We start from the raw sequence: 57,671 nt of genomic DNA on the forward strand, positions 1-57,671 counted from the left end.
GCGCGCGCCAAGAGGTGTGTGCTTTTCGTTTTTTATTGCATTGAGAATTATCAAATTTGGGTGCTGTGGTTAACTAAATCACTTAACCAGCCACGTCCGGCGCAAGTGCCCAGCAACCTTCACTACGGTAAGTCAACATCGGACTCTTACCGTGTTTCCTTTATCTCAATGCGGATTGCTCCATTTTGAACGTTGTTAAACGGGCGCTTGCGCCTTTGTTATGGAAAGAAGGTGGGAAGATGTTTCAGATTTTTATAAAATTAAATTGGTTTTTAAACATTACTGGAAAAGATATTTATTTGCTATTATTTCATTGATTATCGCTAGTGCAATTGGATTAATTCCTCCTAAATTAGTTGGAACTATTATTGATCATATTCAATTTGAAACGTTAACTATGCAGCTTCTCGTTGCGGTTATTATTGGGTATTTTGTTCTGTTGGTTATTCATTACATTATAAGTTTTTTATGGGACTATACGTTATTTGGTGGTGCGGTCATCCTGGAACGATGGATGAGATCAAAATTAATGAATCATTTTTTAAAGATGACACCAACTTTCTTTAGTAAATATCGAACGGGAGACTTAATGGCTCGATCGACAAACGATTTAAAGGCAATTAGTCAGACAGCAGGGTTTGGAGTCTTAACACTTGTAGATTCGAGCATATTTATGTTGATGATTATTGCGGTAATGGGCTTTACGATAAGTTGGCCACTAACTATCGCAGCATTAATGCCTTTACCGGTAATGGCAATTGTAATGAATATTTATGGTAGTGCAATCCATACACGGTTTACAAAAGCGCAAGCAGCTTTTGGAAATATGAATAATGAGGTATTAGAATCCATACGTGGTATTAGGGTGACACGTGCATTTGTGCAAGAACAACAAGAAGTAAATCATTTTGAAGAAATGACAGAAAAAGTGTATCAAAAGAATCTTGAAGTTGCCAAGATTGATGCATTATTTGAACCGACAATGAAAATCTTAGTTGGTTTATCGTATACGATTGGTATTGGATATGGCGCATTTTTTGTATTTGATAATAAATTAACACTTGGTGATTTAGTCACATTTAATGTTTATTTAGGTATGTTGATTTGGCCAATGTTTGCAGTTGGGGAACTAATCAATATTTTACAAAGAGGTAATGCTTCTTTAGACCGGGTGAATCATACACTAGCGTACGAAGCTGATGTCTCAGATCCTCAAGATCCTAAAAAGATTGACCGTGTTCAAACAATTGAAATGAACCAGGTTAGTTTTCAATATCCAGAAACAAGTAGTTTACAGTTACGTGATGTAAATTTAAGTGTTAAGGCTGGTCAAACGATTGGTATTGTTGGAAAAACAGGTGCTGGTAAGACAACACTCTTCAAATTATTACTCCGACAATACCCGGATGTTCAAGGCAAGATATTAATATCCGGTGAAGATATTGAAGATATTGCGTTAGGTAAGATTAGAAATTGGATTGGGTATGTTCCGCAGGATCAGATGATGTTTTCCAAAACGATAAGAGAAAACATTCAATTTGGCAATGCAGAAGCTACAGATAAAGAAATAATGAGAGTACTAGATTTAGCTCATTTTGCAATGGATATAGATGTGCTTCCAAAAGGGTTGGATACCCAAGTTGGAGAAAGCGGAATAACTTTATCTGGTGGTCAAAAGCAACGTGTGGCCTTAGCGCGAGCTTTTATTAAAGATCCTGAAATTTTAATCTTAGATGATTCGTTATCTGCTGTAGATGGAAAAACAGAGGCAACAATTCTATCACATTTAAAAACTGAAAGAAGAAATAAAACAACCTTTATTGCTGCTCATCGACTATCCGCTGTTTCACATGCAGACCATATTATCGTTTTAGATCATGGTCGTGTTGTTGAAGAAGGTACACATCAACAATTAATGAGTCAAAAAGGCTGGTATCAAGGACAATATCAACAACAACAGATGGAAAACAAGGAGGTGTAGAGTGTGAAGGGAAGTACAGAAAAAAGATTATTAAAATATGCCTTATTATATAAAAAAGGAATTACCATTGGTCTAGTATGCTTGATCATAGCTGTTGCTTTAGAATTAGCAGGTCCATTAATTGCTAAACGAGTCATAGATGAACATATACTTGGAGTAGAAGGTTATTGGATGGAAGTATCTGATCAAGGAACAGAAACGGTAGAATATAATAATCAATTTTTAAAACGGGCGGATCGGGTAGAAGATAGTGATCTATCTAGTGGTGATACGATTACACTTTTACAAGTAGGCTTATCTTATTATGTTTTTGATGAAGAGTTACCTTTAACAGGAAAACGCTCGGTAGATGATAATGAAATAATTATTGAATCAGGAGAAGAAAAAATTACAGCAATTGGAGAGAAATTGTCAGCTTCAGAAGCTTATCCATTTTTTGAACCTGAAAAACGCCCAATTATTATGTTGCTCGTACTTTATATGGTTTTACTAGTTATCGCTGGAGTGTTTCAATTCTTTCAAACATTCTTATTGCAAAAGTCAGCAAATCAAGTTGTAAAACAAATGCGTACAGATCTATTTCAACACACGCAAAGAATTCCAATTCGCTACTATATAGATCAACCTGCTGGCTCTGTTGTAGCCCGTATAACCAATGATACAGAGGCTATACGAGATTTATATGAAAGGGTATTATCGATTGTTGTAACAAGTCTGATCCATATGGGTGGTATTTTTGTAGCATTATTTATTTTAGATCCTACATTAGCTGCTATGTGTTTATTTATTATCCCGCTATTATATATTTGGATGAAAGTCTACAAGTATTATGGAACTAAATACAATAAAGTAGTCCGGAAAACCATAAGTGAAATAAATGGAAATATTAGTGAAGCTATTCAAGGAATGCCAATCATTCAAGCATTTAACCGTCAGAAGAAGACGAAAGAAGAATTTGAAGTGTTAAATAATCGTAATTATACGTATCAGAAAAAATTAATTAAATTAAGTGCTTTAACTTCCTATAATCTTGTGACAGTAATTAAAAACCTAACGTTAGTGGGATTTATATGGTATTTCGGGTCAGCTTCTTTTGATATAACGAGTGTCATTTCTATTGGGATGCTCTATGCATTTGTAGATTATATAAATAGGTTGTTTGAACCTGCTTCAGATATAGTCAATCAATTACCGTTATTAGAACAGGCAAGAGTAGCTGGAACTCGGGTATTTGAATTGCTAGATCAAGATGGGGAGCAAGTAGAAGTTCAACCGATTCCTCGCTATAAAGGGAATATAGAATTTGATCAAGTTACCTTTTCGTACAAAGAGAATGAGAGTGTATTACACAATCTTTCATTTTCAATCCACTCTGGTCAAACAGTTGCATTTGTTGGTCACACTGGATCTGGAAAAAGTTCGATTATGAACTTATTATTCCGTTTTTATGATCCTCAAAAAGGAACGATTCGAATAGATGGAATGAATACCAAAGATTTATCTCGGCAACAAGTGCGTAGTCATATGGGAATAGTATTACAAGATCCATTTCTTTTTACAGGCACCATAGTGTCAAATGTAACGATGAATGATCCTAATGTATCAAGAGATGACGCCATTAAAGCTTTACAAGCTGTTGGTGCATCTTCCTTTATTGAGAGATTACCAAAAGGGTATGATGAGCCAGTGAATGAAAGTGGCACTACTTATTCATTAGGAGAGAGACAACTGATTTCTTTTGCTAGAGCATTAGCATTTAACCCTGCTATTCTTATTTTAGATGAAGCAACTGCAAATATAGATACCGAGACAGAACAAGTCATTCAGCGAGCTTTAGAAGTTCTAAAAAAAGGTCGAACAACGCTTGTTATCGCCCATCGTTTATCCACAATTCAGCAGGCCGATCAAATAATTGTGTTGGATCATGGAACTATTAAAGAGCAGGGGAATCATGATACACTGATTAAAGAAAAAGGTTATTATTATGAAATGTATCAAATGCAGCAAGGATCAATTAGAGCGAACGTTTCTTAAAAAAGTTTGATGAGGTGCCTCGTGAAATCAAAAAATAATAAGAATCATGATATTATTGATGATGATCTATATGAAGAAATAGAGGAAGAAGAACTTCATGAATTGGTAAAAGAAGAGCAAAGAAAAGCAATCGAACGTTCAAAAAATAAAGAACAATCCACAAAGCGTCCATTTCCAAAATGGATGTTTTGGGTGATTGCTGTAGCGATGACTTTTAATATTCTGGCTTTTTTTCCTCAAATTATATCTATTCCCGCAATTGATTTTTTACAGACTTCATCAACATTATCACAAAATAAAGATATCCAGACATATAAGGAAGCTGTAGTTGTAGTTGAAACGGATGATGGGAGAGGAACAGGATTTTCCATTACTCAACAAGGCAAAATTCTTACGAATGAACATGTTGTAGAAGGATATGACTCTGTGGTTATTTCTTTTCCAGAGCTAGGTTTATATGAAGCAGAAGTAATAGAAAGCTATCCGGAAATTGATATGGCTGTATTACAGACTAAAAATGAAGAGGATGTTCCTTATCTAACTATTGATGATCAGTATCAAGTATCTCAAGACGAAGGCATTCGTTTTATAGGTAATCCTCTATTCTTTAATGGAATTGCTAATGAAGGGAATATTGCTGGTACCGTATTGTTAGATAACTGGGATAAAGAAGTGGTGATGATTCAAGCACCTGTATACAGAGGGAATAGTGGAAGCCCAATAATTAATCGAGCTGGTGATGTAGTTGGAGTGATATTTGCTACATTAGATCATGAATCGAAGGGCAAAGTAGGTTTATATGTACCTATTTCCTATTTTACAGAATTGTAACAAACTAGAAATGGTTGTTTAGCACGTTCAGAGAAGGGTATTTACATACTATAACCTTTCTGGAGGTGCTTTTATGTTATATAGTTCAAAAATGAAAGAAATGAATATCCGTGCGACGGATGGTGATATTGGAAAAATAAAAGATATTTACTTTAATGACAATTGGAATGTGAAATTTGCTGTAGTCGATACAAGAAAATGGTTACCTGGACGAAAAGTACTTCTTCCTTTGCATATTTTTCATCCCATTCATAAAGATAGTGAATATGTAGAAGTGGATTATGATAAAGATCAAATTCGAAATAGTCCACCTGTCCCGGAGGATGAACATTTTACACCAGATGATCAAGGGAATGTACTAGATTATTTTGGATGGAATATGTATAAAGATAACGCTGTATCCACTCCTAGTCATAGTCCACTCGTTACATTTGATCATCCAGGTGTAGATCGAAGCGTGCCAGAGGAACCACATTTAAATCGTAATGAAATATTGTCGAATGACAAGCTAAGAAGTGAGGAAGAAACGCTTGATTTCAAGGTACATGCTAAAGACGGGAAAATTGGTAACATTGTGGATCTTATCTGTGATGAAAACAATAATTGGAAAATCACATACCTTGTCGTACAAAATAGTGAAAATATGACGAAAAATGAATTCTATATTTATCGTATAGAACAAATTCAGACCGTTGATTGGTTTGAAAGAGATCTTTATATCAATGATTCTGTAAAAGGACTAGAAGGAACTACACCTTTTACAGATAAAAATGAAATCTTATCTAGCTTGTCTTAAAGCTATATTGGATTATGAATTCGGTGCAAGTGAATGAAATGAAAATCCAAGTAATCCGGATTGCAGATTAGATTCGGATTAGTTGGGTTTTTATTTGTAATACTTTAATGTTGTTAATCAAGATTAAAACTTTCTAATTTGCTATAAATTGAAAGAGGTTACTGGTCACCGTTACGGTTTTTTAAATAAAATGTAAACCAATTGAGATAGTATCCATTATTGGTTTGCGTTACCATTGACATACTCATTGATTCTAATGAGGTTAGACTATAAAATGATAAATGGTGGGAACATCATATGATATATATAAAACAAATAATAATGAAACGTACATATAAAATTAAAAATAATACACCCGAAAAGGTAAAGAAAAATACGAATGATATGATGGTTGGGAGGGTCCTAATGTGATGATGAGTCAACTAAAGGAAACTCCTATAGAAGATAAAGTATATGCAATTCAACAAGGGGACAAGTATCTGCAAAATGAATTACTAAGAACTTATCAACCTTTTATAGCCAAGTGCGTATCGGAAGTATGTAAAAGATATATTGATCCAAAAAGGGATGATGAATTTAGTATCGGTTTGTCTGCTTTTAACGAAGCTATATTTTCTTATGTTCCAAATAAAGGAAGTTCTTTTTTATCGTTTGCAAAATTAGTTATTAAACGGAAAGTTATTGATTATATCCGTTATCAGCAAAAGAGGTCCGCATCTTTATCATTGGATGAAACGTATGATGAAGAACAAATGGAAAACTCATTAGAAATTGCGGCAGTTCAAGAAAAATACCAAATGGAAATTGATGCGCAAAATAGGAAAGAAGAAATTCTTGAATTTAAAGAGAAATTAAAGTTATATAAATTATCTTTAGTTGAATTAACCGAGGTATCGCCAAAACATCGTGATGCCCGTGAATCCGCAGTTAAAACTGCACGAATACTTTATAACGATCCAACTCTCAGGGACTATGTATACAGAAAGAAAAAGCTCCCTATTAAAGATTTGGTAAAGAAAGTCGATGTTAGTAAAAAAACATTAGAAAGAAATAGAAAATTTATACTTGCAATGTTTATTGTACTTAGTGAAGACTATATCTATCTTAAGGAATATCTTAAGGGAGTGGGGCAATGAAAAAAGGAATTGTGATGGAAAGGCATCGCAAATACACCATTTTAATGACTAAAGATGGTTCCTTTGTAAAAGGAAGAGTACTTTCGAATCAATCTGAGATTGGTGAAGAAGTTGTCTTTCGACCAATAGGAAATCGCCAAGTTATGTTGCGAAAACAACGTGGCATACCTTGGAAGGTGTCTTTATTAGCTGCTGCAATATTATTAGTTGTTTTACCGATGTATTTTTTATCTAATGGAGAGAAAACTTTTGCATATGTGACCGTAGATATCAATCCAAGTATTGAAATGCAAGTCGATGACCAATTTGAAGTGCAAAGGATAGAGGCAATCAATGATGACGGTGAAGAAATTATAAAAGCTTTGAATGAATATGAACACCATTCTATTGAAGAGGTCATTAGAGAAATTATTATTGAAAGTGAAGATCATGGATTTGCATCTGAGAAAAATATGGTTGTTGGTATAAGTTACTTAGGTGAAGATATTTCTAATTCGGTTCCAAACCATTTGCAAGACTATTTATCCACATTACAGGAATGGCGTGTAGCAACATTAATTATTCCTGAAAAGATTCGTGAATTAGCACAGGAAGAAAAAACTTCAATGAATGAAATGATGGCGACTCATATGAACGACGATGAAATGATAGAAGGGGAAGCGCTAGATTCTAATGATAAAGCAATTATAAATTCTTTTTTTAATGAGATAGAAGAAGCGAACCCTGACTCATCACAACATGAGTCTGAAAAAGGTGAGGATAAAAATAAAGAGGTTATCATTGAGGAAGACAATAATGATGATGTTACAGACCAAAGTGTTGCTAATTCAGAACGAGAAAAAGCAGTAGCCGATACAGATGAAGAGGATAAAGAAGTGAACCTTCTCGAAAAAGAAGTTAAGCCAACAGAAGAAATAAAGGATAGAAATCCTGGAAATCAGTGGGAACATAGACGATTTCCGTCTGAGAAAGAGGATAAAAAAGAACAACATGACGAATTAAACTATTACAATAAACACAAAAAAGAAATACAAGATAAAAATGATGAACATAAAAATGATATAGATAAATACGATGAACACCATAGAACAAATTCGAAACATCATAAACATAGTGAGTTACCAAAGAAAGAAGATAAGAATAATTGGCCACCAAAGAAAAAAGAAAAGGATAATAAAGAATTTAAATGATGGGAAAACTCTCCCATCATTTAAGTGTGTTTACATTTCTATTTTCTCAGGATTAAGAGGTGTTGTTAACTTCATTGCATGCTCTAAATAATACAATAAAGTATCATGTGAATGTAGTACTTGCTGATGATCCATAGAGAAATGGTAATCGTTTAAAAAACGTTCAATTTTCTTAGATAAGATATCATCTTTTGTACGTACCATAAGCACTAATAAATCATCCCATTGACCCCAAAGTGTATAATACAATGCTTTATCGTAATCCGGAATAACCATCCGTATTCCCTCCTTACCCGAAAAGGATATTTCTTATTTTGCCCGGTTTCTATATATAATGTCTTTTACATTAATGGTGTGTCTGCCAAAAAAAGGTGATATAAATCTGTATAAAAAGTAAATATCTATACAAAATAAGTGCAAATAAGGTAAGGAGGAAAAAGATATGAAATTGCGTATATTTGCGGTTATGGCTTTACTTTTTGTGCTTGTTGCTTGTCAAAATGCAGAAGAAAATTCAATGGATAATAATATGGACGAAGGTAATGTGGAGCCGACCCGTTATGACAACAATTCTAATTTAGGTCAAGAAATGGTTGATAAAAACAATTCGATGCAACGTGATGCAGATCAAAATCAAAACACAAAATATGATGTTTCAGAGGAAGCTGCAGAAAAAATTTCTAACCAAGTAGAAGGAATTGAAGATGCATATGTATTAACTACTGATAATAATGCATATGTTGGAGCACATTTAAATCAAGACAATAACAACGAAAACAATGGTCAATCTGAACAAGCAGGAGACAATGTATCGGATGAAACAAAGCAACAAATTGCTGATATTGTTCGTTCTGTTGATAACTCCATTGAAAATGTTTATGTTACAACAAATCCAGATTTTATGGATTTAACTGATCGCTATATCAATGATCTAGATGAAGGCCGTCCGATAGAAGGATTTTTTGATCAATTTGGAAATATGATTGAGCGTATTTTCCCGAATAACCGATAAATTTTATAGTTTGTTTTGTAACTGTCGAGAGGAAGACCAAACGGTCAAACTCTCGACAGTTTTTTATTTACAGGAAAATTAAATTTCCTTTTCTTTTATGATACACATATGATATAGTGTAGACATATAATTCTTAGTATCCAAAGTATATTACTTGGAATTAATATAAATGGAGAGGAAACCATCAATGGGTAGAGAATTTATTGATATTTTTGAGGATTGGGCACCTTTATATGACGACAGTGTAACCGGAAAAGATGCACAATATGAAAAGGTATTTGAGCATTATGATCAAATTCTTTCAGAAGTAGTAGAAAAAAGCCTAGATAAGGTACTGGAGTTCGGTGTAGGCACTGGGAATTTAACAAACCAATTACTCAAAGAGGGAAAGAGTGTAATTGGAATTGAACCATCTAGTGCAATGAGGAAAATTGCTCAAAAGAAAATTCCAGATATTACAATCTTGGATGGAGATTTTATTAATTTCCCGAAATTGACAATGCCAATAAATAGTATTGTTAGCACATATGCATTTCACCATTTGACAGATGAGGAAAAAAAACAAGCAATTAAACAATTTCATGAAGTACTACAACCAAAAGGTATGGTTGTATTTGGAGATACGATGTTTGAAACAATAGAAGCGAAACAAAAACAAATTGATATAGCAAGAAAAAAAGGTTTTAAAGCGTTAGCTGAGGATTTAGAGCGGGAATATTATCCAATTATTGAAACAGTCCGGAATGCTTTTGAAAAGTACAATTTTCATGTATCATTTAAACAGATGAATGATTTTGTGTGGATAATTAGCGCAATAAAAATAGCATGAAGGAGAGATATATCAATGTCTAAAAAAATGAATGTAGAAAGTTTTAATCTTGATCATACAAAAGTAAAGGCGCCCTATGTAAGATTAGTTGGAGTTACTGAAGGTGCAAATGGTGACAAAGTACACAAGTATGATATTCGTTTTAAACAACCAAATAAAGAACACATGGAAATGCCAGGTCTCCATTCTTTAGAACATCTAATGGCAGAAAATATTCGTAATCATTCTGATGCAGTTCTTGATATTGGACCAATGGGATGTCAGACAGGATTTTATCTATCATTACTCAATCACGAGGATTATGAAGATGTTCTTGCAATGATTGAGAAAACTCTAGAAGACGTTTTACAGGCAACTGAAGTACCAGCATGTAACGAAGTTCAGTGCGGATGGGCAGCAAACCATAGCCTTGAAGGTGCTCAGCAAATTGCAAAAGAAATGTTAAACGAAAAAACAGGTTGGTCAGAAGTATTTTAATGAAATAAAATCCTCATTGTACTCTTTCTCTCCAAGGTAGGAGTGACAATTCATTGGCAATATATGAATCGATTCAACAATTGATTGGCAATACACCTTTATTAAAAATTAATGAGATGGACATTCCAAATAATGTTCATCTCTATGCAAAATTAGAGTTTTTAAATCCTGGCGGTAGTGTGAAAGATCGATTAGGACAATATTTAATTGATAAAGCTTGGGAAAAAGGCTTCCTTAAGGAAGGAAGTACAATAATCGAACCAACAGCTGGAAATACTGGTATCGGTTTAGCTTTAGCTGCTAGAAAGAAACAATTATCAATTATTTTTTGTGTGCCTGAGCAATTTAGTGTCGAAAAGCAACAAATCATGAAAGCATTAGGGGCAACCATAGTCCATACTCCAAAAGAAAAAGGGATGATAGGTGCCATAGAAAAAGCGGAGCAATTAGTAGATGAAATACCAAATAGTTATTCTCCCCAACAGTTTTCCAATAAATTTAATCCAATGACTTATTATGAGACCATGGCGCCGGAAATTTGGAATGATTTACAAGGTAATATTGATATTTTTGTAGCGGGTGCAGGATCTGGAGGTACATTTACAGGGGTTGCGAGATATTTTAAAGAAAGAAAGAATTCGATTCATAATGTTATCGTTGAGCCTTTTGGATCGATTTTAGGTGGAGCAAAAGCTGGTCCACATTTGACTGAAGGAATTGGAATGGAATTTATTCCTGAGTACATGAATCAAACTTTAATGGATGAAGTACAAACTATTCCCGATAAAGAAGCTTTCTTGATGGTTGAAGAACTTGCTAGAAAAGAAGGATTATTAGTGGGTAGTTCTTCTGGATCCGCAATGGTAGCTGCTTTAAACAAAGCAAAAGAAGCAACATCAGGAACGACAATTGTTACCATTCTTCCTGATGGAAGTGATCGTTATTTAAGTAAACAGATTTATAATGTGTCAAAGCAATTATAAAGGAGTTTAGAGAAATGAGAGATAAGACGAAAATGATACATGGTGGAGTTACTTCAGATGAACGAACTGGAGCAGTAAGTGTCCCAATTTATCAAGTAAGCACATATAAACAAGATGGTCCAGGCGAACACCGTGGTTATGAGTATTCCCGTACAGGCAATCCTACCAGATATGCACTTGAAACAGTAATTGCTGAATTAGAAGAAGGAAATGCAGGCTTTGCATTTGGTTCAGGAATGGCTGGAATTACTTCTATTATGATGTTGTTGGAATCTGGAGATCATGTCATAATGACAGATGATGTCTATGGCGGATCTTACCGATTAATGACGAAGGTATTAAATCAGTATAATATAGAGCATACTTTTATTGATACGAGTTCTGATGAATCTGTTATCAACGCAATTAAACCAAATACAAAAGCGATTTATATAGAAACACCAACAAATCCATTGTTGAAAATTACAGATATTAAAGAAATGTCAACGATTGCACAAAAACATAATCTTCTACTAATTGTAGATAACACCTTCGCAACTCCATATTGGCAAAAACCATTAACATTAGGTGCGGATATCGTATTGCATAGTGCTACAAAGTATATTGGTGGGCATAGTGATGTTGTTGCAGGATTAGTTGCAGTAAACTCTAAAGACTTAGCGGAGCGTATCCATTTTATACAAAACTCAGTTGGAGCAGTACTTGGTCCACAAGATTCATGGCTCTTACTACGTGGGATTAAAACATTAGCAATTCGTATGGAAGCTATTGAGCGAAATACAAAAAAACTTATTGCATATTTAGAACAGAATCCAAAAGTAGAAAAAATATATTATCCTGGATTAGAAAATCATCCGGGACATCAAATTGCTAAACAACAAGCAGCAGGGTTTGGTGGAATGGTTTCAGTCGATGTAGGAAGTGGAGAACTTGCAGATAAAATTTTAAGTAAAGTAGAATTTTTTACACTTGCAGAAAGTCTTGGTGCAATTGAAAGTTTAATATCCATACCTGCAAAAATGACACATGCCTCTATTCCTTCTGATCGTAGAAAAGAATTAGGTATCACAGATGGGCTTATTCGTTTATCGATTGGTATTGAAGATATAGATGACCTTATTGAAGATTTAGAAAATGCGATGCAATAAGTAAATTACAGGACTATTTCCGTTTAGGGAATAGTCTTTTTTTGTAAATAAAATTAAGATATGAAATTTTGGAGGGAGGTCTAAGCTTGCCCCCCAATGCATAAGCATCCAGAGGCAACCAGTAGCCATAGGATAAGAGCATGTTTGTGAAGCGTTTTTTCAACACCTATTTATTCGGATTTATACTTTTGCCCCACCTTAAAAAACAGGAGCGTACTGACTATTTTTCATTAAACATACTTGGGTTTCGTTCTTTTTAGGTCAAGTGATGCTAGAAACAATTCATTGGTTGTACTATAATCATTGTAATACGAAGTTTGTTTTATTATGTAGATAATTGAGGAGGTAATAGTATGAGTGAAAAAGCATTAACCTATTTACAAGAACATCGAGAGGATATGTTAAGCAAGTTATATCGCTTTTTGTCTATACCAAGCGTAAGTACAGACTCGAAACATAAACAGGATATTAACAAAGCAGCTGATTTTCTAATTACATACTTAGAAGAACTATCATTTACAAATATTGAAAAAGTAGAAACAGATGGACACCCTCTCGTATATGGTGAATATGTGGGAGCAGGAGAAGATGCACCAACTGTATTATTATATGGGCATTATGATGTTCAACCTGTTGATCCAATCGAATTATGGGATAGTGAACCTTTTAATCCAGAAGTGAGAGATGGACGTATTTATGCTCGAGGATCTAGTGATGATAAAGGCCAGGTGTTTATGCATCTCGCTGTATTTGAAGCGTTTTTAAAGACAGAAGGAAAACTTCCGGTTAATGTCAAAGTTTGTATTGAAGGAGAAGAGGAGATCGGTAGTGAAAATTTATATGATCTTCTGCAAGAAAATAAAGAGAAGTTTAAGTCGGATTTTGCAGTTATCTCTGATTCCGGAATGGCAGAAAAAAATCAACCAACCATTTTGTATGGTTTAAAAGGCTTTACTGGTATTGAAATTAAAGTAACTGGACCAGATCATGATTTACATTCTGGAATGTACGGTGGAGCTGTTAGAAATCCGATTATGGCTTTAAGTCATATCTTATCGTCTTTAAAAGATAAAGACGAGGTGATAACAGTAGATGGTTTTTATGATGATGTTGAAGGACTTTCAGATGAAGAACGTAAATTAATGGAAAAGGCACCAGGAGAAGACTTTATTCAAGCAACAGGTATACCTGAAATTGCATCAGAAAAGGGATATACAGCTAAGGAACATACAATGGGTAGACCGACCTTAGAAGTGAATGGTATTTATGGAGGCTATCAAGGAGAAGGTACCAAGACTATTATTCCATCAACTGCCACTGCAAAAATTACTTGTAGATTAGTTCCAGGGCAAGATCCTGTAGATATACAGGAAAAATTAGTCAACCATGTAAATAAATATTCTCCTTCAGGTGTTACCGTAGAAGTAAAGAAAGAAAAACTTTCTGCTAAAGCTTATAAGGTGGAGCCGACACATCCATTGATACAAAAAGCAGCCAAAAGTTATGCAAAAGCATTTAAAAAAGATACGGTATTCTTACGCATGGGTGGATCAATTCCTGTAGTAGAGTGGCTTGAATCCATTTATCAATTTCCTATCGTATTATTAGGTTTCGGTACACCTGAAGATCGTTTGCACTCACCAAACGAAAGTTTTCCATTGGATAGTTTTGATAAAGGTATGGAGACGCTTGTATATTATTGGAGTGAAATGTAATTAAAAAAAGGATAGATTACAAAACGAAAAATATAAAGTTTACTTAAGGAGGGGTCACGTATGAAAACAGCAATAGTTACAGGAGTTTCAAAAGGATTTGGAGAATCAATTGCGAAGCTGTATTTAGAATCAGGTGTAATGGTTATTGGTGTATCTCGAACAGATAACAAGGCCTTATATTCAATAGCTGAAAATAATAATACAGAATTTCATCACGTAGCTTGTGATTTATCGGATATAAGTGAATATGATTCAACCTTTAACAAGATGGATGAAATTCTTTTTCAAGATGATGTAGACACGATATATTTAGTGAATAATGCAGGTATTGTTGATCCAATAGAACAAGCGAAAAACATTAAAAATGTTGCATTACAAAAGCATTTACAGGTGAATTCATTCGCTCCAATGGCCTTCACAAATTATTATTTAAAAAAAGCTGAGGAGCATGAAGTAACGCTAATTACTGCAATCGTAACTTCTGGAGCGGCACAAAAGCCCAAATTTGGATGGAGTGCTTACTGTTCTTCTAAGGCAAGTATGAACATGTATACAGAAACGGTCGCTCTAGAACAAGATGAAGAGCAGACTGGGCATAAAATTATTGCTTTTAGTCCTGGAGTAATGGATACGAATATGCAAGAAACAATACGTTCTAGCTCAAAAGAGGCTTTTAAAGATGTGGAAGATTTCAAAGGATTAAAGGATAATAATTTATTGAAGGACACAGATTTAATTGCAGGTGTGCTCATCGATATTATGACAGATGAGAAAATAAAAAATGGAAAAATCTATGATGTAAAAGATTACATCTAAGAAATTTATCTATGGAAAATAAAAAAATGGTTATTCGCCCTCCCAAAATTGATGAATTCGCATAAAGTAAATTAGATTCATATAGAGGAGGTAACAAACATGGGTAAAGAACATGGTGAAAACTTTGGCTCCGCTGGCTTTGCTTTGCTAGTAGTGCTATTTATCTTACTTGTCATCATAGGAACTGCGTACTCTAATGGAGGCAATGGCGGTGGCTATTGTGGTGGCGGCTACGGCTGGTAGTCAATAATTTTTAAAAACTTTAAAAACGACGAAATCTAAAAAAGCTTGTAGCAAACGCTACAAGCTTTTTATTAGAAATTAATTTCTTGAAATACATTTTGATTGATTCTTTTATACATATACCGATGAGCTAAAAATATTCCTATTGATATGACAGCGAAAAGAATAACGGCTAGGAGATAAACATTTGATACTTCGATATTCCATAGTATTATGATAATCAAACCAAAAATAACAACTTGCATAAGAAATCCAAAAAACGGAACAAATCGATTTTTAAATAATTCTTGTTCATCTGTCCAATTTAATTTTGGTTGGTTCATATCGAGTATGAGTCCAATACAACTAGAAAACCAATTAATTGCAAGGAATAATCCCCCCCATAAGATAAGTACCGTTATTGGGAGTCCTATAACAATACCAATAATGAATAGTAATATCATTGGTAATAGACCTATTATCCAAGAGACAATCAATTTACTATGAATAACTTGTTTGTGATTAAGTGGAAGAAATAAATTAGCTTTCCACGTTTTTCCTTCTCTAGAAATAGCTGTTGCAGCAGTCATATTGATGCTTACCATAAAAACGGTAACGATAAACAGTAATAACAGTACTTTTTTTTCTGGTACTGAACCTGTAATTTCTCCTGCTATACCACTTCCAAAATCCAAAAAGAAAATCACCAATAAAAATACTGGCATGAATAAAGATTGGACGACACATTGGGTAAGGAAAGTCGGTGTTCGTAAGAGAATACGTAAATCCTTTTTAATATAGGATTGCCAAATCGGTTGAGAAGCAATGGATCTATCTAATGCTTTATCAGACATTTTTCCACTACTACCTCCACTCATCCCAAGGACACCTTTTAAATATAATTTTTGACCCAGAAATGCAAATAGCATGATTGCTAATCCACTTAGTATTATCATTAACAATATGAAAAGAAAACCATTTATTGATTCTGCTTGATGTAAGCTATTCGCTGAAAACCATGCTGGTGGATAGAAATATGTAATCCATTGTAATAAGCCTTCTTGTTCTTGCATTGTTTGGCTAATGGACTCCATTAATTTAGATTCATCAGTATTGAGTCGTACTACCACATTTATTAAAATAATAGCAGTAAGTGAGAATACACCTGCAAATATTTTTGAGCGGTCCTTATTTTTAGCGATATTTACATAACGCATGACAAACATTAAAATCACAGAAGCAATTACAAAAGGAATTACTGGCAATAGAATGAATAAAAGGATTCCATAAATATAATAAAGTATTGAGCCATTACTAATATTCCCGTAAATAATCATCATGGGTAAGTAGGTAATCCCTGATAATAAGTATGAGTAAATAAAAGGACTTGCTGCTTTTCCTAATAAAATTTGATATGGATGTAAAGGAAAAGGAATGTACGCTTCTACATCATCTGCAAAATAAAAAGCGGTTAATACAGAAACAATACAAGTAATAAATAGGACAATACTCATGCCGATGAACAGTAAACCTAGTATCATTGATTGCTGTTGTAAAGGCGCAAACACGTTATAAATGGCACTAATTAAATTATTATATAGTGTGAAAATTATTCCGAGAAATGGAATGAAAAATAATCCGGCTACGATATATAGCCATGCATAGTTATTTTTGCCCGTGGAAGTGTATTGCATCTTTAGCATAATACGTATGACTTTCCATGTCTTACTCATCATTGGTCAACTCCAAGAATACATTTTCAAGCGATTGATCTGTTGCATATTCTTTTTGAAGTTGTTCCATCGTCCCATAAAAAATAAGTTTACCTTTATTAATAATTGCAACTTCATCACATAATTGTTCAACTACTTCAAGTCCGTGGCTAGAAAAAAAGACTGTATTGCCTTTATCAGCGTGTTCTCGCATCATAAGTTTTAAAGAATGAGAAGATTTAGGGTCTAATCCGGTTAAAGGCTCATCAAGAATCCAAATATCTGGATCATGTAATAGTACACCCGTTACCATTATTTTTTGACGCATACCATGAGAATAGCTTTGTATGTAATTTCCTAACGCATCGTGAATAGAAAATTGTTTGGTAAAGTATTCAATTCTCTCTTTTCTTATATCAGCCGGTATTTCATAAATATCTGCTATAAAATTTAAATATTCCATTCCTTTTAATCTAAGGAACATATCAGAACGATCTGGAACTAACCCGAATATTTTTTTTGCTTCTAGTGGTTGTTTTTCAATATCAAGTCCATTTAAAGTAATGGAGCCAGAATCAATTGGTAAAATCCCTGTCATCATATTAATGGTGGTGGATTTTCCAGCGCCATTTGGTCCTAAGAAACCAATGATTTTACCATTAGGAATTGTCAAATTTAAATTTTGGATGGCTGTCTTACCCTCAAATTCTTTTGTAACATGGTTTATTTCTATCAATGTGTTCCCTCGCTTTCCATAAGTCTGTATTACTGTTCGAAAAAAAATACATATGTTAAAATTTACATTGGAATAACCAACGAATGAACTATGCATAGTATTAGTATAACGTACTTAAAGATAGAATTGGAGAGGGAGAGATTAATGATTTCAAGAAAAAGTAAACGAGAAGTAGAGCAAATGCAAGCTGCTGCAGATGTTCTCGTTGCCTGTCATAGAGAAATTGCAAAAATAATTAAACCAGGTATTTCAACGATTGAAATAGATAACTTTGTAGAAGGTTTCTTAGAAAAACATGGAGCTACTCCTGAGCAAAAAGGCTATAATGGTTATCCTTATGCAATTTGTGCATCATTAAATGATGAAATTTGCCATGGATTTCCTTCTGAAAAACCATTGGAGGATGGAGACATTGTAACAATTGATATGGTGGTAAATTTAAATGGTGGTCTAGCTGATTCAGCTTGGACATATGCTGTCGGAAATGTAGATGAAAAAGGGAAACGGTTAATCAATGTAACCAAAGAAGCTCTTTATAAGGGTATTAAACAGGCAAAGCCAGGTAATCGAATAGGTGATATCGGTCATGCAATTCAAACATATGCTGAAGCGGAAGGATTTTCGGTAGTACGTGATTTTACAGGACATGGAATTGGACCGACTATTCATGAGGATCCACATATTCCTCACTATGGATTGCCAAACAAAGGACTTCGTTTAAAAGAAGGCATGGTAATTACAATCGAACCTATGATCAACGAAGGGGCTTGGCAAAGCAAAATGGATGATAATGGGTGGACTGCAAGAACAATCGATAAAGGACGTTCAGCTCAGTTTGAACATCAGATTGTCATTACAGAAAATGGACCACATATTTTTACAGAACAAGATAAATAACAAGCAAAGACCCCAACTGTATTAAAAAATGCAGTTGGGGTCTTTTATTTCGCTTGTAAAGGAAAGTAATTTCTCACTTTCAAGCGGGTAAGGCATATTCAAAAAAGGGGAAGTTAGAAAAAAACAAACATCATTCTATTTGTATTTTATTTTTTTGCTGTTTTAGCTCCAAACAAAATTGTAATGATTGGACTAAGCAAGCAGAAGAATGCAAATGGTAAATAGGTAAGTACCGGTACACCAAGTACATCTGCTATAAATACTCCACATACACTCCAAGGAACTAATGGGTTAATTACTGTACCTGCATCTTCCAGTGTGCGCGATAGTGAGCGCTTTGTTAACCCAGCTTTTTCATATATAGGTTTAAACGTTTCTCCAGTTAATAATATAGATAAATACTGTTCACCGATAAGTACGTTAACTCCAATAGCAGTACCTGCGGTTGATGCAATGATAGATCTTGCACGTTGTAATTTCTCTTGGAAACTGTTTAATAAGCTCGGAATAATGCCTGTAACAAACAGCAATCCTCCAAAACTTAAGGCTAATATTACTAATGAAATAGTAAATAACATTCCATTTATTCCGCCTCGAGTTAATAGTTCATTTACAGGTTCAAAGTTCGTTGTCCCAGTAAATCCATTAAACCAAGCGTTCGTAATTTCTTTCCACGTAAAACCGTTTGTAATCTTTCCAATGATTACTGCGATCAAACTACTTAATGATAAAGCCAGAAATGCTGACATTCGAAATATAGTACATATAATTAATATAATTAAAGGAATCCAAGAAGCCCAATGTAGGAGACCGCTGCCTAATAAAGCTTCTCGGTAAGCTTCTACATTGCTAATGGATGTATCTTGACTAGGAGATAGGAATGCAAACACAATAAATGAAATAATGAATGCTGGTATAGTAGTTAAACTAATATGTTTAATATGGTCAAATAAATCTACTCCGATTATAGAAGAAGAAAGATTCGTTGTATCTGATAATGGTGACATCTTATCTCCAAAAAAAGCACCTGAAACGATAGCACCCGCTGTAATAGCAAGTGATGCATCCATAGCTCCTGCCATTCCGATAAAAGCTACTCCAATTGTTGCTGTAGTTGTAAGGGAACTTCCTAGGGAAATCCCGATTATTGAAGTAACTGCAAAGACAATCGCGTAAAACCACATAGTGCCAATTAATGAGAAACCCGTATTTATTAAAGTAGGTATAGTACCACTAATCATCCAACTACTAATTAATACCCCGATGATGAAGAAAAGAAAAATTGCCCCCATCCCGGAAGAAGCTCCAGTTGCCATTGCATCTTGGAGTGAAGAGAAGTTAATCTTTTTTAATAATCCATAACAAATTAATAATAACATTCCAATTAAAATGGGAATATGCGGTGTTGTTTCTAATCCGATTATAAAGTAGCTAATAAATATAATTATAAATATAAAAAATAACAATGCTTCCCAAAAAGCTGGTTTGTGTTTAGCCGAAATTGGTTTCATAATCTTTCCTCCTAAATATAAAAAGCCTCATCCCTTCAATAAGGGACGAAGCTATGTACTCCGCGTTACCACCCTGGTTGATGGAAAAAATTCCACCCACTCACATGCTTACAATCCTAATAACTGAAATTTGTAATTCGATATGAATCAGCCAGAGTTTTCAGCAACCACTCTGTCTCTTGTACTGCTAAATTCAAAATCTACTTCGAATCTCTAATTGCCGGTAGTATTAAATTGTTAATACTGACTATACAACCATCTAGCTAGTATTGTCAATAACCAAATTTTCCTTTTTAAATATTGGTAATTTAGTTATAATTAAATCAAAATTTTATTAGAAGATAGCAATGTCGTTAATGATGAGTAACACATATCAGAATATTAATATTATTTTTTGTTCTGAAATTAGGGAGTGCAGTAAACTGCTCATCGTGAAAAAAGAAATTTTAATTTGGAGAGAAACCATAATGCAGATGCCATCAACAATGAAAGTAGAATCACCACTAACAATTATGAAAAGAGGATTAAAAGCTGGCTTTCCAATTATGCTTGGATATTTACCAATTGCAATTACATATGGTGTGCTAGCTAGCCAAGTAGGTTTATCTTTATTTGAATTAACTTGGATGAGTGCAGCGGTTTTTGCTGGAGCTAGTCAGTTTATGGCAGTAAATATGATTGCTGTTGGAACTGGTATTATTGAAATTATTATTGCAACATTTGTTTTGAATTTCAGACATTTTATTATGAACTTATCGATGATGAATGTATTAAAAGCAATTCCACTCCATAAAAAATTGCCATTATCGCTTGGTGTAACGGATGAAACCTTTGCGGTGTCTTCCATGTATCCTGAAGAAGGAAAAAAAGCACAAGGAATTTGGTTTTATGGAACAATTATCGGATTTGCGTATATTTCCTGGGTAATAGGATCATTATTTGGTGGATTATTAGGTGAAATAATTCCTCCTGCTCTAAGTCAAAGTATGGGGATTGCACTTTATGCAATGTTTATTGGGCTATTAATACCATCTGCAAAAAAAGATATCAAAGTAGCTTACATTGCGGTAGTAGCAATGTTTATTCATTGGGGTTGTCTTCAATTAGGAATTAGTACAGGATGGGCAATTGTATATGGAACTATTTTTGGTGGAATGGTTGGAATTCCTTTGTTGAAGGAGGATGAAGCATGATTATCGCAATGATTCTTGGTATGTTTATTGTTACAATGCTACCACGTTTAATTCCTGTATTTATAGTTGAGAAGGTGCAATTCCGACCGTGGGTTAATCGTTGGTTACTGGCAATACCATATGCTGCACTAGGTGCTTTAATTTTTCCAGGTGTATTATCAGTAGTACCTGATCGACCTTTTGTAGGATTACTAGGTGGACTAATAGCAATTTTGCTATCACTGTTTGGGTTAAATGTTGTTTTTGTTGTTATTGGTTCTATATTATCAATATATATCATGATAAATTTATAGTTTTCAAAGGCTGAAAATATTATAATATATAAAGTAAAGGAAACTTGACGTCAAGTTTCCTTTACTTTATGATTTGAACTAGAAGGGAAGAGGCATATTTGAAGAATAGAATGAAAGAATTTCGTGAAATTCATCACATATCTCAAGCTCAAATGGCAGAAATGCTTAATGTTTCAAGACAAACCATTATTTCAATAGAAAAAGAAAGATATAATCCTTCATTACCTCTAGCCATTCAAATTGCTAGATGTTTTAAAACTAGTGTAGAAGAAGTTTTTATATTAGAGGAAGAATAAGGAAAGGGGAAGGTTATAATTTATTTGAACAGTAAAGCCGGTAGACGTTTTTTTACATTTATGGGGTGTTTGTTTTTGTTATATACTGGTATTCTTTCATCAGCATCCATATATTCACTAGGATTTTTACAGGGCCATGAACTAATCCAGTTATCACTATCCATCATGTGTTTCTGTTTAGCTTATTTATATCCGCAGTTCAAAAAAAACGATGAACGTACAAAAGCGATAAAGGAGAGAGGGATGTTTTTCAGTTACTCTTTCTTTGTAGCATATAGTTTAATATTAATGTTAATGTTTCAATTTGAAGTGTTGAGTTTGTCTGGATACCAGACGGTAACTTTGATGGCTTCATTGATGATCATCACTGTATTTTCTTCCTTTGTTATTTTATCTAAGCGATACTAAATTATTTTTAAACTATAATTATAAAAATGATAAATCCCCCTAAGGCTAAAATGAAAAAGTCTTAGGGGATTTAATGATAAAAAGTCTATTTTTCTTCGAATGGCTCAATATGAATGAGCGCATGAGAAATTCGATGCTTATCGTATAAATATTCTTCAATACGATCAGTGATTTCATGACCTTCAGCAACTGTCAAATTAGGATCTACATGAATCGTTATATCAAGAAGTTCTTGGTTTCCATGGATCCTGCCTTTAATATCATCAACGCGTAGTACTGAAGGGTCTTTATCTATTGTTTCTTTTATTTCTGTTAATTTTTCATCATCAAAGCCATCGGTCAATGTAATCGTGGAATCTTTAAAAATATCCCAAGCAGTTTTACAAATAATGATACCTACAACTCCAGCAGTTAGTGGATCTAGCCAAAATAAACCGAATTGAGCGCCGATAATACCAATAAATACTCCGATACTGACTAAAGCATCTGCCTTATTATCCATAGCTGCCGCATATAAAGATCCACTCTCAATTTTTTTTGATAATCGTAAGTTAAATCGATACACAAACAACATAATTACCGCAGCAAAAATGGCAGTCCAAGCTGTTAACATATCAGGTTGTGTGTAAGATGAATTGATTAGTTTTTGTCCAGCTTCGATGATGACTTGGAGCCCGATAAACATCATGATGAATGCTGCGAATAAGGAAGCAATTGTTTCTGCACGATAGTGACCGTAACGATGGATATCATCAGGCGGTTTGCGGGCAATTTTAAGTCCGATTAGTACAGCAACAGAAGTGACAATATCGGTTAGATTATTTAATCCATCTGCTCGTAATCCATCCGAGTTTCCGATGGAAGCAATATATAGTTTTGATGAAGCAAGTATAAGGTAAGCAATGATACTTAGCCATGCACCTTTTTCACCTTGTTTTAAATGATCTGAACGATTCATTTTCTCTTATCCTCCAGCGTGTAATAAATACACTTTATTTATAGCTTATATAGTCTACCAAACCTTCTACTGGTGGGTCTAGAGAAACAAACAAGCATATAGCCATAGGTCTTGAAAGTTCTAAAGGAAGTTTCCTTGATACAACATATCATTAGTAAAAATACAAATTTTATTAATAGAACCAATTTCATAATACGATATTTTGTGTGTTATCCGAATGTTACCTGCTTTAAATTTCATTACAAACGGATGCTTTTTAGCTAAATTGAAAAAGATGAACACTTTTTAATTAATATATTAAAAATTAAATAAGAAGGTTGCAATTTATTAGAAAATTAAGGATAATGGTTAAAAGGAACAAAGGGGGCCTATTCCATGAGGAAGGCTAAAACAGTATATCGTATATTTCGCTATGCAGGAGAACCATTACAGGCTAAACGCGAGATTTCATTTGAAACAAGCTTGTTCTCAAGATTGATGTTAGATGAGCTATGCTTCAATTGGAATAAGACGAAATTGGAAGAAGCCTTAAATAGCTCCATCGATCAAAATAATATACAATTGTTCCGGAAGTTAAGCCAAGAGTACAAGCAGTTTGTTTGGGAATAAAATATTGATTATGCCTTGCCTCAACAGGTAAGGCTTTTTTTGAATTTAATTTGGAGGTGAATTATTTTGCTGGTAGAAAAATAAATTAAATGGAATATGAAAAAATGGAGGAAAAAAGATGAATAATAAAAATTCTATAGTAAAGAAACAGTATACAATTATTTTTTACATACTATTATTTTCAATTTTACTAGGAGTAGGGGCAGAACTAGTTGTGGGCGCTCCGATTGCTAATATTTTAGCAATTTTTATAGGGGGGGTAATTGGTCTTATCATAATTTGGGTATTAAATCGAAGTGAACGAAATACTCACTTTATTCCTTATATAGTTATTGTTGCTATTACCGGAGTAGCATTAATCGTAATGATGAGTTCAGCGTATGTAACAAATATGTTATTTATGTTTTATCTGTTGGCGGTTTCTGCTTTATCACTTTCTATCCCAGCTTTAATTACTGGTGGAGTGGTTGGGTTGCTACTACTTAGCTATTTCGTGTTAGAAAAGGGTGCTGCTATTGGATTTGATTCACGTTCTATGGCTATCACACTTGTTTTTTATACACTAGTATTTATTGTTTTATTTATTCAGGTGAAAATCACTCAAATGCTACTGATAAATGCAGAGAAGTTGTTAGAAGAAAGTAAAAAGCTTACAGATAGTCAAATGGAACAGTCTAAGTTAGTAAAGAGCGGTGTATCTCAAGTTCATCAGAAAATGCAAGTAATTGAAAAGGAAAGTCATTGGAACTTTCAATCCATGATGGAAATGCGAGATGCCTTTAAAGAAATGAATGAAGCAACACAAATTCAGTCACAAGCCGCTACGACAATTTCAGAGACTACAGAAATGACGAATCAGCAAATTAAACATATGATTGATTTATTTACAAAACTAAAAAATGACGGTCATGATTTGGAAGCGTTATCAAAGTCTGGATCTCAATCTATCGGTGAATTGAATGAAATGATGGATGGATTTCAACAATCTTTTAACGATTTATCAACAAATATGAAACAATTAGAGCGTACAATTAAAGAGAGTACCGAATTTATTACGGAAATACAAAGTATTGCTTCACAAACAAATTTACTAGCATTGAATGCAAGCATTGAAGCGGCACGAGCTGGTGAGGCAGGAAAAGGGTTTGCGGTTGTAGCTGAAGAGATTCGTAAACTTGCAGAAACATCAAAGTCTACAGCAGAAAAGATTGAGATTAATATGGAAGGGATACAACAAGGTGCTATTCACACACAACAAGAAGTGTATCAAAATGGAGAGAAGTTGGAACGGAGCGTCAAGCGAGTAAACAAAGCAAGCGACAACTTTTCAATTATCTCAAAAGAAATTTTACGATTTTTAAATTACACTGCTGATTTACGCCACCGTGGTCATAACATTCAAACATCTTCCATAGAAATAGATCAATCACTAGACCGGCTTGTTTCTATAATAGAAGAGAATACTGCTACTATGGAACAGATGGAAGCTACAGTTGAACAACAAGCTAGTCGAATGGGCGTTTTAACAGAAGCAATTGAGGCGACGAATGAAGCTGCTGCGTCACTAGAAATGAAAAAAGTCTAGTATTGGGGGAGAATGGATGGATTTAAAGAGTAGAAAAAAGATACAACGTAGCTGGATGATGTATGACTTTGGAAATTCAGCATTTGCAACAACCATCATGGCGGCAGTCTTACCTGTATATTATTCAACTGTTGCCGCATCTGGATTAGATGACAATTTGGCCACTAGCTATTGGGGGTATTCACAATCAATATCTGTGCTAATCGTTGCTATTCTTGCCCCAATTCTTGGTGCAATTAGTGATTTTTCTGCAGCAAAGAAGAAGTTCCTACGTTTCTTTGCTTTTATGGGAATTATAGCTAGTTTATTAATGATGTTTATAGGAGAAGGAGATTATATATTTGCATCACTACTATTCATCATTGGTTCTATCGGTTTTTCTGGTGCAAATGTTTTTTATGATGGATTCTTACCTGAAATTGCTGATAAAGACGAGATGGATAAGGTCTCCTCTGGGGGATTTGCCTTTGGTTACATCGGAGGAGGAATCTTACTTGCAATCAATGTTGTTATGATTTTAAGCCCAGACGTATTCGGTCTACCTAATACCGAGTGGGCTACAAGGCTAGCTCTAGCTTCTGTAGGGATTTGGTGGTTTATATTTGCTATACCATTATTGAAAAATATTAAAGAGGAAAAAAAGCAACAAGTTACGAGAACTAAATCGTATGTTGCGATTGGATTCAATAGAGTAGGAAATACTTTTCGTGAAATAAAACAATATAAACAACTAGTTATATTTCTAATTGCGTTCTGGTTATACAATGATGGTATTTCAACCATAATACGAATGGCGACAGTATATGGAAGTGAAATAGGAATTGCTCAAAATGATTTAATTATAGCGTTATTAATTACACAATTTGTTGGTATACCATTTACTTTTTTCTTTGGTTGGTTAGCAACGAAAATAAATCCAAAAAATGCTCTATATATTACTTTATTTACCTATCTTGGAATTGTTATTATCGGTTATTTTATGAATTCTGCACTTCATTTTTACTTATTGGCAATTATTGTGGGTATGGTACAAGGTGGTGCCCAATCGCTAAGTAGGTCTATCTTCGGAAGAATGATTCCAGCTGGAAAACATGCAGAGTTTTTTGGTTTTTATGGAATTTCGTCAAAATTTGCCGCAGTAGTTGGACCATTTATGTTCGCAACCATTGGACATTTAACTGGTAATAGTAGACTCGGCATATTATCGTTGATTTTCTTTTTTGTAGCAGGTATCATTTTATTACGATTTGTTGATATTAATAAAGGTATTTTGGAAGCAAAAGAAGCATCTAATCCAAAAGATGATGTGATTGTTAAAACAAAGTAATAGTAGAATGTAAGTAAACCCCCTACTGTAGATGGTACTAATCCAAAAGTAGGGGGTTTTTATCCTTATTTAAAGGTGGTGTCAATTGAAATTAATCGTTGGGTCATTCCAAGCTATTCGTTTTTCATCAGAATCATTTTTATTATACGATACGGTCGTAAAGTAAATGATTGTGGCTTTTTCACTTCCTAAAACTCGGTATCCATAAGCAACACCCTTTGGTATTAATCATAGGATTGGATTTTGTTTTTCCCTTTACATCAGTTCTGCCAGATACTCATAAGAGGGACATATTTTAACTGCTTATTTTCTGACTTGATTTTAAAATGAAACGAGTGTGATAAACTAAATAATCGAAATTCCCGAATTGGTCATGCCTCTGGTCCTTATATTCCGTTTCTATATGATTGGATTTGAATATATGTTTTCTAGCTCAAGTGAAAGAGGCATGCCTGTATCATAGGAAATATTGCCGATAATGTCGTTTATCAGATTATTATCATTATAATTATGATTTACCCAGTACTGGTGTATGAGTGGCAGTAATTTACATATTTCTTCATGTGCATCCTCATAATGTTCTAAAAAGCTTCTTGTTGAAGGAACATATGTTGCAGGATGATGCCATATGTTATGACCCTCATTAAGGTAATCGATACTTGATCGAATCGGCTGATGCGAGTAAGAAGATATAACATTACTAAGTAATTTATTTTTCCATAAATAAGGATCGGCAAGTATCTTATGTGCCAATTTCATATCATGATAAGATTTTTTAATATAATCATCAGGTGGAGTTAGATCCGGATAGATATTTCTGATCGATTGCTGTAGTATTTGGTGTATATCTAATGGTAGAGAATCTCCTACATCAATGTCTAGATAAACGGGAAATTTCCATGCTTCTTTTTTTCTTAATTTTTGCATCATGATTGTATCAATAATTACTTCCAATTTTTGATGATTACTGCCTTCATAACCCGCATGATAATGAATAAATGGATGTGTATGACGGTCTAGTATGTGATGCGTAATAAAACCTAGTACATAAGCTTGGACTTGAATATTACACTTTTTTGCCCTCTGTATTAATTGTTGCAAAAATTCTCCGCATTGTTTTGTATGTAAAGTTGTTCCTAACTGTTGTACTGGCCCTTCTTTTACCCAGGGCCAAAATTGATAATAGAAAAAAGGGTCTGGTCCTTGTGCCCCAAGATTTAAAGCAGGTCCAGTATATATAGATAGATCCACAGAGTTGCATGCATCTTCAGCAAATAAGATATGCGTCCATATATTCGGCATGAAAAAATCCTCCCATAATATACAATTTTCAGTTATTTATGATATATTTTACCATGGACGGAAAGAAATCGAAAAATATTAAAAAATTTGATACACTATCATTGAGGATTTAACAAAGGGAGGAAATAAAATGGATTATCGTATTGAAAAAGATACAATTGGGGAGATTCAAGTTCCTGCTGATAAATATTGGGGCGCACAAACGCAACGTAGTAAGCAAAATTTTCCAATTGGAAATGAAAAAATGCCAGTCGAAATTATTAAAGCGTTTGCAATATTAAAACGTAGCACTGCAGAAGCTAATTTCAAATTAGGCTTAATGGAACAAGATAAAATGAAAGCTATTCAATATGCTGCTGATCAAGTATTAAACGATTCACTTACAGATCATTTTCCATTAGTCGTATGGCAAACGGGAAGTGGAACACAAAGTAATATGAATGTAAACGAAGTATTAGCTTTTGTAGGTAATAAATGGTTACAAGAACAAGGAAGTGATTTGAAATTACATCCAAATGATGATGTAAATAAATCTCAAAGTTCTAACGATACATATCCAACAGCAATGCATATTGCTGCTGTATTGAAATTAGAAGATACAGTATTACCAGCATTAAACCAGTTGAAAAATACGTTTTCAGAAAAACAAGTTGCTTTTGAAGATATTGTTAAAATTGGTCGTACACATTTACAGGATGCGACTCCGTTAACATTAGGCCAGGAGATTAGTGGTTGGCATCGTATGTTAGAGAAATCAGAAACAATGATTTCAGAGAGTTTAGAGCATCTTCGTGAGTTAGCAATAGGTGGAACAGCAGTAGGTACTGGTCTAAATGCACATCCTGGTTTTTCAGAGAAAGTTTGCCAGGCAATTAGTGTATTTACAGATAAGAAATTTGTATCCGCAAAAAACAAATTCCATTCATTAACAAGTCATGATGAAACCGTTTATGCACATGGTGCACTAAAAGGATTAGCAGCAGATTTAATGAAAATTGCCAACGATGTCCGTTGGTTAGCTAGTGGCCCTCGTTGTGGAATTGGTGAAATAACAATACCTGCAAATGAACCAGGAAGTTCAATTATGCCGGGTAAAGTTAACCCAACACAAAGTGAAGCTGTTACAATGGTAGCAACACAAGTAATGGGAAATGATGCTGCAATTGGTTTTGCCGCTAGTCAGGGGAACTTTGAATTAAATGTCTTTAAACCAGTAATAGCATACAACTTCTTACAATCAAGTCAATTATTAGCAGATAGCATTATATCTTTCGATGAGCGTTGTGCTGTTGGAATCGAACCAAATCATGAGCAAATTGAAAAGAATCTAAATGATTCATTAATGTTAGTTACTGCTTTAAATCCACATATTGGGTATGAAAATGCAGCGAAAATAGCAAAAAAAGCATTTGCGGATAATTCAACATTAAAAGAGACTGCTGTAGAATTAGGATTATTAACGGAAGAACAGTTTGATGAGTATGTTAATCCAGAAGAAATGACATATCCTAAATAAAGTAATGATTAAAAAGTATCCATTTATCAAAAGGTAAATGGATACTTTTTTACATAAATACAAGGCTTAAATTACATATTTAACAAGCTTGTATCGCCATAATTACATTTCTCCTACAAATTACCAATGTTTATTTGTGATAAGTTTTGAGGATGTGCAGACAATAGTCTTACAGGAGGTGATATTAATGGCTAACAACAATTCAAACCAATTAGTAGTTCCTGGAGTACAACAAGCTCTAGATCAAATGAAATATGAGATCGCTCAAGAATTTGGTGTGTCTTTAGGTGCTGATACAACTTCTCGTGCAAACGGTTCTGTAGGTGGAGAGATTACTAAACGTCTTGTTCAAACTGCTCAACAACAATTGCATGGCTAAATCTAAAATAATAAAATAAATGGCTGAAAGGGAAGTCTAACTGGGCTTCCCTTTCTATTTTTGAAAAGAAGATTTTTTATCGATAAAAACTGTTGTCCCGGATATGTTAGGAATTATTTAATGCGTTGTTCACTATCTTTATCAAAGAAATGTGCTTTGTTTAAATCAAATCCAAGATCAATACTTTCTCCGCCTTTAACATCTGTACGTGAATCAACACGAGCTACAAATTCTTGCCCATCAACACTAGAATAAAGAATAGATTCTGCGCCCATTAATTCTGCAACTTCAATATTAGCAGTTACTTTAGTACCTGGAGAAGAATCGATAAATATTAATTCATCATGAATATCTTCTGGACGGACACCTAGTACCAATTCTTTTCCTTCGTACCCTTGTTCACGAAGTACTTTCAGTTTACCTTCAGGTACAGTGAATTTAGATTCACCAGTAATAAAGTTTCCTCCATCTAATTTCCCAGTGAAGAAGTTCATAGAAGGTGAACCAATAAATCCGCCAACAAAAATGTTTTCAGGATAATCGTACACTTCTTTTGGAGCACCCACTTGCTGAATAACTCCATCTTTCATAACAACTAAGCGAGTAGCCATCGTCATTGCTTCTGTTTGATCATGTGTTACATAAATCGTCGTTGTTTGTAAGCGTTGGTGTAGTTTTTGAATTTCTGCTCGCATTTGCACACGAAGTTTAGCATCTAAGTTAGATAATGGTTCATCCATTAGGAATACCTTTGCATCACGGACAATTGCACGACCTAATGCAACACGTTGCCGCTGACCACCAGAAAGTGCTTTTGGTTTACGGTCAAGGTATGCTTCTAAACCAAGAATTTTGGCTGCATTATCCACACGTTCCTTAATTTCTTCTTTTTTAAATTTACGAAGCTTCAATCCGAATGCCATATTATCGAACACGTTCATATGTGGGTAGAGGGCATAGTTTTGGAATACCATGGCAATATCACGGTCTTTAGGAGCAACATCGTTCATTTTTTTCTCATCGATGTAAAATTCTCCATCGGTAATTTCTTCTAGTCCAGCAATCATTCTTAAAGTAGTTGATTTACCACAACCAGAAGGACCTACAAAGACGATAAACTCCTTATCTTGAATATGTAGGTTAAAATCATTTACTGCAAGTACTTCCTTATCATATTTCTTTTGAATATGTTCTAAGCGTAATTCAGCCATTTCTTATTCCCCCTATTTTTTATGTTAACGATTACATTTATTGTACAAGAGCCGATGAAATGTTGATATGGTAAATATGCACAAAGATGTTATTCTGTTTTGTGCATATTAGCTAAAATAGCTAAATATACGGTGATGGCTTGTTCAAATTGTTTTACATCAATTCCTGTGCTTTCATGAAATTTATCAAGACGATACTGAATGCTATTTCGGTGCATATACAGTTTTTTTGAAGCTTCTGTAAGATTTAAATTACTTTCAATAAATATTTGTATTGTTTGCAATGCTTCTTTATCCTCTGTAAACTCTTTTAAAATCCAGCTACTTAATTGGATTTTCTTTTGTTTATTTAGATTCTTAATAAGACGAAATGGATAATCTTCTATAAAAGTGACAACGGGTGAATCATGAGATTGAAAACTCGAAGGCGCTTGCTCAGATAATATATTTGAATACGTGACAATATCCTTTAAACTATTAAGGAATGGTCCTATATAAAAAGCAGTTTTAATGTATAATTCACTCATTAATGTATCTGATATTTGCGCATAACTTAACGATTCTTCCAGTTGTGAAATTTCCTCTTCAACTAAAATTCCTGCATATTCATTATGCCAAAGGATAGATATAGGCCCAGTGAAAAACTCTTGGATAGTCGTTTTAAATATATCTGGTTCGACATGGCCTTGGCGAATTTGAAAATAAACAAATCGAAAAGGAGAGTTAATTTCCTCTAATCGTTCTTTATCATCTTCACCTAATCTTTTTCTCCATAATTTCTCACGTTCCGTTTGTAAGGGTAAGTTAACATGGTATTTAGTTAAAAAAGCCGATAATAAAGCTTGATCTTTCTCTGTTAATTCATTTTGGTGGATGCCAACTACTTCTCCTTGTTCCGTTTGAAACCAGGTATAATCTAACGGAAGATTTGAAGTATTGGAAGGTAGTGTGCGAACACTGGGATAAAATTTTTTTAGCATTTGAATCATGTATCAGTACTCCTTTTTAATTATCATAATATTATTATAACAAGTTAATTCTATCCTACCTTTAAAAATCGCATAGGTATTGGTATACATCAGAGGTCACCTTTGTTATAGTAGCATGGAGACAAATCAAGGAGGATGAATAAGGATGGCAAATACACTAGATGTAGCAAATAATTTAGAACAAGCTTTACGTGAAAGTGATGAGTTTAAAAGCTTAAAAGAAGCATATGAAGAAGTTATGGGAGAACCAACTGCGAAACAAATGTTTGAAGATTTCCGTGACACTCAACTAAGCCTTCAAGAAAAACAAATGCAAGGTATCGAAATTACAGAAGAAGAAGTGGAAAAAGCAAGACAAGTTGTAGAAACAGTACAACAACATGAGGGCATCTCTAAATTAATGGAAGAAGAACAACGCTTAAACAATTTAATTAATGAGATTAGCCAAATCATTACAAAACCATTAGAAGAATTATACGGAACAGCTGAACAAAATTAATTAATAAGAGTGCTATTACCAAACTTGGTGGATAGCACCCTTTTTTTGAGTGGCCGTAATCTAACGATGGAATAGCACTAATTTTGCATCTGGACTTACACAGCGATGTGTATGTTCCATATATCCTTCTTCTTCAAGCTGAGTTTGTCCGATTTCTTTTGCAGATTCATCATTTTCTGCAGTGAATGATGTGTCCAATAACTTTTCCCCATTTTTTGAAAATACCGTTAATGCATAGGTTCTCATCCCAATCCCCCTTTAATTATTTATATATTATTATAAATCATATCAGTATTTTCTGGCAATTCATCCTGCGTGTTACAGTAATATCCCCACTGAGTAAAGTTTATTTTATTGTCTGAAAAAGTATTGTAATTAAATAGGACATTATATACACTTTAATGGGGACATAGGTAGTTTATATAATAGAGAGAAGGAGGTAAATCAACGATGACGTTACAATTAAATAACGTAACAAAACGATTTGACAACCATACTGCTGTAACTAATCTTTCTTTGGAGATTCCTGAGAAGGAGATGTTTGGTTTTCTTGGAGGGAATGGAGCGGGTAAAACGACTACATTTCGGATGATTCTTGGTTTATTAGACATTACCGAGGGAGAGATTACATGGAAAGGCGAATCGATTTCTTATGAAAAAAGCCATCTAATTGGTTATTTGCCAGAAGAAAGAGGTCTATATCCGAAGTTAACAGTGAAAGAGCAAATCATTTATCTCGGCAGATTAAGAGGAATGAAAAAGCCCCAAATTGAAAAAGAATTAATAAAGTGGTTAGATCGATTCCGTGTACCAGAATACTTGAATAAAAAAGTAGAAGAATTATCTAAAGGGAATCAACAGAAAATTCAATTTATATCTGCGGTGATTCATCAACCACAGCTATTGATTCTAGATGAACCATTCTCAGGCCTTGATCCTGTAAATGTAGAAATGCTAAAGGAAGCGGTTATTGAGTTAAAAGAACAAGGGACATCAATTGTATTTTCTTCGCATCGGATGGAACATGTAGAAGAACTATGTCAGCATGTATGTATTTTACAAAAAGGAACTCCCATTGTTCATGGATCGTTACAAGAAATAAAAAAAGGATATGGAAAGAAGAATCTGCATATTCGCGGAGATGTCTCGTTTGAATTCTTACGGACCCATTCAGGAGTTTCCTCTTACAAAGCTCTACAGGATGGATGTAAGCTTCAAATTGACAGTGAAGAAGTGGCACAACAAATATTTGAAGCTCTGCAAGGCAAAGGATTTATACGTAAATTTGAACTTGAAGAACCTTCGTTAAATGATATCTTTATTGCAAAGGTAGGTGCTTCATATGAATAAGTTTTGGGTTGTTTTATCTCATACATACCTATCAAAAGTGAAATCAAAATCATTCATCATTAGTACTGCCATTACGTTATTAGTAATTATAGGTTTGGCTAATTTACCAACAATTATTGATACTTTTGCTGGTGATGGAGAAGAGAGTTCGGAGCAGATTGCTGTAATTGATGAATCTGGAAATTATTTTGACCTATTAGACGAAAGCCTAGCTGCTGCGAATGACCAAGAATTAGAGATTGTATCTGTAAATGAATCAGAGGATGATGTGAAACAAGCTGTTCAGGAAGAGGAGTACGATGGGCTTCTTGTAATTGAAACAGATGAGAATAATTTACCTATTGGTACTTATTATGCGAATCGGATTTCGGATAGCGGAGAGCAGTTATTTTTACAAAATCAACTTCAACAACTAAAAATAGCGATTGGTACTCAACAGTCAGGAATAGATCAAGAATCATTAGAAATGATTTACGCTCCAGTACCATTTGAAGCAACACAATTAGATGAAACGGCAAGAACTTCTGAAGAAATGAGTCAAGCACGAGGTATTGTATATGTGATGTTGTTTGTACTGTATATGGCTGTTATTGTTTATGGACAAATGATAGCAACGGATGTAGCAATTGAAAAATCTTCAAGGGTGATGGAAATATTAGTATCAAGTGCTTCTCCTATTACACATATGTTTGCTAAAATTATCGGTGTTGCATTGCTCGGTTTAACGCAAATACTTCTGTTCTTAGGAGTAGGGTATTTTATGATTAGTTCCCAAATGGATGACATTGGTGGAGAATTTTTCGAGTATATGGGCTTAACGAACAATGACATTTCTATTTATATTTATGCAGTCGTGTTTTTCCTTCTGGGGTATTTTCTCTATGCTACCCTAGCTGCAATGTTAGGTTCTTTAGTTAGTCGTATTGAGGATGTAAATCAGCTCGTTATGCCAATGATCATGCTAATAATGATTGCATTCTTTATTGCAATTTTTGGGCTGGAAATGCCTGAATCAACTTTAATAACAGTAACCTCATTTATACCATTTTTTGCACCAATGATAATGTTCTTAAGAGTAGGTATGCTTAATGTTCCGATATGGGAAATTGTATTATCATTCGGATTATTAATTGGAACGATTGCTTTATTAGCTTATGTAGGAGCAAAAGTATACAGTGGAGGGGTATTGATGTATGGGAAATCGGGCTCGTTGAAAGACTTTAAAAAGGCAATGAAGCTTTCTAAAAAAGAAAAGTAAACTATCCACTGAATAAGTAATATTCAATGAGATTAATATCTAAAGGGGAAAGTCATCGCAGGTTGACTTCCCCTATTTCGTTATACACACTTATAGATAATAGGCGACGATTTTTATGGTAACAGTACGATCTGAGTTGTTCCCATGTTAAAAAAAGTTCAACTATAGGGAAAATTGAATGATGAGTAATAACCCCTGACGAGTTTGCTTATGATTCATTTGAATTTGGTTCAAGTTCTTCCTCGGTCACCCATTTATGATTTTTAACTTCTTCACCAGATTCGGTTACATAATCAATCATATATACGGTTGTTTCGATACCGTCTTCAATAGTTGCTGTTGCGCCATTCATACCTTCCATATGTTCAGCATTAATAGTTACTTCATCTCCAACTTGATAAGGGTTTTTATTTGGATTGTTAATTTCTTCTTGGATTATCCATTTGTGATTTTCAACCATTTCACCGCCATCTGTTGGTTGATAACTAATCATGTAAGCGGTGGTATCGTATGCCCCAACAATTTTTCCTGAAGCTCCTTCCATACCTGGCATATGTGAAGCGGTGATTGTTACTTCATCACCTGCAGTATAGGTAGACTCCTCTGCTTCTTTTAAATCTTTAGGGATTTTACCACTCTCATCATGATCCGAATGTTCCTGCTCACTTTGATTATCTTCTTCGAGATCTCCTTCAGGTACTTGTTCATTATCAGGAAGCATGTTTCTTTCTTCATTTTCATCAATATCACTTTCGTTATTGCAAGCATACAATCCCATCAGTAGCACAAATACCCCAACGAAGTATCCCAATTTTTTTATCATAGCAATAAGCTCCTTTCACATGTTGTACAAGTATTATTCACGCAAACGATATGTTATAAACGCAAAAACTGGAAAATAATAGATAATGACTAAGCGCTTATATTGACATAGATACATTAGGGGGGTATAGTATTGTTAGAACAATGAAGGAGTGATCAAATTGGATTCATTACAAGAACATACAAATCATCCAAGATCGAATACAGAAAAACAAGCGGTAACAAACCGTTTGAAACGTATAGAAGGACAAGTGAGAGGAATACAAAAGATGGTGGAAGAGGATCGTTATTGTGTAGATATACTCGTTCAGATTAGTGCCATTCAAGCTGCATTAAAAAAAGTAGGATTTGAAATTACGGAGCGGCATATGAAACATTGTGTCAGTGATGCAGTAAAGTCCGGTGAAGGTGATGAAGCAATTGATGAAGTAATGAGTGTATTAAAACAGTTTACGAAGTAAGGAGAGGGTCTTATGGCTAATAAGCAGTCAACATATCATATTACAGGGATGACATGTGCCGCCTGTTCCAATCGAATAGAAAAAGTATTAAATCGTATGGATGGAGTAGAAGCTAATGTGAATTTAACTACCGAGAAAGCATCAATTCAATACGATGAGACGAAAATTAAGAATGGTGATATAACCGATAAAATAGAAAAAATGGGATATGGAGTACAAATAGAAAAGGTTGAGTTGGATATAAGCGGGATGACATGTGCCGCCTGTTCTAATCGAATAGAAAAAGTATTAAACAAAATGGATGGTGTTAGAGAAGCAAATGTAAATCTTACTACTGAAACTGGCACGGTTTATTATTATTCAGATGTAGTTCAAGAGTCACAACTCATTAATAAAATAGAAAAAATTGGATATAACGCTGTTTTAAAAAATGAGAATCAAAATAAATCATCACAGAAAGAAAAAAAGTTAGTAAAAGCAAAAAAGAAATTGATTGTGTCTGCGCTATTATCTTTACCGTTATTAGTGACTATGCTTGTACATCTGTTTAATATCGAAATTCCCACTTTCTTCATGAATCCATGGTTCCAATTCGTGTTAGCCACCCCGATTCAATTTTGGATTGGATGGCAATTCTATGTGGGAGCGTATAAAAATTTGCGTAATAAAACTGCAAATATGGACGTGTTAGTTGCAGTTGGTACTAGTGCAGCGTACTTTTATAGTTTGTATGAAGGATTATTAACGATTAATAATCCTGCTTATCACCCACATCTTTATTATGAGACAAGTGCAATTATTATAACGCTTGTATTGTTGGGTAAGTACTTGGAAGCAAGTGCGAAAGGGCAAACAACAACTGCGATTACAAAGTTATTAAATTTACAAGCTAAAGAAGCTAGAGTATTACGTGATGGAACGGAATTTATGATTCCTTTAGAAGAAGTGGTAGTTGGGGATCGATTAATTGTAAAACCAGGAGAAAAAATACCAGTTGATGGTATCGTGAAACAAGGAAAAACATCCGTTGATGAGTCAATGATTACTGGAGAGTCTATACCTGTAGAAAAAGGTAGGGACACAGAAGTGATTGGTTCAACAATGAATAAAAACGGTTCAATAGAAATAGAAGCAACCAAAGTAGGTAATGATACCGCATTATCATCTATTGTCAAAGCTGTGGAAGATGCCCAGGGTTCGAAAGCACCAATACAACGATTAGCAGATGTTATTTCAGGATTCTTCGTTCCAGTTGTTGTCATGATTGCAATTTTAACGTTCATTGTGTGGTATCTCTTCGTACAACCAAGTCAAGTGGAACCTGCTTTAGTAGCATTAATTGCTGTATTAGTAATTGCTTGTCCTTGTGCATTAGGGTTAGCAACTCCAACTTCTATTATGGTAGGAACTGGCCGCGCTGCTGAGAATGGAATTCTTTTCAAAGGTGGAGAACATTTAGAGCAAGCGTATAAAATTCAATCCGTTGTATTTGATAAAACAGGAACTATTACTAATGGTAAACCAGTTGTCACTGATTTTAATGGAGATGATGAGACGCTTTTATTATTAGCAAGTGCAGAAAAAGGTTCAGAACATCCTCTTGCCGAAGCAATTACACAGTATGCTGAGGAAAAACAAATGGCTCTAGTACCAACAACTGATTTTGAAGCCATTCCAGGTCGTGGTATAACTGCAATTGTAGACAGTAAGCATATTATTGTCGGAAATCGTCAATTAATGAAAGAATATAAGGTAGATAGTAGAAAAGAAGATGAATATTTATTCGAACTAGAAAATGAAGGAAAAACTGCTATGCTAATTGCAATTGACGGAAAAATCCGTGGTACTGTAGCTGTTGCCGATACGATTAAAGAAAATGCGAAAGAAGCTATAAACCAATTAAAAGATATGAATATACAAGTAGTTATGTTAACAGGTGATAATGAACGAACTGCGAAAGCTATTGGACGATTAGCTGGAATAAATCATATTATTGCTGAAGTATTACCAGAAGAGAAAGCCGAAAATATAAAAAGGTTGCAAAAAGATGGAAATGCAGTCGCAATGGTTGGAGATGGAATTAATGATGCTCCTGCTCTTGCAATAGCAGATATAGGAATTGCGATCGGAACAGGCACCGAAATTGCAATTGAAGCAGCTGATATTACGATTTTAGGAGGAGATCTTCTTCTTGTATCAAAAGCTATTAAGATTAGTCAAGCAACGATTAAAAATATAAAGCAAAATCTATTCTGGGCTTTTGGTTATAATACTGCGGGAATACCAATCGCTGCGATTGGGTTATTAGCTCCTTGGATAGCTGGTGCAGCGATGGCTTTAAGTTCAGTGAGTGTTGTTACAAACTCATTAAGGCTTAAAAAAGTGAAAATTTAACATTGAAAGGGCAGATAATTTATGAAAAAAACAATGCAAGTACAAGGAATGTCATGTGGACATTGTAAACAATCGGTAGAAGGTGCTATCAATGGTATAGATGGTGTGTCAGAAGCAAAGGTTAATCTTTCTACAGGGGAAGTTGAAATTTATTTTGATGATAGTAAAGTTACAACTAAGCAGTTAAAAGCTACAGTTGAAGAGCAAGGTTATGATGTAGTAGCTCCATAATACAGTTGTTATCTATCCCCTTGAACTATAAAATTGTTCAGGGGGATATTTTTTACGAATCAAACAGAACGTGCATTCTGTTTTGCTGTTTGGTAGAATAATAAGAAGAAGTAAAGGAAGGAGTGGAGCGAAATGAAAGAGTCGATATCATTTATTCATGCAGCAGACTTACATTTAGATAGTCCTTTTCGAGGATTGCAAAATATACCTGAAGAAATTTTTCAAGAAATTCAAGAAAGTACATTTACAACATTAGATAATTTAATAGAACAGGCGATTAAACATAAAGTAGATTTTTTATTATTAGTAGGGGATCTATATGATACCGATAATCAAAGCTTAAAAGCACAAGTCCGACTTAGAAATGTTTTCCAAAAGCTTGAGGAATATAACATTCAAGTATTCCTTTCTTATGGAAATCATGATTATTTGAATGAACACTCCTTATCTGTACAATTCCCTAATAATGTTCATATGTTTACAAGTGAAACCGTGTCTTACTTGCCATATAATAGAACAGAAGAGACAATAGCACATATCTATGGGTTTAGTTATGAAAATAGAGCGGTATACGATTCTAAGGTTCCACACTATCAACGGATAAATGAACAAGTACCTTATCATATTGGATTATTGCATGGAAGTATAACTACGAATACCGAGCATGATATGTATGCACCGTTTCATTTAGAAGAATTGAAGAATGCTCACATGGATTATTGGGCACTTGGCCATATTCATAAAAGAGAAGTGCTATCTGATGCTCCACCTATTATCTATCCAGGAAATATACAAGGTCGTCATCGGAAAGAAATAGGTAAAAAAGGATGCTATTTCGTTGAAATGAACGAGTTTGAAGTTCAAAAACAATTTATATCTTTAGAATCAATTCGATTCGAACAACTAGAATTAGATTTATCTGGAGTTGAATTTTTACATAATATCGAACCGCTTGTTCTACAGTCACTTCCTCAATTAGATAATCCCGGATTAATCGAATTAATAATAAAGATGAATGAGCAACAATACGAAAGTTGGAAACAGACACGCATTGATGAGTGGATAGATATAATAAATGAGTTAACTATCACTCAATCTCCATGGATATATATATATCGTACGTCGATTCAAGTTCCAAAAAGTCATGAATTTGGGGAAAATAGTCCATTCTTTACTATGATAAAAAAACAGATAGATGAGGTACCTATTCAACCAATAGTAGATGAATTATATCAAAATAGACAAGCTAGAAAGTATATCAATGCATTATCAGAATCAGAGATAGAAGCAATAAAACAAGAAGCAGACCAATTTTTACAAGATGCATTTCGGAGAGGGTGAAATTATGCGAATTACAGATATAACTATCTACGGGTTTGGACAATGGGTTGATCAACAATTCACTTTCTCATCCTCTGAAATCACAACAATTTATGGAAAAAATGAGTCTGGAAAATCTACGTTACAACAATTTATTTTATTTATGCTTTTTGGCATGCCCCCAAAACAAAGGAAATTCTATCAACCGAAGAATAGTAGTAAAATGGGTGGCCGAATGATTATAATGACTCCAGACCATGAACGTATCATAATTGAACGTATAGATGATGAGAGTAGGGGGAAAGCAAGCTGCATTTTAGAAGATGGATCGGTAAAGGATGAACAATGGTTAAGCAAAATTCTAAACGGAATTGGGCTTGATACATATCAATCTATTTTTTCTTTTTCAGATACCGATCTTGCTCATATACGAACAATGCAAGAGGAAGAACTTAATGAAATATTGTTAAGTATAGGATTAACGGGATCTTCTATTATATATGACGTAGAGAAGCGCTTGGATCAGGAAATAGGAAATTTATATAAACCTTCTGGTAGAAAGCCAGAGATAAACGAACAATTAACATCATTGCAACAGCAATCTAAACATCTAGATGAATTAAAAAAGAACGAAGGTACATATCACAATAAAGTGGAAAAAAAGCACTATTTACAAGAACGTTATCAGTCAGTACAAGAAGAAATTGTGAAGCTCCATCAAGAACGTAGGAAGCTTGATACGTTGATACAAGCTTTACCTTTATTGAGAGAGGCAAAAAGAATCGAAAATCAACTTAATAATTCGAATCATGTAGATGCCTTTCCTGAACATGGCGTAGAGAGAATGGACCAATATAGAAAGCTTATTCTTCCTCTTCGAAGTGAAAGAAGTACACGAAAAAATAATATTGAAAAATATCATGAAAAAATGTTAGAAGTAAACGAACGTTTATTGCCTAATTCAACCCAAGAACCATTATATGAGTTGCTGAACGAGTTAAGTGAGGTTCAATTTGCTATTGAAGAGAAAAAGAGATTAGTTAAACTTATTTCAAAACAGAAAGCAAGATTAGATGAGGAGATTCAACAATTACATGTGAACTTGTCTAAATCCGAACTAGATCAATTAGCATTGCCTTTTTATATAGAAAAACAATGGGGGAAAATAAGAGCAAATGCTGAGCAGTTATACTATGAAAAACAGCAATTGGAACAACAAAAAAGTCAGCTGAATGAAGAAAAAGAATTTCTAAATGGGCAATATAAGCAATTGAAGAATCAATTATTACATGATGCGCATGTAGATGAATTACGACAAAGAATTGATGCTTACCAAACTAGTCAGGTTTTACAAGCTGAAAATCAAAAAGTACATCAAGAATGGCAAAAGACAAGACTACAAAAAAAGAATCTTAACAAACGTATATTATACAGTACAATTGTTATAGCAAGTATCCTTATGGTAACTTCATTTGTTTTTACAGAGTTTTGGTTAACTATAGTATCCATAATCGTAATTGGTTTTGGCTTAAGTATACTACGTATAAATAAACAAACAATTGATATGATACAAGGAATGTCAGATATTAATGATCCTAGCTTGGTTGCTTTCGTTGATGTAACCATAGAAGAATATTATGAGGCAAGAAATATATTAGAAGAGCAAGAGGCTATACAAAGCGAAATCGAACAATTAAATAAAAAGATACAAGATAATGAGTTAGCGTGGATAGAGTGGAAAAGAAAACAGACAAATATTTATGAAAGATTTGAATATCTAGATCAACAGAAGCAGGAACAAGTTACCCAGTATCCTTTTTTAGTTTCAATTGAAGTTGATTATTGGCCAGATTTATATCATCATTTGCAGCGCCTACTTCAACTATATGAACAATTGAAAGAAAATGAACAACTTTATTTACAAGAATCAACAAAGGTAGATAATTATATTAAACAATGTGAACAATGGGCTATAAATAATAATAATCAATTAGATTTAGATGATCCGGAAAGTGTCCTCGTACAACTACAAGCCATAAATGAGCAGCATAACCGGACACTCCAAGATTATCGACATTATAGAGCACTTTGGCAAGAAGAAAGAAATCTTGAACAACAACTTCAAAAATCTATCTCGATTTATCAAGAATCAATAGATAAATTGTTAATACAAGCCAATGTGACAGACGAAGAATCATTCTATCAAAATGCTGCTCTGTATAAAGAGCGAACATCATTAAAAGAGAGAAACAAAGAATTACTAAATCAGTTAATCAATATTTTTCCAGATGGATTTGAATCTTACTTTGAGCGATTAGAATTAAATGAGTATTATGTGAAAAAGCAAGAAGAGCAAAACGCTAGCTTAAAAAAATTAGAAGAAGATTTAGAGGATATTCGAAATAATCTAGCAGAAGTTCAAGCTGCCATTAATTCATTAGAAGGATCAAATGAACTGTCGAAAAAGACACATCAGGTTGAATTAGAAAAAGAAAAGCTAAATACTTTGTTTCGACAATGGGCAATTCGAAAAGTTGCGAAGTCTTATCTAGTAGAAGCAAAGAAAAATTATCGAGATCAATATTTGACAAGCGTTATTCAAGAAGCAATTGTGTATTTTAGTGATTTAACCGATAAACGATATGTTAAAATTTATCCACCAACAAAAAATCAAGGATTTATAGTCGAAACAAGAGAACAAAGAAGATTTCATGTAAACGAGTTATCACAAGGAACTATTGATCAGCTGTATATTTCATTACGATTTGCGATTAGTAAGATCATGAGCCAACAATATTTACTGCCATTCCTAATCGATGATGCTTTGGTACATTTTGATACGAAGCGAATGGAACGTGTTATAAATATTCTGCGTCGTACTGCAAAAAATCAACAAGTGATTTTATTTACATGTAAAGAAGAAATTATGCAACTAGTAGAGGGAGAAGTATTGCAATTATAGTAGCGTAAAAGGGGGAGAAAATTATATGAAAAATGGTATCGCATTTCGCACGATTGGAGAAGAATTTGATGGATTTCTATTAATTAAAGAATCTACAAGGGGTACTACTAGTAATGGAAAACCATTTCTAACCTTAATACTTCGCGATGCTAGCGGTGAAATAGAAGCAAAACTTTGGGATGCAACTAAAGATGATGAAGAAACACTGATTCCAGAACAAATTATTCAAGTTTCAGGTGAAATTAACCAATTTCGAGGTAAGCACCAATTAAAAATATTATCTATCCGTTTAGCTCAACCAATGGATAATGTTCAAGTAACAGACTTTTTAGGTAAAGCACCCATGGAAAAGGAAGAATTGGCAGAAAAATTAACTGAGGCAATTTTTGAGATGGAGAACCCTAAAATTCAACGTCTAGTTCGTGCATTTATTAAGAAATATCAGGAAGAGTTACTAACCTATCCTGCAGCAACCAAAAATCATCATGAGTTTGCATCTGGACTAGCATATCATGTCGTTAGTATGTTGGCTATTGGAAAAGAATTGCACAAGCTCTACCCCGAAATTAATAAAGACTTATTATATGCTGGAATTATACTGCATGATATTGGTAAGATTAAAGAACTTTCTGGTGTTGTTTCTACTACTTATACATTGGAAGGGAAAATGCTTGGACATATACCGATGATGGTTGAAGAAATTGGATTAATGGCTAATGAGTTGAAAATTGAAGGAGAAGAGGTGCTCATTTTAAAACATCTCGTTCTAAGTCACCACGGTAAAGCAGAATGGGGAAGTCCTACCCCGCCATTAGTTCGTGAAGCTGAACTACTACATTTAATCGATTTAATAGATGCAAAAATGAATATGTTAGGTCGAGCGTTGGAAAAAGTTCAACCAGGAGAGTTCACGGAAAGACTTTTTGCTATGGATAATCGTGCTTTTTACAAACCGAATTTTGAAGAAAATGAAGGATAGGTTATTTTTTCTTTCTTTGTTCATATATATAGTATTAAGGCTTGGACAAGGAGGAAAAGAAGATGGAATCAATTCCTATTTGGGTTATAGCAGTCATCTTATTAATTTTCTTCAGCGGATATATGGCATTACGTGCTATGCTGGCAGAACGAAAATTGGATCAACAATTTATTGAAAGAGAAGGAAAAATATACATGGAACGCATTCGTGAGGAACGATTGAAGCGTCAGAGGGATCATAATAGTGAGATTCATGATAACAATTGAATTTAGTGAGAAAGGCGCAAGCGCTTGTTTAGAAACGTAGCGAATGCGCCCCTGTTTTAGGGAGTGGTACGACAGTGACCGAACTTCCTTTTTCTTTGAGATTAAGGAATCACGGTGAGATGATGACTTTCACCGCAAGAGTATAAGTGCGACTAAGCCTCATGACATGAGTAATTTCGGTAAGTTCTTCTGGACATGGATGCTCAGTTATTTAGTTATACACAGCATACAAGTTTTATAATTTCCTATATAGCAAGAAAAACGCCCATTTCATTTAAATGGGCGCTTTTCTAAGGCTTAACCTTGTGCGTCTTCTTCAGTTGTATTTTCTTCGGTTTCTTCTTGCTCGAATAAATCTTCCATGCCTTCTACATTAATTTTTACATCAGATTCTTGGATTAAATTATTAATTTTTTCTTGGATTTGTGTTTGATCTACGCGACTTAGTAAAATCTCACGCTCAAGTTCTTTTTTAACATCTTCGAATTCACCTATTGATTCTTCTTTCTCACGTACATCATTTACTTTAATAATATGTGTCCCGTGACTACTTTGCACTGGATCGCTAATTTCTCCTGCTTCTAAAGAATATGCAGCTTCTTCAAATTCAGGTACCATGCTTCCCGCACTAAAGTAACCAAGGTCTCCACCATTTTCTGCACTTCCAGTGTCAGCAGAGTATTCTTTCGCTAGTTCACCGAAATCTTCTCCGTCTTCAATTTTTTGTTGTACTTCAGCAACATCTTCTTCATTTTCTAACAGAATATGTTGTGCTTGTACTTCTGTATTTTTACGTTCATATAACTCTTTTAAATCTTCCTCGGTAATTTCAATATCTTCAGCAGCAGCTTTTTCCTGTAACATACTAACATACATTATTTCGCGAAGTTGTTCCTCGCCGCCAAATTGCTGCTCTACAGTCGTATTAAAATCTTCTTCGCTAGGAAATCCTTCTTTCATGGTTGCGATTTCTTCTTCTAACTCTTCATCAGTTACTTCATAATTATCTTCTAAGACTTTTACAGTAACTAGTTGTTGTAACATGGATTCACCATTAACATCTTTTAATTCTTCATAAAATTCTTCTTTTGTAATATTTCCTGCTGCTGTTTCAGCAACAATTTCATCGTCTGAATTACATGCAGATAATGCGAGTACCCCGATTGAAAGTGAGGCTGCTATTGTCCATTTCTTCATACTTTAAAACACTCCTACTCTGTACTAGTTTGCGATTAGTTTTTACAATCATTAATATATCATACTTTATAAGGAAAAAAATAGAATTTGTAAAAATACCTATAAAATCCCATTAAACTGTCACATTCAATACTCGTAAGTAGGAGCATACAAGTAGAGCTACCATAATCATGTTTATAACTCGATACACTTTAAGCTGTTTTTTTTGTGATAGCTCCATCTTGATACAAAATGCATTGGTTAAAGTATTAAAAATTAGTAGTACGATAAAAGCAAATACCATATAAAATATAACCATTGCTTTTGACTCTCCTTTCTTCCCCCGTCTCAAAAAGGTTATGCACTCTTTACTCTACCAAAAACAAAGCGTGTTGAACAGGGGGGACAAGAATAATATGAATAATATTATTCTTGTTTTAAAAGTAATTCAAAGCCCTCTGATAAATGTTGAATATAAACCTTTTTAGGTGATTTGAGTATATAATAAAGATATATAAAATTAGTAACGGTCATACCTAAATGAATGCTCGACCATAGAAGCGTATAAAGATAATAATCAGCAAGTTGGCTACTTATTAAAAATCCAGGTAAAGTTAATATTATAGTGGGCATAATACCAGTTACAAATGCTTCTACTTTGGTTAATTGTACGCCCTTAAAACAGAACCATGCAGGAAATTTTAATCCAGTAAATTTAAAAGGTATTTTCGTTGTTTTCTTTAGAATACTAAGGCTTAAGACCATTACTAGTGAATGAAGAATTGGCATACTAATTATTGCAATTATAAAAGGAAAAATTGCTTTCTCACTATTTTGGTAAGCTCCATGTACAAAAGATAATGGTACATATGAAATTATAAATACAAGTAGACTAATAAATAATGCTATAATTTGTAATCGTACTTTTCCAAACTCTCTTGTTAAATAAATTGTTTTTAAGCAATTCATTTTATCACCTACAAATCTTAAAAACTTGAAATAACACTGAGAGAATCATAGTACGATTATGTTGAAAAATCAATAGTTATTTTAAATAAAAATGAAGAAAAAAGCTTTTGATCCCTTTTGTCATATTTTAGCTGACAAGAGCATCAAAAGCTTTCATTTTTTAAGTCATTAGTTAGAACTGTTTAATTTTGATTCCAATTCCTTAATACTTGATTCGATTTGTTCTAAAGATTGGTGGATATTTTCCTGATGAGGTTCTACAGTATCTCTCCAATCCTCTACTGATTTTCTCATTTCCTCTGTAAGTTCACGAACAAGGACTGCTCCCTCTTTAGAGGTACGTAATAATTGATTTTTTAGTTTTATACTGTCTTCTTTTAAGCTATAAAGTAGGTTTCCAAGTTCCATACTTTGATCTTTTACACGATTTCTTAACTGACGTCCTGACTCTGGGGTGCTAAGTAATGTTACCCCAGCAGTAACTGAAGCACCTACAAGGAAGCCTAATACTATTGATTTTCCTTTTGACATGGAAAACGCACTCCTTTCCTTTCTCTAGTATACCATTTCCTCTTTTTACATATGTGTCAAACATGGTTAAATAGAAAAAATTATACTACTCATTTTCTATTATAAAGAAGGAAGAGAATTTCTGCCATAAATAAGAAAAAAGTCCTCCTCTAAAAGTGAGAAGACAAAATTTAATTGAACTTATAGTCCGCATGAAGTGTGCTAGGGGAGACTTTTACCCTTAGAACAAACCACTTCCTAACTGCTTATGGAGTATTGCTTATGTGAATGATACATTTACAGAACGTTTTAAAATGGTTTGCACAATTGGATAAATAATGATCATTATTACAGTGTTAATTATAGTTGCCGGTAAAACAATGGACGCAAATAATGCAAAAAATCCACCTTCCATTAATCCAATAATAAATAATGTAACACTTAAAAATATAGTACCGCTAATAATTGTACCTACTGCAGTTAATATTGGTGCAACGATTGTGGTTCGGATTTTATTTTTTAGTAATAAAAATAAGCATAGAAAGATAAGTGCTGTTATAGGCTTATCAATGATATTTGCAATTTGACCACCTGGTGCTGCTGTCGTTAAAGCGGATATAAACCCAGTAGCTAATGATAATATCAATACATATTTGATTCTAGGGAATAAAACAATTCCTAAAAACATCATCGCGAGTAACATGTCTGGTTTTACTCCGAATAACATTGGTGGGACTACAGTGTGCAGTACTGCTCCAATACTTACTAATAATGCTAGTACCACTAATATTCTCGTATTCATTTTTCAATCTCTCCTCATCTCGTCTATTCTTTACTAATATCTTCCAACAGTACGCTCATCGTCAGTTGCGAAGAATTAATGATAGTGTAACAAAGAAGTTGTGATATAACAAAAAGTTTTAATCAAAAAACGGATGATAATAAAAATAAGCGTAAGAAATATACTTAGACTCTTGTGGGAGTGAGACCCCGGAATGCGAAGCATCCGGAGGCTCGTCAGCAGCCGCTGGATAAGCGGAGTATATTTTTCAAGCAAGTTGTCAAAGCTATTCATTTGAATTTAACTTTGAGTAAATACTTTGTCCCAACATCTTAATTTAGTTAATATTTTCGTAAATAGTTCTAGCTATTTCTTGTAAATCATCTGAATTATATTCATCGGTGTGTACAGTCCAATTAGGAGAATATCCATCTCCTTCTCCATATCGAGGAATGAGATGTAGATGCAAATGAAATACAGATTGTTCTGCAGCTGATTCGTTATTATTTAGTACATTCATACCTAACGGGTTATAAGATTTCTTAATGGCATTAGCAATAAATGGAATACGTGCAAACAATTCTTTTGCAACCTCTGGAGATGTTTCATAAATATTCTTCGTATGTTCTTTTGGAATGACCAATGTATGCCCTTTGGTTACTTGGCTAATATCTAAAAAAGCATATACATTATCATCTTCATAGACCTTTGCAGAAGGAATATCTCCTTGAATAATTTTACAAAAAATGCAATCTTCATGTGACATATGAATAACAACCTCCTTTTTCTTTATTGTATAGAGGCTTGTATATAAAAGTAAAGTATTACCATATTAGTCAATTCCATAATTGCTAAGATTCATTTAAAAAAATAATGTTTTATCGATAGTTATATAATACTGTTCGGATTATAGGCGAACTGGATTTTGATTGTAATGGAAGACGGGGATTCCTCCTTAGAAGAGAGTGCTTGAAATTCCACTAAGAAAATATGGCTTCTTTTCCTAGTTAGTTGAAGCTGTACCTGTGAAAAGCAGCTGTCTGCAATGGGAATCAAACAGTGCAACATTCGGATTTTATGCCGAGATTGATTTTAAATAAAAGTAGACTATTTGCCACATAATTCAATGTGACAAATAGTCGTAATGAAGAAATAAGAAACTCATTTTCAATTCATTTCTGTATACCAAGGTTGGTCGTAAATTATATACATAACTTACATTCTCCTTACCGAGTACATGCAGATGAAGTAATTCGTGTAAGGATTATCATTTGTCCAACAGAAACACCATCCTAACCGAAATTTAGAGCAATTATCGATTACTAACAATTGTCATGTGCAAATACATAACTAAATTAGGTTTTCGATCGTTGACACCTCATTTACGTTTTTAGGTTATTGGAAGTAAGTTTCTTATTTTCTTCTTTTGTATTTTGAGCTTTTTCTACGATATTATACATAAATATTTAATTAAATTAGGATAATTGTAGAACGATTGGCTTTGGCATTGGCGTACAATAATGATAAAATCGTGTTAAGTATAGAGGAGGGAAAAGGGTGAGCACCTTATTACATATTGAAAATTTATTTGGTGGATATACACATAAAAATGTATTACATGGCGTTTCCTTTAAAGTGAATAGTGGTGAGATTGTTGGATTAATCGGTTTAAATGGAGCTGGTAAAAGTACAACTATTAAACATATTATTGGCTTAATGCAGCCGAAAAAAGGTGACGTTTTTATACAAGGAAAAACATTTCAGGAAAACCCTGAAGGATATCGTAATCAACTAGCATACATTCCAGAAATGCCTATTTTATACGATGAAATGACTTTATATGAACATTTGCGTTTAACTGCAATGGCTTACAATATTGATGAACAGCTGTTTGAAGAAAGATTAGAGCCATTATTAAAAGAATTTCGTATGGAGAAAAAACTTCATTGGTTTCCGGTACATTTTTCAAAAGGTATGCGTCAAAAAGTGATGATAATGTGTGCATTTTTAATTGAACCGCCACTTTATATTGTGGACGAGCCTTTTGTTGGTCTTGATCCACTAGGCATCCAATCATATTTGAAAATGATGGAGCAAATGAAGGAACAAGGAGCTGGAGTATTGATGTCCACTCATATATTAGCAACAGCAGAAAGGTATTGTGATCGATTTGTAATTTTGCATGATGGTAAGTTACGTGCCCAAGGAACGTTGGATGAGTTACGTTCGAGTTTTAGTATGCCAACAGCTTCTTTAGATGACTTATATGTGCAATTAACAAAGGAAGATAACCATGTTTGACTCTCATCTGTTTTATAAAAATCGATTATCTTCTCACATAAAAAATTTAAGTCGTTACTTACGATATATATTTAATGGACATATTGCTTTTGCGATGTTTTTCTTTATATCTGCATCTGCATATTATTATCAACAATGGTTAGCAAACTTACCAGAGAACTTTCCAACAGCAATTATAATTGGGATTGTTTTTGGATTACTTGTTAGTTATAGTCCGATTAGAACATTACTTCAAGAGCCTGACTTAGTATTTTTAATACCAGCTGAAAAACAAATGAAAAATTATTTTCGTAATAGTTTAATTTATAGCTTTGTTATTCAATTATATTTAGTTCTGTTGTTTGCTGCTGCACTTGCACCACTTTATTTTGCAACTTTTCCAGAGAGAGAAGGGAGCATGTATTTTACTTCGCTTGCAATTCTTCTATTGTGGAAAGTTGCCAATTTATTTGCTAATTGGTGGATGCTAAAAGTTCGAGAACCAAGTATACGACGTATTGATTTATTAACAAGAACAATTCTAAACGTAGTTGTTTTCTATTTTATGGTAGCTGGCAATATGCTTATGACTGTAATTACAGTGAGTTTGTTCATCGTAGTTTTGATTTATGATTTTTGGTATTCCAGTAAGCAGGCAGGGATATTATGGGATTTGCTTATTGAGAAAGATAATAATCGCATGCAGTCCTTTTATCGAATAGCTAATATGTTTGCTGAGGTTCCTCATTTGAAAAATAGAGTAAAGCGGAGAAATTGGTTAGTTTCTCTAATTGTGAAGGGTATTCCTTTTTCTAAAGAAGCTACATACTCATATTTATATCGTATTTCTTTTGTTAGAAGTGGCGATTATGTAGGTATGTATATAAGACTCATTATGATAGGTGGTATTTTTATTTGGATTATGCCTAATAGTTGGATAAAAATACTATTTGGTTTATTATTTTTATATTTAAGTACATTCCAAATGATGTCCCTATATCAACATCATCGTACAAATATATGGTTAGATATTTATCCTGTTCCACAGCATTTGAAAAGAGACGCAGTACTCTCTATTATTAGACAACTGGGAATAATACAAGCCATTTTATTTTCTTTTTTATTTTTATTTTTAGGAGATTGGCTTGGTTTTGTAATTATGATGATAGTTGGGGTGATTTTTACAATTACTTTTACGCAAGGGTATATTCGGAGTAAATTTCAACAAACTTCTAATATTTAATTTAAAAGAAACCAAAGGATGCAATTAATCATTTACCATCCTTTGGTTTTTATGTAAAAAATTTATCCATGAGTTATTTCCATGAGTGTAAAAAGTAGAAATCGGTTTAAATTATTGCCCAAGTCATTAGAATAATTCGTAATTTTAAAATGTATTTGCTTCCTGTTCTTCTTGATATTGCATAAATACGCTGATTAATGTTTTTGCAGCAGTTGCCATTGCTTTTTCATTGATATCGAATTTTGGATGATGGTGAGGATATGGATTCCCATCTAAATTTGCCCCAGTAAAAAAATAAGCCCCTGGTTTATTATGAAGATAATAAGCAAAATCTTCACCACCCATAACTGGAGGTGCTTCTTCAGCGGTGTGTATTTCTTTTACTTTTTCACTAGCTTTAAGTATAGTTTCTGCCTGTTCTTTATGATTAATTAATGGTGGATAACCTTTTATATAATTAAATTCATAGCTTGCCTCATTAGCATCACATTCTCCTTTAAGAATGCGTTCCATCTCTTGAATTATTTTCTCCTGAACACTACTATCAAAATGTCGAACAGTTCCTACAAGCTTAGCTTGGTCAGCAATAATGTTGAAGGCGCTCCCAGCTTCAAAAATACCAGTAGTGACTACTGCCGTACTGAGAGGATCTAATCTTCTACTTACAATCTGTTGAAATTTTGTAATGATATCTGCCCCCAATACTATTGCGTCTTTCGTTTCATGTGGATATGCACCATGACCGCCTTTACCTTGAATAATGATTTCGTACCGGTCTGCACCCGCCATCATAGCACTTGTCGAGGTATGTAGTACTCCTAAAGGAATGGTAGCCCATAAATGAGTACCAAAAACAGCATCAACATGATTAATTGCCCCTGATTCGATGATCGGCTTTGCCCCTCCAGGAGCATATTCTTCAGCATGCTGATGTAAGAAAATTATGGTGCCTTTTAGTTCTTCTTGATGCTGCTGCATTACTTTAGCCAATACTAGGAGAGTTGCTGTATGACCATCATGCCCACACGCATGCATAACACCAGGGACTTTTGATTTATATGGAACATTCTTTTCATCTTGGATTGGCAGTCCATCAAAATCCGCTCGTAATGCAACTATTTTACCTGGTTTTTTTCCTTTTAATGTAGCGATTACCCCATTTCCACCAATGTTTGTTTCATAAGGTATGCCTAATTCTTCATAATAATTTGCAATATAAGCTGCAGTTTTTGTTTCTTCAAAGGATAGTTCAGGATATTGATGTAAATATCTTCTTATTTCTACCATTTCATCAAAATGAATATCAATTGTATCAAAAATTTTTGTTAACATTGATGTCAGCTCCTTTTTGTGTTAGTTAACTATGTATTATAACATTATTCTTATTATTTGTTTAAGTGAGTCAATTTCATAATAGGATATTTTGTATGAAATCCGAATGTTCGCTATTATAATTTCCATTACATACGGACGCTTTTTAGCAAGCACGGCTTCAGCATTTGGTTTTTTTAGTGAAACTTAGCAATTATGAAATTGACTCAAGTATTATTTTTGAGAATTTTTCAAGCGTTGGATTGCTATGCATTGGGTTTCTTTAGACAAAAAAATAGTGTAGAAATTATTTCTACACTATTTGGATAGCTAATACATCCAACATATATATTGAAGGGAGGTTACAACATTTAGGAAATTCTAGGGTCTTCTAAAAGTCGTTCAATTTCTTCCTTATGATGTGTTTCATCAGAAATAAGGTCATCTAATTTAACCACAAGCTCAGTAAATTTTAATTTCTCTGCTTGTAGCTTACGTTTTTCGTAACGTTTAATGGTATCTGATTCTGATTGAAGAGCTGCTTTTAATAAATCTGCTACTTCAGTGGGTTGTGGTATGGATGCAGCGGTTGTGGTTGGTGTCCCACCTAAAGTTTTTATTTTTTCAGAGAGATATAGAGCATGACCGAGTTCATCGTTAATTTCTGATTCAAAAAAAGGCTTTAAGGCTGATCGATATAAACCTGTAACTACTGAAGCACTGTACGTATACTGAATTGCTGCAGCGTATTCATTTGCTAAATCTTCATTTAAACCATCAATAAGTTCTTGAACTTCTTTATCCATTATCAAGTCTCCTATCTATTTAAAAGTATGATTATGTATAAATAAAATTCCCTATTATATTTTTTTAAAACCCTTTATTAAGGTATGATATAAATAGAAGGAGTGAAAGAATGGGAAACAAAAAGATAGGGATTATTTTTTTAACTATATTACTTGTGATTATTGGTATTTGGTCGATACAAGTAACAATAGGTATTGTTCCTTTAACAGATCGTCCAACAAGAGAATTTGTAGATAAGTTAAGTAATACTACTATTTCTGATTTGTTTAGAAATATTACCGAATTAGGTTCTAGTACTTTTCTAATTCCATTTGTGATTGTCATCGCAATCGTTTTATTACTTCTATATAAACATTGGTTTCCAGCACTACTCTTCGTAAGTAGCATAGTATTAACACATGTTTTAAATGTTGCGATTAAAATGGCTACGACAAGAGAAAGACCAAGCATCTCGGTGGAAGCACATGCGGAAGGGTATAGCTTTCCGTCTGGTCATTCGATGATTCCAATGGTTTGCTATGGGTTAGTCGCTTACTTTATTGGAAAAAAATTACCATCAAGTACTGCGAAAATTGCCTTTCAAAGTGCTTGTGGATTACTTGTATTACTCATAGGTATAAGTCGATATGTAATTAATGTTCATTACCTAACCGATGTTATAGCTGGGTTTACGTTAGGCTTCATATTATTAATGGGAAGTGTTTATATCCATAAGAAATTTGAACATTCTCCTACTAGAGACGTAGAAAAAAGCAATCCTTAGATGGTTCATGTAATATGCGATACAAATTATACTTAGAATCAATCAAACGTAGTTTTCTATTAGGAAAGGGGAACAAGGGATGCGATTTTTAAAATATCTATTTGCAATGATTCTAATCGCGTTTGGAATGTTGCTTGTATTGAACAATATAGGAGTATATGATTTTCAACTTGGTAGTTCTTGGGGATATATTTATCCTAGTTTCTTTATTGTCTACGGTCTATTTAGTTTATGGAATTACTTAAGAAAAAAAGGTGGAGGCTGGATGTTTTCATCTTTCCTGATTATTTTCGGAACATTGCTTTTACTTGATAGATTTCAATATATTTCGTTTGGTTTTTGGGATGTTTTCCAATTATGGCCATTGTTCATCGTCTATATCGGAGTATCCATTATAAATTCGAAACAAGAAGGATGGAGACAGTATTCAAAGGGTGCAACGTATTCTAAAGGTAATTCTCACTTTTCCATAGGAGATTATCAGCAAAAACAGGAGTGGAATTTGGAACCTTTAAACCTAAGAAATTTAGCTGGCGATTTTTATTTGGACCTGACGAAAGCATATATTCCTGATAAAACAACACCAATCTCTATTCGTTCTTTAGCAGGAGATGTAACCGTATTGCTACCAGAGCATATCGATTTTCGAATAGATGCGGCTATAAATGCTGGAGAAATTATCGTGTTGAATGATATAGCTGATGGAATTAATCGAAATATAAATTATGAATCAGAAAATTATCCAAACGCGAGTAAGAAAGTTGATTTGTTTATACGCCTAAAAGCAGGTTCCATTCGAGTGGAAAGAATTTAAGGGGGGATTAGAATGCATCAACGTTTAAAAGGAATTCGATTTATATTCATTCGTTCTCATATATTTGTTCTATTCCTCTCTTCATTTATTTTACTTTCCATATTATTGTCGGTTTATGTTTTATTTGAACCGGAATGGTTAACAACAAAGAGTGTCTTTCTTTTCATTATTTCACATCTACTTATCGGTTTCCCATTAGCTTTTTACGCTGGGTTTAACGGTAATGGCAATTATTTAAAGACTAGTTTTGATGCTATTACATTATTAATCAAGCAATATGCAAACGGAAATTATCAGTCATCTATTCAACTATTAGATAATGGAGATGATGAAATTCACAGGGCGGCTAATTCTTTAAATGAATTAGGAAAGAAATTACAAAATCAAGTGAAATCACTGCAAAAAATGGCGGATGAAAAATCAGAATTAGCGAAATCAGCACATAAAACAGCAGTGATTGAAGAAAGGCAGCGAATCGCAAGAGATTTACATGATGCAGTGAGTCAAGAATTATTTGCACTCGCAATGTTATCTGAAGCGGCTATAAAACAATTAGATTTAAAACCCGAATTGGCAAAAACGCAAATGCTTGAAGTCTCTCAATCTGCTCATCAAGCACAAACAGAAATGAGAGCGTTATTACTTCATTTACGGCCAGTATATTTAAGTGGTGAATCTTTGGTTGAAGGTTTACATAAATTAATTAATGAATTAAAACAAAAAAGTAACTTACAGTTTAAGCTCAAATTAGATGATCAACTTGAAATGAAAGAAACGATTGAAGAACATATTTTTCGAATTGTACAAGAATCTTTATCTAATATATTAAGGCATGCAAACGCAACCGAGGTGTATGTAGAGATTTCGAAAAAATCAGAAGAAATCTTTATTTTAATCGAAGATAACGGTGAAGGATTTGATATGGCAGAGACTGATGGGAAAAAGACTTCTTATGGATTAAAAACAATGAAAGAGCGTAGTGAAGAAATTGGCGGTACATTTACTGTCCGATCTAATATAGATGAAGGTACTTATATACAAATTAGAATACCATATGAAGAGGAACGGAGGAGAAGAATGTGATTCGTGTCGTAGTTATTGATGACCATGATGTTGTTCGAAAAGGAATTGTTGCTTATTTACAGACAGAAGAAGATATAGAAATTGTTGGGCAGGCATCAAGTGGTTTTGAAGGAGTTGAAATTGTTCTAAAAGAAAAACCAGATGTGGTATTAATGGATTTAATTATGGAAAATGGAACTGGTATTGAAGCAACAGAAAAGATAATTAAAGACTATCCAGATTGTAAAGTAATCATCTTAACAAGTTTTTATGATGACGAGAAGGTCTTTCCAGCTATTGAAGCAGGGGCGTTCAGTTATATTTTAAAGACTTCAACAGCAACAGAAATCGCGTCCGCTATCAAAAAGGCTACAATAGGAGAGAATGTAATTGAACAAAAAGTGGCGAGTAAAATGATGGCAAATTTCCAATCAAAGAAGAGAAAATTACATGATGATTTAACAGAAAGGGAAAGAGAAGTGCTTCTATGTATTGGAGAAGGACTAACGAATCAAGAAATAAGTGAAAAATTGTATATTGGTGTGAAAACAGTAAAAACCCACGTTAGCAATATCCTTTCGAAATTAGATGTACATGATAGAACACAGGCAGCTGTCTATGTTCACCGAAACAAATTACTACAGTAATTTGTTTCGACTTTTTGTCAAATAAGTCTAACTAATTGTATTTATGTGTTCGCTTTCTGTATAATACAACTGTACTTCAAAAGAGAGGACAGGCATTTATGAAGAAACTAACAAAAAAAGCAGAGAATTTATTACTGCTTATATGGGTACAAGCCTTTTTAGCGTTGGCTGGGAGTTTATTTTATTCTGAAGTAATGAACTATGTCCCATGTGAATTATGTTGGTATCAACGGATCTTAATGTATCCACTGGTATTGATTTATGGGGTAGCAGCGATTAAAAAAGATATATCAATTGCTTTACCGGGCTTATTCATGAGCGGAATCGGAATTCTTGTATCTACATATCATTATTTAGTCCAGCATGTCTCCATCTTTCAAGAAGTTGGAGGAGCATGTAGTGGGAGTGTACCGTGTAACGTAATTTATGTGAATTACTTTGGTTTTATTAGTATTCCTTTTATGGCAGGAATCGCATTTCTAATCATATTTGTATTACATCTTTTAATCTTAAGAGAACAAGGGAGGAAAGCGTAAATGGGTAAAAAGATGATTATTATCATTAGTGTCATAGTGTTATTATTTGTTGCACTAATATTCGTAGTGAATTATAAAAATGATCAAGCTACACAAGATAGCCCTTATGGTGATAAAGATTTAGAACAAGAAACTATT

57 protein-coding genes and 2 pseudogenes (1 of these 59 only partly in view) are annotated in these 57,671 nt (G+C 33.8%); 41 read left to right on the top strand and 18 right to left on the bottom strand.

Features of this window, described 5'->3' with window-relative positions; genetic code table 11:
* Positions 1–239 precede the first annotated feature (239 nt).
* From C794_RS06080 to C794_RS06110, 6 genes and pseudogenes are all read left to right on the top strand, one after another.
* Positions 240–1,981 (top strand): annotated as a pseudogene (locus C794_RS06080) (ABC transporter ATP-binding protein).
* 3 nt (positions 1,982–1,984) lie between these two features.
* Positions 1,985–4,015, top strand: coding sequence for an ABC transporter ATP-binding protein (locus tag C794_RS06085; RefSeq protein ID WP_017796238.1), 2,031 nt, complete (start codon positions 1,985–1,987; stop codon positions 4,013–4,015).
* Between the two features lie 21 nt (positions 4,016–4,036).
* A complete protein-coding gene (locus C794_RS06090; RefSeq protein ID WP_017796239.1) occupies positions 4,037–4,846 on the top strand; it encodes a S1 family peptidase in 810 nt (269 codons plus the stop codon).
* Positions 4,847–4,919: 73 nt separating this feature from the next.
* Complete coding sequence (locus C794_RS06095; protein ID WP_017796240.1) at positions 4,920–5,642, top strand: PRC-barrel domain-containing protein; 723 nt, start codon at positions 4,920–4,922, stop codon at positions 5,640–5,642.
* Between the two features lie 410 nt (positions 5,643–6,052).
* Positions 6,053–6,778, top strand: a complete 726-nt coding sequence (sigI, locus tag C794_RS06105) for an RNA polymerase sigma factor SigI (protein ID WP_017796242.1) — start codon at positions 6,053–6,055, stop codon at positions 6,776–6,778.
* Positions 6,775–7,968, top strand: a complete 1,194-nt coding sequence (locus C794_RS06110; RefSeq protein WP_017796243.1) for an anti-sigma factor domain-containing protein — start codon at positions 6,775–6,777, stop codon at positions 7,966–7,968. Before sigI ends, C794_RS06110 begins: the two co-directional genes overlap by 4 nt.
* Positions 7,969–7,998: 30 nt before the next feature.
* Here C794_RS06110 and C794_RS06115 read toward each other — a convergent pair whose 3' ends face one another.
* A complete protein-coding gene (locus C794_RS06115) occupies positions 7,999–8,244 on the bottom strand; it encodes a YhdB family protein (protein ID WP_017796244.1) in 246 nt (81 codons plus the stop codon).
* 166 nt (positions 8,245–8,410) lie between these two features.
* Between C794_RS06115 and C794_RS06120 the strand changes: the two genes are divergently transcribed.
* The 8 genes from C794_RS06120 to C794_RS20335 all read left to right on the top strand — a co-directional run bounded on the left by C794_RS06120 (position 8,411) and on the right by C794_RS20335 (position 15,191).
* The gene (locus tag C794_RS06120) at positions 8,411–8,980 is read left to right on the top strand and encodes a YhcN/YlaJ family sporulation lipoprotein (protein WP_017796245.1); all 570 of its coding nucleotides are present in this window, start codon (positions 8,411–8,413) and stop codon (positions 8,978–8,980) included.
* Between the two features lie 187 nt (positions 8,981–9,167).
* Positions 9,168–9,809 carry a class I SAM-dependent DNA methyltransferase gene (locus tag C794_RS06125; protein WP_017796246.1) on the top strand — a complete coding sequence of 214 codons (642 nt, stop codon included), beginning with the start codon at positions 9,168–9,170 and terminating at the stop codon, positions 9,807–9,809.
* 15 nt (positions 9,810–9,824) lie between these two features.
* Positions 9,825–10,286, top strand: coding sequence for an S-ribosylhomocysteine lyase (locus C794_RS06130; RefSeq protein WP_017796247.1), 462 nt, complete (start codon positions 9,825–9,827; stop codon positions 10,284–10,286).
* Positions 10,287–10,339: 53 nt separating this feature from the next.
* On the top strand, positions 10,340–11,269 hold the full coding sequence (locus C794_RS06135) for a PLP-dependent cysteine synthase family protein (RefSeq protein WP_017796248.1): 930 nt from the start codon (positions 10,340–10,342) through the stop codon (positions 11,267–11,269).
* 14 nt (positions 11,270–11,283) lie between these two features.
* Entirely contained in the window at positions 11,284–12,417 is a 1,134-nt protein-coding gene (locus C794_RS06140; protein ID WP_017796249.1) for a bifunctional cystathionine gamma-lyase/homocysteine desulfhydrase, read from the top strand.
* Positions 12,418–12,770: 353 nt separating this feature from the next.
* Complete coding sequence (locus C794_RS06145; RefSeq protein ID WP_017796250.1) at positions 12,771–14,132, top strand: dipeptidase; 1,362 nt, start codon at positions 12,771–12,773, stop codon at positions 14,130–14,132.
* A 60-nt stretch (positions 14,133–14,192) separates the two neighbouring features.
* Positions 14,193–14,948: a (S)-benzoin forming benzil reductase gene (locus C794_RS06150; protein ID WP_017796251.1), complete on the top strand. Its 756-nt coding sequence runs from the start codon at positions 14,193–14,195 to the stop codon at positions 14,946–14,948.
* A gap of 99 nt (positions 14,949–15,047) precedes the next feature.
* The gene (locus C794_RS20335; RefSeq protein WP_017796252.1) at positions 15,048–15,191 is read left to right on the top strand and encodes a YjcZ family sporulation protein; all 144 of its coding nucleotides are present in this window, start codon (positions 15,048–15,050) and stop codon (positions 15,189–15,191) included.
* A gap of 71 nt (positions 15,192–15,262) precedes the next feature.
* On the opposite strand, the gene C794_RS06160 is transcribed toward C794_RS20335, so the two are convergent.
* Together C794_RS06160 and C794_RS06165 are read right to left on the bottom strand one after the other, a co-directional pair.
* Positions 15,263–16,903, bottom strand: coding sequence for a putative ABC transporter permease subunit (locus C794_RS06160; RefSeq protein ID WP_039819760.1), 1,641 nt, complete (start codon positions 16,901–16,903; stop codon positions 15,263–15,265).
* On the bottom strand, positions 16,896–17,618 hold the full coding sequence (locus tag C794_RS06165; protein ID WP_017796254.1) for an ABC transporter ATP-binding protein: 723 nt from the start codon (positions 17,616–17,618) through the stop codon (positions 16,896–16,898). The genes C794_RS06160 and C794_RS06165 overlap by 8 nt, the downstream gene beginning before the upstream one ends.
* Before the next feature lie 144 nt (positions 17,619–17,762).
* On the opposite strand from C794_RS06165, the gene map reads away from it, so the two are divergent.
* On the top strand, positions 17,763–18,515 hold the full coding sequence (gene map / locus C794_RS06170; RefSeq protein ID WP_017796255.1) for a type I methionyl aminopeptidase: 753 nt from the start codon (positions 17,763–17,765) through the stop codon (positions 18,513–18,515).
* A 146-nt stretch (positions 18,516–18,661) separates the two neighbouring features.
* Here the strand turns inward: map and nhaC are convergent, their stop codons facing one another.
* A complete protein-coding gene (gene nhaC, locus C794_RS06175; RefSeq protein WP_017796256.1) occupies positions 18,662–20,026 on the bottom strand; it encodes a Na+/H+ antiporter NhaC in 1,365 nt (454 codons plus the stop codon).
* A 467-nt stretch (positions 20,027–20,493) separates the two neighbouring features.
* On the opposite strand from nhaC, the gene C794_RS06180 reads away from it, so the two are divergent.
* The 3 genes from C794_RS06180 to C794_RS06190 all read left to right on the top strand — a co-directional run bounded on the left by C794_RS06180 (position 20,494) and on the right by C794_RS06190 (position 21,808).
* Positions 20,494–21,219, top strand: coding sequence for an AzlC family ABC transporter permease (locus C794_RS06180; RefSeq protein ID WP_017796257.1), 726 nt, complete (start codon positions 20,494–20,496; stop codon positions 21,217–21,219).
* Complete coding sequence (locus tag C794_RS06185) at positions 21,216–21,512, top strand: AzlD domain-containing protein (protein WP_017796258.1); 297 nt, start codon at positions 21,216–21,218, stop codon at positions 21,510–21,512. Before C794_RS06180 ends, C794_RS06185 begins: the two co-directional genes overlap by 4 nt.
* 98 nt (positions 21,513–21,610) lie before the next feature.
* Positions 21,611–21,808: a helix-turn-helix transcriptional regulator gene (locus tag C794_RS06190; protein WP_017796259.1), complete on the top strand. Its 198-nt coding sequence runs from the start codon at positions 21,611–21,613 to the stop codon at positions 21,806–21,808.
* 493 nt (positions 21,809–22,301) lie between these two features.
* On the opposite strand, the gene C794_RS06195 is transcribed toward C794_RS06190, so the two are convergent.
* Positions 22,302–23,174 (bottom strand): cation diffusion facilitator family transporter, encoded by an 873-nt coding sequence (locus tag C794_RS06195; RefSeq protein WP_017796260.1) that lies wholly within the window; start codon positions 23,172–23,174, stop codon positions 22,302–22,304.
* A gap of 375 nt (positions 23,175–23,549) precedes the next feature.
* Here C794_RS06195 and C794_RS06200 point away from each other — a divergent pair, with 375 nt between their 5' ends.
* The 3 genes from C794_RS06200 to C794_RS06210 all read left to right on the top strand — a co-directional run bounded on the left by C794_RS06200 (position 23,550) and on the right by C794_RS06210 (position 26,695).
* Complete coding sequence (locus tag C794_RS06200) at positions 23,550–23,783, top strand: hypothetical protein (protein ID WP_017796261.1); 234 nt, start codon at positions 23,550–23,552, stop codon at positions 23,781–23,783.
* Positions 23,784–23,901: 118 nt separating this feature from the next.
* The gene (locus C794_RS06205) at positions 23,902–25,368 is read left to right on the top strand and encodes a methyl-accepting chemotaxis protein (RefSeq protein WP_017796262.1); all 1,467 of its coding nucleotides are present in this window, start codon (positions 23,902–23,904) and stop codon (positions 25,366–25,368) included.
* A 16-nt stretch (positions 25,369–25,384) separates the two neighbouring features.
* Positions 25,385–26,695 carry an MFS transporter gene (locus C794_RS06210; protein WP_017796263.1) on the top strand — a complete coding sequence of 437 codons (1,311 nt, stop codon included), beginning with the start codon at positions 25,385–25,387 and terminating at the stop codon, positions 26,693–26,695.
* A gap of 81 nt (positions 26,696–26,776) precedes the next feature.
* Here the strand turns inward: C794_RS06210 and C794_RS20345 are convergent.
* Positions 26,777–26,923, bottom strand: a pseudogene (locus C794_RS20345) (dTDP-4-dehydrorhamnose 3,5-epimerase family protein); the annotation flags it as partial.
* 171 nt (positions 26,924–27,094) lie between these two features.
* Positions 27,095–27,997: a zinc dependent phospholipase C family protein gene (locus C794_RS06215; RefSeq protein ID WP_017796264.1), complete on the bottom strand. Its 903-nt coding sequence runs from the start codon at positions 27,995–27,997 to the stop codon at positions 27,095–27,097.
* A 130-nt stretch (positions 27,998–28,127) separates the two neighbouring features.
* Here C794_RS06215 and fumC point away from each other — a divergent pair, with 130 nt between their 5' ends.
* Both fumC and C794_RS06225 read left to right on the top strand, forming a co-directional pair.
* Positions 28,128–29,513 carry a class II fumarate hydratase gene (fumC, locus tag C794_RS06220; protein ID WP_017796265.1) on the top strand — a complete coding sequence of 462 codons (1,386 nt, stop codon included), beginning with the start codon at positions 28,128–28,130 and terminating at the stop codon, positions 29,511–29,513.
* Between the two features lie 187 nt (positions 29,514–29,700).
* Positions 29,701–29,892, top strand: a complete 192-nt coding sequence (locus C794_RS06225; protein ID WP_017796266.1) for an alpha/beta-type small acid-soluble spore protein — start codon at positions 29,701–29,703, stop codon at positions 29,890–29,892.
* A 113-nt stretch (positions 29,893–30,005) separates the two neighbouring features.
* On the opposite strand, the gene C794_RS06230 is transcribed toward C794_RS06225, so the two are convergent.
* Both C794_RS06230 and C794_RS06235 read right to left on the bottom strand, forming a co-directional pair.
* Positions 30,006–31,103: an ABC transporter ATP-binding protein gene (locus C794_RS06230; RefSeq protein WP_017796267.1), complete on the bottom strand. Its 1,098-nt coding sequence runs from the start codon at positions 31,101–31,103 to the stop codon at positions 30,006–30,008.
* Positions 31,104–31,192: 89 nt separating this feature from the next.
* Positions 31,193–32,092 (bottom strand): PucR family transcriptional regulator, encoded by a 900-nt coding sequence (locus tag C794_RS06235; RefSeq protein WP_017796268.1) that lies wholly within the window; start codon positions 32,090–32,092, stop codon positions 31,193–31,195.
* A 145-nt stretch (positions 32,093–32,237) separates the two neighbouring features.
* On the opposite strand from C794_RS06235, the gene C794_RS06240 reads away from it, so the two are divergent.
* Positions 32,238–32,591 carry a YlbF/YmcA family competence regulator gene (locus C794_RS06240; RefSeq protein ID WP_017796269.1) on the top strand — a complete coding sequence of 118 codons (354 nt, stop codon included), beginning with the start codon at positions 32,238–32,240 and terminating at the stop codon, positions 32,589–32,591.
* A 60-nt stretch (positions 32,592–32,651) separates the two neighbouring features.
* Here C794_RS06240 and C794_RS06245 read toward each other — a convergent pair whose 3' ends face one another.
* Positions 32,652–32,837 (bottom strand): YhzD family protein, encoded by a 186-nt coding sequence (locus tag C794_RS06245; RefSeq protein ID WP_017796270.1) that lies wholly within the window; start codon positions 32,835–32,837, stop codon positions 32,652–32,654.
* A 204-nt stretch (positions 32,838–33,041) separates the two neighbouring features.
* On the opposite strand from C794_RS06245, the gene C794_RS06250 reads away from it, so the two are divergent.
* Positions 33,042–33,941 carry an ABC transporter ATP-binding protein gene (locus C794_RS06250; protein ID WP_017796271.1) on the top strand — a complete coding sequence of 300 codons (900 nt, stop codon included), beginning with the start codon at positions 33,042–33,044 and terminating at the stop codon, positions 33,939–33,941.
* Positions 33,934–35,199 (top strand): ABC transporter permease, encoded by a 1,266-nt coding sequence (locus C794_RS06255; protein ID WP_017796272.1) that lies wholly within the window; start codon positions 33,934–33,936, stop codon positions 35,197–35,199. The genes C794_RS06250 and C794_RS06255 overlap by 8 nt, the downstream gene beginning before the upstream one ends.
* Before the next feature lie 208 nt (positions 35,200–35,407).
* On the opposite strand, the gene C794_RS06260 is transcribed toward C794_RS06255, so the two are convergent.
* Positions 35,408–36,022: a YdhK family protein gene (locus tag C794_RS06260; protein ID WP_017796273.1), complete on the bottom strand. Its 615-nt coding sequence runs from the start codon at positions 36,020–36,022 to the stop codon at positions 35,408–35,410.
* Positions 36,023–36,182: 160 nt separating this feature from the next.
* On the opposite strand from C794_RS06260, the gene C794_RS06265 reads away from it, so the two are divergent.
* The 7 genes from C794_RS06265 to C794_RS06295 all read left to right on the top strand — a co-directional run bounded on the left by C794_RS06265 (position 36,183) and on the right by C794_RS06295 (position 44,634).
* Positions 36,183–36,482 (top strand): metal-sensing transcriptional repressor, encoded by a 300-nt coding sequence (locus C794_RS06265; RefSeq protein ID WP_017796274.1) that lies wholly within the window; start codon positions 36,183–36,185, stop codon positions 36,480–36,482.
* Positions 36,483–36,494: 12 nt separating this feature from the next.
* A complete protein-coding gene (locus tag C794_RS06270) occupies positions 36,495–38,876 on the top strand; it encodes a heavy metal translocating P-type ATPase (protein WP_017796275.1) in 2,382 nt (793 codons plus the stop codon).
* 21 nt (positions 38,877–38,897) lie between these two features.
* Positions 38,898–39,107, top strand: coding sequence for a copper chaperone CopZ (gene copZ / locus C794_RS06275; RefSeq protein ID WP_017796276.1), 210 nt, complete (start codon positions 38,898–38,900; stop codon positions 39,105–39,107).
* Between the two features lie 132 nt (positions 39,108–39,239).
* Entirely contained in the window at positions 39,240–40,448 is a 1,209-nt protein-coding gene (locus C794_RS06280) for a metallophosphoesterase family protein (protein ID WP_017796277.1), read from the top strand.
* 4 nt (positions 40,449–40,452) lie between these two features.
* Positions 40,453–43,389 carry an ATP-binding protein gene (locus C794_RS06285; RefSeq protein WP_017796278.1) on the top strand — a complete coding sequence of 979 codons (2,937 nt, stop codon included), beginning with the start codon at positions 40,453–40,455 and terminating at the stop codon, positions 43,387–43,389.
* 25 nt (positions 43,390–43,414) lie between these two features.
* A complete protein-coding gene (gene yhaM / locus C794_RS06290) occupies positions 43,415–44,368 on the top strand; it encodes a 3'-5' exoribonuclease YhaM (RefSeq protein WP_017796279.1) in 954 nt (317 codons plus the stop codon).
* Positions 44,369–44,430: 62 nt separating this feature from the next.
* A complete protein-coding gene (locus tag C794_RS06295; protein WP_017796280.1) occupies positions 44,431–44,634 on the top strand; it encodes a sporulation YhaL family protein in 204 nt (67 codons plus the stop codon).
* Between the two features lie 297 nt (positions 44,635–44,931).
* Here the strand turns inward: C794_RS06295 and C794_RS06300 are convergent, their stop codons facing one another.
* From C794_RS06300 to C794_RS06325, 5 genes are all read right to left on the bottom strand, one after another.
* On the bottom strand, positions 44,932–45,831 hold the full coding sequence (locus tag C794_RS06300) for a peptidylprolyl isomerase (RefSeq protein ID WP_017796281.1): 900 nt from the start codon (positions 45,829–45,831) through the stop codon (positions 44,932–44,934).
* Positions 45,832–46,236: 405 nt separating this feature from the next.
* Positions 46,237–46,779 carry a DUF3267 domain-containing protein gene (locus tag C794_RS06310; protein WP_017796283.1) on the bottom strand — a complete coding sequence of 181 codons (543 nt, stop codon included), beginning with the start codon at positions 46,777–46,779 and terminating at the stop codon, positions 46,237–46,239.
* A 168-nt stretch (positions 46,780–46,947) separates the two neighbouring features.
* The gene (locus tag C794_RS06315; protein ID WP_017796284.1) at positions 46,948–47,310 is read right to left on the bottom strand and encodes a YtxH domain-containing protein; all 363 of its coding nucleotides are present in this window, start codon (positions 47,308–47,310) and stop codon (positions 46,948–46,950) included.
* Positions 47,311–47,569: 259 nt separating this feature from the next.
* Positions 47,570–48,091: a tryptophan transporter gene (locus C794_RS06320; RefSeq protein WP_017796285.1), complete on the bottom strand. Its 522-nt coding sequence runs from the start codon at positions 48,089–48,091 to the stop codon at positions 47,570–47,572.
* A 316-nt stretch (positions 48,092–48,407) separates the two neighbouring features.
* Positions 48,408–48,836 carry an HIT family protein gene (locus C794_RS06325; protein ID WP_017796286.1) on the bottom strand — a complete coding sequence of 143 codons (429 nt, stop codon included), beginning with the start codon at positions 48,834–48,836 and terminating at the stop codon, positions 48,408–48,410.
* A gap of 791 nt (positions 48,837–49,627) precedes the next feature.
* Here C794_RS06325 and C794_RS06330 point away from each other — a divergent pair.
* Together C794_RS06330 and C794_RS06335 are read left to right on the top strand one after the other, a co-directional pair.
* Positions 49,628–50,371, top strand: a complete 744-nt coding sequence (locus tag C794_RS06330; protein ID WP_017796287.1) for an ABC transporter ATP-binding protein — start codon at positions 49,628–49,630, stop codon at positions 50,369–50,371.
* Positions 50,364–51,593 carry an ABC transporter permease gene (locus C794_RS06335; protein ID WP_017796288.1) on the top strand — a complete coding sequence of 410 codons (1,230 nt, stop codon included), beginning with the start codon at positions 50,364–50,366 and terminating at the stop codon, positions 51,591–51,593. The genes C794_RS06330 and C794_RS06335 overlap by 8 nt, the downstream gene beginning before the upstream one ends.
* A 144-nt stretch (positions 51,594–51,737) precedes the next feature.
* On the opposite strand, the gene C794_RS06340 is transcribed toward C794_RS06335, so the two are convergent.
* The gene (locus C794_RS06340; protein WP_017796289.1) at positions 51,738–52,925 is read right to left on the bottom strand and encodes a M20 metallopeptidase family protein; all 1,188 of its coding nucleotides are present in this window, start codon (positions 52,923–52,925) and stop codon (positions 51,738–51,740) included.
* A 350-nt stretch (positions 52,926–53,275) separates the two neighbouring features.
* Positions 53,276–53,710 (bottom strand): ferritin-like domain-containing protein, encoded by a 435-nt coding sequence (locus tag C794_RS06345; RefSeq protein ID WP_017796290.1) that lies wholly within the window; start codon positions 53,708–53,710, stop codon positions 53,276–53,278.
* A gap of 110 nt (positions 53,711–53,820) precedes the next feature.
* On the opposite strand from C794_RS06345, the gene C794_RS06350 reads away from it, so the two are divergent.
* The 6 genes from C794_RS06350 to C794_RS06375 all read left to right on the top strand — a co-directional run.
* Complete coding sequence (locus tag C794_RS06350) at positions 53,821–54,474, top strand: phosphatase PAP2 family protein (RefSeq protein WP_017796291.1); 654 nt, start codon at positions 53,821–53,823, stop codon at positions 54,472–54,474.
* A 79-nt stretch (positions 54,475–54,553) separates the two neighbouring features.
* Positions 54,554–55,288 carry a cell wall-active antibiotics response protein LiaF gene (gene liaF, locus C794_RS06355; protein WP_017796292.1) on the top strand — a complete coding sequence of 245 codons (735 nt, stop codon included), beginning with the start codon at positions 54,554–54,556 and terminating at the stop codon, positions 55,286–55,288.
* A gap of 12 nt (positions 55,289–55,300) precedes the next feature.
* Entirely contained in the window at positions 55,301–56,371 is a 1,071-nt protein-coding gene (locus C794_RS06360; RefSeq protein ID WP_017796293.1) for a sensor histidine kinase, read from the top strand.
* A complete protein-coding gene (locus tag C794_RS06365; RefSeq protein WP_017796294.1) occupies positions 56,368–56,997 on the top strand; it encodes a response regulator in 630 nt (209 codons plus the stop codon). Before C794_RS06360 ends, C794_RS06365 begins: the two co-directional genes overlap by 4 nt.
* A 98-nt stretch (positions 56,998–57,095) precedes the next feature.
* Positions 57,096–57,533 carry a disulfide oxidoreductase gene (locus C794_RS06370; RefSeq protein WP_017796295.1) on the top strand — a complete coding sequence of 146 codons (438 nt, stop codon included), beginning with the start codon at positions 57,096–57,098 and terminating at the stop codon, positions 57,531–57,533.
* Positions 57,534–57,671, top strand: partial view of a thioredoxin family protein gene (locus tag C794_RS06375; protein ID WP_017796296.1) — the start only. Its footprint extends 333 nt past the window's final position; 138 of the gene's 471 nt are visible here — the first part of the coding sequence; it begins with the start codon at positions 57,534–57,536; the stop codon falls past the right edge of the window.

This window comes from Oceanobacillus kimchii X50 (genome assembly GCF_000340475.1).
Classification (GTDB): Bacteria; Bacillota; Bacilli; order Bacillales; family Amphibacillaceae; genus Oceanobacillus; species Oceanobacillus kimchii.

What these genes read in the sequence shown, in the direction of transcription:
- C794_RS06095 (WP_017796240.1), top strand. Translation starts at nt 4,920, where the DNA reads ATGTTATATAGTTCAAAAATGAAAGAAATGAATATCCGTGCGACGGAT.
- sigI (WP_017796242.1), top strand. Translation starts at nt 6,053, where the DNA reads ATGATGAGTCAACTAAAGGAAACTCCTATAGAAGATAAAGTATATGCA.
- C794_RS06110 (WP_017796243.1), top strand. Translation starts at nt 6,775, where the DNA reads ATGAAAAAAGGAATTGTGATGGAAAGGCATCGCAAATACACCATTTTA.
- C794_RS06115 (WP_017796244.1), bottom strand. Translation starts at nt 8,244, where the DNA reads ATGGTTATTCCGGATTACGATAAAGCATTGTATTATACACTTTGGGGT.
- C794_RS06120 (WP_017796245.1), top strand. Translation starts at nt 8,411, where the DNA reads ATGAAATTGCGTATATTTGCGGTTATGGCTTTACTTTTTGTGCTTGTT.
- C794_RS06125 (WP_017796246.1), top strand. Translation starts at nt 9,168, where the DNA reads ATGGGTAGAGAATTTATTGATATTTTTGAGGATTGGGCACCTTTATAT.
- C794_RS06130 (WP_017796247.1), top strand. Translation starts at nt 9,825, where the DNA reads ATGTCTAAAAAAATGAATGTAGAAAGTTTTAATCTTGATCATACAAAA.
- C794_RS06140 (WP_017796249.1), top strand. Translation starts at nt 11,284, where the DNA reads ATGAGAGATAAGACGAAAATGATACATGGTGGAGTTACTTCAGATGAA.
- C794_RS06145 (WP_017796250.1), top strand. Translation starts at nt 12,771, where the DNA reads ATGAGTGAAAAAGCATTAACCTATTTACAAGAACATCGAGAGGATATG.
- C794_RS06150 (WP_017796251.1), top strand. Translation starts at nt 14,193, where the DNA reads ATGAAAACAGCAATAGTTACAGGAGTTTCAAAAGGATTTGGAGAATCA.
- C794_RS20335 (WP_017796252.1), top strand. Translation starts at nt 15,048, where the DNA reads ATGGGTAAAGAACATGGTGAAAACTTTGGCTCCGCTGGCTTTGCTTTG.
- C794_RS06160 (WP_039819760.1), bottom strand. Translation starts at nt 16,903, where the DNA reads ATGAGTAAGACATGGAAAGTCATACGTATTATGCTAAAGATGCAATAC.
- map (WP_017796255.1), top strand. Translation starts at nt 17,763, where the DNA reads ATGATTTCAAGAAAAAGTAAACGAGAAGTAGAGCAAATGCAAGCTGCT.
- nhaC (WP_017796256.1), bottom strand. Translation starts at nt 20,026, where the DNA reads ATGAAACCAATTTCGGCTAAACACAAACCAGCTTTTTGGGAAGCATTG.
- C794_RS06180 (WP_017796257.1), top strand. Translation starts at nt 20,494, where the DNA reads ATGCAGATGCCATCAACAATGAAAGTAGAATCACCACTAACAATTATG.
- C794_RS06185 (WP_017796258.1), top strand. Translation starts at nt 21,216, where the DNA reads ATGATTATCGCAATGATTCTTGGTATGTTTATTGTTACAATGCTACCA.
- C794_RS06195 (WP_017796260.1), bottom strand. Translation starts at nt 23,174, where the DNA reads ATGAATCGTTCAGATCATTTAAAACAAGGTGAAAAAGGTGCATGGCTA.
- C794_RS06200 (WP_017796261.1), top strand. Translation starts at nt 23,550, where the DNA reads ATGAGGAAGGCTAAAACAGTATATCGTATATTTCGCTATGCAGGAGAA.
- C794_RS06205 (WP_017796262.1), top strand. Translation starts at nt 23,902, where the DNA reads ATGAATAATAAAAATTCTATAGTAAAGAAACAGTATACAATTATTTTT.
- C794_RS06210 (WP_017796263.1), top strand. Translation starts at nt 25,385, where the DNA reads ATGGATTTAAAGAGTAGAAAAAAGATACAACGTAGCTGGATGATGTAT.
- C794_RS06215 (WP_017796264.1), bottom strand. Translation starts at nt 27,997, where the DNA reads ATGCCGAATATATGGACGCATATCTTATTTGCTGAAGATGCATGCAAC.
- fumC (WP_017796265.1), top strand. Translation starts at nt 28,128, where the DNA reads ATGGATTATCGTATTGAAAAAGATACAATTGGGGAGATTCAAGTTCCT.
- C794_RS06225 (WP_017796266.1), top strand. Translation starts at nt 29,701, where the DNA reads ATGGCTAACAACAATTCAAACCAATTAGTAGTTCCTGGAGTACAACAA.
- C794_RS06230 (WP_017796267.1), bottom strand. Translation starts at nt 31,103, where the DNA reads ATGGCTGAATTACGCTTAGAACATATTCAAAAGAAATATGATAAGGAA.
- C794_RS06235 (WP_017796268.1), bottom strand. Translation starts at nt 32,092, where the DNA reads ATGATTCAAATGCTAAAAAAATTTTATCCCAGTGTTCGCACACTACCT.
- C794_RS06240 (WP_017796269.1), top strand. Translation starts at nt 32,238, where the DNA reads ATGGCAAATACACTAGATGTAGCAAATAATTTAGAACAAGCTTTACGT.
- C794_RS06245 (WP_017796270.1), bottom strand. Translation starts at nt 32,837, where the DNA reads ATGAGAACCTATGCATTAACGGTATTTTCAAAAAATGGGGAAAAGTTA.
- C794_RS06250 (WP_017796271.1), top strand. Translation starts at nt 33,042, where the DNA reads ATGACGTTACAATTAAATAACGTAACAAAACGATTTGACAACCATACT.
- C794_RS06255 (WP_017796272.1), top strand. Translation starts at nt 33,934, where the DNA reads ATGAATAAGTTTTGGGTTGTTTTATCTCATACATACCTATCAAAAGTG.
- C794_RS06260 (WP_017796273.1), bottom strand. Translation starts at nt 36,022, where the DNA reads ATGATAAAAAAATTGGGATACTTCGTTGGGGTATTTGTGCTACTGATG.
- C794_RS06270 (WP_017796275.1), top strand. Translation starts at nt 36,495, where the DNA reads ATGGCTAATAAGCAGTCAACATATCATATTACAGGGATGACATGTGCC.
- copZ (WP_017796276.1), top strand. Translation starts at nt 38,898, where the DNA reads ATGAAAAAAACAATGCAAGTACAAGGAATGTCATGTGGACATTGTAAA.
- C794_RS06280 (WP_017796277.1), top strand. Translation starts at nt 39,240, where the DNA reads ATGAAAGAGTCGATATCATTTATTCATGCAGCAGACTTACATTTAGAT.
- C794_RS06285 (WP_017796278.1), top strand. Translation starts at nt 40,453, where the DNA reads ATGCGAATTACAGATATAACTATCTACGGGTTTGGACAATGGGTTGAT.
- yhaM (WP_017796279.1), top strand. Translation starts at nt 43,415, where the DNA reads ATGAAAAATGGTATCGCATTTCGCACGATTGGAGAAGAATTTGATGGA.
- C794_RS06295 (WP_017796280.1), top strand. Translation starts at nt 44,431, where the DNA reads ATGGAATCAATTCCTATTTGGGTTATAGCAGTCATCTTATTAATTTTC.
- C794_RS06300 (WP_017796281.1), bottom strand. Translation starts at nt 45,831, where the DNA reads ATGAAGAAATGGACAATAGCAGCCTCACTTTCAATCGGGGTACTCGCA.
- C794_RS06310 (WP_017796283.1), bottom strand. Translation starts at nt 46,779, where the DNA reads ATGAATTGCTTAAAAACAATTTATTTAACAAGAGAGTTTGGAAAAGTA.
- C794_RS06315 (WP_017796284.1), bottom strand. Translation starts at nt 47,310, where the DNA reads ATGTCAAAAGGAAAATCAATAGTATTAGGCTTCCTTGTAGGTGCTTCA.
- C794_RS06320 (WP_017796285.1), bottom strand. Translation starts at nt 48,091, where the DNA reads ATGAATACGAGAATATTAGTGGTACTAGCATTATTAGTAAGTATTGGA.
- C794_RS06325 (WP_017796286.1), bottom strand. Translation starts at nt 48,836, where the DNA reads ATGTCACATGAAGATTGCATTTTTTGTAAAATTATTCAAGGAGATATT.
- C794_RS06335 (WP_017796288.1), top strand. Translation starts at nt 50,364, where the DNA reads ATGTTTGACTCTCATCTGTTTTATAAAAATCGATTATCTTCTCACATA.
- C794_RS06340 (WP_017796289.1), bottom strand. Translation starts at nt 52,925, where the DNA reads ATGTTAACAAAAATTTTTGATACAATTGATATTCATTTTGATGAAATG.
- C794_RS06345 (WP_017796290.1), bottom strand. Translation starts at nt 53,710, where the DNA reads ATGGATAAAGAAGTTCAAGAACTTATTGATGGTTTAAATGAAGATTTA.
- C794_RS06350 (WP_017796291.1), top strand. Translation starts at nt 53,821, where the DNA reads ATGGGAAACAAAAAGATAGGGATTATTTTTTTAACTATATTACTTGTG.
- liaF (WP_017796292.1), top strand. Translation starts at nt 54,554, where the DNA reads ATGCGATTTTTAAAATATCTATTTGCAATGATTCTAATCGCGTTTGGA.
- C794_RS06360 (WP_017796293.1), top strand. Translation starts at nt 55,301, where the DNA reads ATGCATCAACGTTTAAAAGGAATTCGATTTATATTCATTCGTTCTCAT.
- C794_RS06370 (WP_017796295.1), top strand. Translation starts at nt 57,096, where the DNA reads ATGAAGAAACTAACAAAAAAAGCAGAGAATTTATTACTGCTTATATGG.